This is a genomic window from Brevibacterium sp. p3-SID960, from assembly GCF_025144725.1.
Taxonomy (GTDB): Bacteria; Actinomycetota; Actinomycetes; order Actinomycetales; family Brevibacteriaceae; genus Brevibacterium.
In genome coordinates this window covers 1-43,124 of the sequence record NZ_JALXKS010000026.1, presented here as the reverse complement: position 1 = coordinate 43,124, position 43,124 = coordinate 1, and the positions used below count along the sequence as shown (strand labels likewise).

Genomic DNA, 43,124 nt, shown 5'->3' with positions numbered 1-43,124 from the left:
TGGCTGACGGGTCATCAGCTCAGGTTCGTCCTGCGGCGGGCGAGGGCGAAGGCTCCGGCGCCGAGTGCCACGAGTCCGCCGCCAGCGGCGAGCGCCCAGCCGATGTCGCTGCCGGTGCGCGGCAGCTCACGGCCGTCGGAATCACGGTCACGGTCGTCGCGCTTGCCGTCACCGTCCCGGTCACCGCCGCCCTGACCGTCATCGTCCTTGCCGTTGTCACCCTGGCCGCCGTCGTCGGATCCGTCGTCATCGCCGTCATCAGCGGCGACGACAGTGAACCGGCCGGTCAGATCGACCCCACCTTCGCAGCGGACGGTGACGTCGTAGCTGCCGACGTAGGCCTCCGGGGTCTCGGCATTCTCGCCGTAGACGGCGAACGCGGCCGCGCCGGTCTCATCGGCGGTCGCCGTGTCGGTGAACGCGGTCACGCCTGAGCCGCCCGGTTCGACGGTGACGGTTGCCGTGCTGCCCGGCGCGCAGCCGCGGGCGACGATTTCGACGGCGCCGTCCTTGACGAAGTCGTTGGCGGTGATCATCTCCGGAGTGACGGTCAGTTCGCGCACGCTGTCCGTCGGCTCCTCACTCGGATCGGTGGGATCCTCGCTCGGCTCGGTCGGGTCATCCGAGGGATCCGTCGGGTCGTCCGTCGGGTCACCGGTGGGATCGTCCGTCGGCTTCTCCGTCGGGTCACCGGTGGGATCGTCCGTCGGCTTCTCCGTCGGGTCCTCGGTCGGCTCGTCACCGGCGGTCACGGTGATCGTGCGGGTGGCCTTGGCCTCGTTGCCCGAGGAGTCGGTGACCGTGTAGGTCAGCTCGTAGTCTCCCGGGGTGGAGGTGTCGACGTCACCGGTGACGGTGATGTCGCTGACGCTCACGTCGCTGCAGGCGTCCGAGACCTCGACGCCTGCCATCGGGTCGAAGTCGGCTCCGACGCGCACGGTCGTGTCACCCGGGTGGGTGATCGTCGGGGCTGACTTGTCCTTGACGAGCTCGACCTTATCGACCTGGTCGCCGGTTTGCGTCATCGTCGTCGCGGTGATCGAGCATTCCTTGACGCCGACGTTGGTGAACTGCGGGGTGTAGTTCTGGCTGTTCGTGTGCTTCCACGGCACCAGTCCGTCCGGCACGAGCTCGTAGTACTTCGAGCCCGAGGAGGAGTTCGCGGTGATGTAGATGGCCTGCCCGTCCTTGGGGTGGACGATGTCGTGGCCGTCGTCCGGGTTGGTGTCCGGGGTTGCAACATAGTCCGCTGCCTCAGCGCCTGCCCCGTCGCCTTCGGGCAGCACTGGGGTGGTGCCGTCCATGAGGTGGGTGCGGGTGTAGCTGTGGTCGTGGCCGGCGAGCACGAGGTCGATGGGCAGGTCCTTGACGATCGGGGCGATGCCCTCGCGCAGGCCCTTGGTCGTCAGCGACTGCGAGTGTGTGGCACCGGACGAGAAGATCGAGCGGTGGAAGGTCAGCACCGTCCAGTGGGTGTCGTGGGACTGCTCGGCGATGATCTGCTCGAGGTAGGCGCGGTAGTCGTCGTAGCGGCCGCGGTCCTCGGTGCTGATGTTGAGGTGCAGGACGCCGTTGTACTTGAACCAGTAGGTGCCCTTGCTCGGGTCGCCGTCCCACATGTTCGGCTGGTGGAAGTGCTGGCCGTACAGTTCCTGGATCTTCGTGCGGTTGTAGTCGTGGTTGCCCAGGGTCTGTGCTGAGGCCTGGGTGCGCATCTGCTTCGGGTCGAGGTAGGCGCGGTATTCGCCGGCGTCACCGGCGTAGGTCTGCACCTGGTCGCCTGCCGAGTACATGAACTGGGCGTTCGGGTACATCTCGTTGGCCGCGTCGAGGGTGGCCTGCCAGCCGGCGCGATCCTTCTCGACGTCGCCCGAGGCGCCGATCTGGGCGTCGCCCATGAACGTGAACTCGTGTTCGAGGGTGTCCTCGTAGACGCGGAACTGCTCGATGTCAGTCCAGCCGCCGGCCGCGGAGCCGACCCGGTAGGAGTAGGTGCCCGGCTTGAGACCGGTCAGGGTGGCGTGGACGTACTCTTCGCCGGCGACTGCGCTGGGGCCGCGGGTGACCGGGGTGGCGGTCTGCGCGTCGGCGGGCATCTCGGTGTGCTCACCGGCTGCGAACTGCACGGACTCATCGACACCGGAGGTGGTGAACCAGGAGACGGAGCGTTCGCTGGGGTCGGAGCCGATGCCCAGCAGCAGCGAGTGGTGCACCGGCTTCTCCTCCGGTGTGCTCAGGCTCAGGTCGGCGACGTCGAGGTAGATGTCGGAGCTGGTGGCCCGACCCTGGTGAAGCTGGACGGCGACGGTGTTCTCACCGGCGGTGAGCACATCGGCGTCGATGTCGATGCGGCCGGTCTTCGGCGCCGAGGAGTTCGAGCCGCCGTAGACGAGATTGCGTCCCTCGCCATCGGCGGGATACTCGATGTCTCCGTCGTCGAAGCCTGCGACCTTCTCGCCGTTGACGAAGACCGCAGCGGCGTCGTCGTAGAGCACCCAACCGGTCAGCTGCTTGTCGCCTTCGAGATCAGCGGCGTCGACATCGATGGTGGTGCGGAAGAAGAACGCCTCGTGGTTTTCGACCGTGCCGTCTTTGTACTGGGTGAGCAGGTTGTCCGGGGTGTGGCCACCGGAGAGCGCCTTCTTCTCCCCGCGCAGCGCACCGAAGCTGCCGGCAGCGGTCTGCCAGGCGGCGTCGTCGAAGTCTGCGGCGGTCCAGTCGGTGCGGCCGGGCAGCCCATCGGCGGGGTCGGTGCCGTCATCGAGGAAGCGCCATTCGGTGGTGCCGCTGGTGATGAGCTCGGTGTCGGGGGCGGCCGCAGACGGGACTGCAGTCGCGGCGACACCGGCGCCGGCCAGGGCCAGGGACAGCAGTCCGCCGCAGGCCGCGCGGAGGGATATCAGTCGGATCATGTCTCTCATTTCGACTCAAGAGGCGTGCATTCGCTGCTGGGTGCTCGACAAGCCCCGTCTTGAGCCTGGTCAGCACGAACAAACTCTGGGTGAACGCCGGGTGGAAACCGGCAGAAACCTGAGAGCCCCGGTCGGCAGTCACCTGCGGGAGGTCGACTGGGCCCGGTTTCGGTTGGCCGTCTGGCGCACAGTGTCTGCTGGGAGCATGAGTGTCGGTGCCAAGGTGAAGGCCACGATGGTGGCGCCGACAGCGCCGGCGGCCATGATGCCGGCGAGCACGACGATCTGGAAGCGGCCGGCTTCCAGGGGGCTGACGCCGCCGAAGATCGCGCCGACGAATGCGCCGGGCAAGGTGACGAGACCGGTGGTCTTCGCCTGGTCGGTTGAGGGGATGAGAGCTTCGCGGACGGCTTCGCGGGCGATATCCAGGGTTGCCTGCCGGGGTGTGGCGCCCAGTGCCAGCCAGCCTTCGACTTCTGCGAACCGGTCGGCGGTGCTCTGGGCGGTGCGGCGGCCGGCGAGAGTGACGGCGGTCATCGCGTTGCCGATGACGATGCCGCCGATCGCCAGCGCATACCGGGCTGATGGTTCGAGCGCCCCGGTGAGGAAGACGACGGCCAAGGTGATGGCCACACCTGCGGCCATCGCACCTGCCACGGTCCCGAAGCGGGTGAGCGTCCAGCCGATGCGCCTGGTGGCGGTGACGGCTGCAACGCTGAACATGACGGCTAGCGCCACCGCGACCCAGCGGCCGTCGGTGATGACGCCGGCGAGGATGAAGCTGATCGCCGCCAGCTGCAGTGCGCCGCGGAACACCGCTGCACCGGCCGCCCAGCGGTGGCGGACACCGGCAAGCGTCAGCGCCGTCACGGCGACGGCGAGCAGCGCGAGGACTGCGGTGATCGTCGGCCACAGCTGCTCGATCATTGGTGTCAGTTCCTGCGGGCGGGGTTCAGCGCCTGTTACTGCGGCAGCGCGGTGACGGTGAGCTTCTGGATCTCACCGGCAGGATTGAGCATCATCTCCATCCTCCGGCCGCGGCTGGTTCCCGCATCGCTGTCTGCCCAGACTTCCCAGCGGGCTGACAGTGCGGTCAGCCACTCGACCTCGACGGTGGTGCCATCAGCGGCCGAAGCGCCGACGTGGTCGCGGATGCGCTTCCATCCTGCGAGCCGTTCAGCACGCGGCATGTCGAGGTCCATGTTGGAGGAGAAGATCGACTCAGCCTCGGCATCGTCGCCGGTGGCGATCATCGTCTCGGCTTGCAGCTGGCGGGTGCGGGCCAGTTCCGAGGCCGCGAAGCCGGTGATCGGTGTGACCGGGACGCTGACCGGCCAAGTGGCTGGTGCAGCTGGATCGCTGGCCTTCTGCGCTGGGGTCAGCGGCACCGGCTGGGCGGCCGGCCACAGGTGTGAGTCCGGGTCGTCCTCGCGCTGGATGGCCAGCGCAGTGTTGAGCGCACGGGTGGCGACGGCCTCGGCCGGGAAGTAGGTGAGATTGGCCAGCACAATGACGCCGGCACCGGTGGCGGCATGCCAGCGCATGTGCAGCCCGAAGCCCGGGTAACCGCCCGAGTGCCCGGCCATGTGCCCGTAGCGGGTGTCGAAGGAGCAGCGCAAGCCGTAGCCGTAGCCGATCGAGACGGCGTGATCGTCACCGTGCTGGATGCTGATGGGCCGCTGGGACTGCTGAAGATCGGCGAGCACCCGCCGCCAGGCACGGGCTTCCGCCTCGGTGCGCCCGAGGACGCGGCAGGCATCCCCAGGCTCGGTCGAGGTCACCGCGTCGATGAGCGCTGCCACCCACACGGCGACGTCGTCGACGGTCGAGGCGAGCCCGCCGATGGCGGAGAACGCTCCGGGCAGGCTGATCGGCTGCGCCTCGAGCTCCCCGTCGCTGGTGCGCCGGTAACCGGTGACGAGCCGGTCGACATCGAGCTGGCGGACGTCGAACCCGGTCGAGGTCAGTCCGAGGGGGGCGAGCAGGTGGAGGTGGACGATCTCGGTGAAAGCATGCCCGGTGGCGGCTTCGACGACGGCGCCGAGCATCGCGTAGCCGTAGTTGGCGTACTCGTACCCGGCCCCGGCCGGGAAGTTCGCCAGTGCCTCCCCCTGCATGAGCCGCTGCATCTGGGAAATCGGCATCGATTCGAGCCGGTCGGCCCACGGGTCGTCTGTGGGCAGACCGGTCGACATCGTCAGCGCATCGCGGATCGTCATCTCCGCAGCCCACTCACCCGTGCTCAGGGCCGGCAGCCAGTCGGCGAGCAGGTCATCGAGACTGGGCCTGCGGCCGATGACCGGGATGAGCCCGCGGCAGATGCCCAGCACAGCCGCGGCGGTGAAGGACTTCGTCATCGACGCGATCCGGTAGATCCGATCGGTTCCCTGCCCGGCTGCCAGCTGGCCGTCGGAGACGATGCCGTAAGACACCTCGGGAACGGATGCGGCGGCGGCCTCGGCCACCACCGCCTCGCGGGCGGCGGTGAGTGCGTCGTCGGTCAGTCTCATGTGCCCTCTCCCCGGCGTTGCTGGGCGGCGATCTCGTGGCGGTGCAGGTGGTCGTAGGAGTCGCCGAGGATGGCGTGCAGGCCCTCGGTGCGGTCGATCTGCTTGGCGCGGGCGACGACGTACAGCACCGCGCCGATGGCGAACCAGACGCCGAGGATGATGTACTCCGCCGGCCATACGAGAGACGAGCCGGTGCCGGGCACGATCGCCCAGATGATGACGAGCAGTGCGCCGACCCCACCGATTGCGGGCAGGAAGCCGAGCCGGGTGCGGTAGGGGCGTTCGAGTTCGGGGTAGCGGCGCGGGGTGAGGTACTTGGCGAGCACGACCATGAACCACACGATGCCGAGGTAGACGCCGCCGGTGTCGAGGAACCACACGACCGCGCCGGGGCCGAGCCAGCCGAGACCGAGCGTGATGGCGGCGGTGGCGATGAGCGCCTTATGCGGGGTGCCGCGGCGGTCGTGGATGTCGGCCAGCTGCGGGGGCAGCAGGTGGGCGCGGCCCATGGCGACCATGATGCGGGAGCTGGCGACGAAGAGGCCGAGGAAGCTGGTGAGCAGTCCGAGGAAGGCGATGAGGTAGGCGCCGGCGCCGAGCAGCGGGAACCCGGCTTCGCGGAACGCCGCGACGGTGCCGAGGTCCATCTGGGCGACGTCCTCCCATGGCAGCACCCAGGCGGTGGCGGCGAGCACGAGGCAGTAGAAGGTGCCGGCGGCCAGCACGGTGAGCACGACGGTGCGGCCGACCTTGCGGGCGGAGATCTTGGCGTCCTCGGCGAGCACGGCGACGAGTCCGAAGCCGGCGAGGAAGGTCATGCCGGGGATGATGAAGCGCAGCGTGTCGGAGACCGGGGTTGAGCCGGGATAGTAGGCGGGGAAGAAGTTCTGCGGTGAGCCGGTGGAGAATCCGACGACGACAAGCGCTGCGCCGATGATGACGATGGCGGCGAACATCGCCAGCTGCACCTGGGCGCCGATCTCGATGCCGAACCAGTTGAGCAGGAAGAACAGCGCGGTCAAGGCGATGCCGACGAGCAGCACCGGCAGGTACACGGTCTCGTCGTTGATGGTGTAGAGCGGGATGGTGTTGAAGACGGGGAAGAAGTTGCCGAGCAGGAACCCGAAGGCGGTGACGTAGAAGGCGAGCGAGAAGACGTAGGCGCCCAGCAGCATCCAGCCGGTGAAGAACGCCGCCCCGCGGCCCATCGAGGTGTAGGAGTAGACCACCTCGCCGCCGGCCCGCGGGAACGTCGTCGTCAGCTCCGAGTACGCCAGCGCCACGCATGCGGCGAGCAGCACGCCGGCCGCCAGGCCGAAGACGACTCCGCCGGCGCCGTATTCGCCGAACAGCGTCGAGTTCGTGTAGATCCAGCTCGTGCCGACCACACCTGCCACGCCGAAGGCGAGCAGCTGCAGCATGCCCAGTGACTTCTTCAGTTCAGCCATCGCATCCTCACTGCCTCATGTCCTGCACCGATCGCCCCTGATCAGGGGTCTGCGCCTATCGTGCCACACACCACAGTCATCCCCGCGCACAGCCCTGTCACCAGCGACGCCGCGCTCCCGCGGCCGGGCGCGGCGCATACGTCAGGCGACAGTTTTCCCACCCTCTTTTTGGCGCTTGCCGACAGCCGCCGAAAAACCCTCTCAGAGGGGTCGTCACCCGCGGCTTTCCGGCTCTACGATGTCCCCATGACACCACTGCGCCACACGCTCAACCACCATGTCATGGCGGTGGGCGAATCCCCGATCCGGCGGCTGTTCGAGATCGCCGCCGACCCATCCATCATCAGCTTCGCCGGCGGGCATCCGGCACCTGAGCTCTTCGACGTCGACGGGCTCGCTGCAGCCTACGCCCATGTCTTCGCGACCGACGGTCCGCGCGCCATGCAGTACGGTTCGACCGACGGTGAGCCGGAGATGCGCGAGGCTGCGGCCGGTCGCCTGCAGGGGGCGAATGTGCCGGCTTCCGCCGCCGAGGTGATGGTCACCTCGGGCTCACAGCAGGGGCTCGGGCTCGTGGCCCAGGCTCTGTTCAACCCCGGCGACGTCGTGCTCGTGGAGAACCCGACCTATATGTCCGCACTGCAGGCCTTCGCCGTCCAGGGCGTCGAGCTCAAAGCACTCGACGGTGATGAGGCCGGGATCGTGCCCGAAGCGCTGGCCGCGGCGATCGAGATGTGGAACCCGAAGGCCGTCTACCTCATCCCGACCTTCCAGAACCCGACCGGGATCTCGATGCCGGCCTCACGCCGGCAGCAGATCGCCGATGTGCTCGCCGACTCCGATGTCTGGCTCATCGAAGACGACCCGTATGCGGAGCTGCGCTTCACCGACGACGTGCTCACCCCGATCAGCGCTGACCCACGGCTGGATGACCGTTCGCTGCTGCTCGGCAGCCTCTCGAAGGTTCTCTCCCCCGGTGTGCGCGTCGGCTGGATCCGCTGCCCGGATGAGGAGGCGCGTGAGCGGATCGGCGTGACGAAGCAGGCGACCGCACTGCAGACTTCGACGGTCGACCAGCTCGCCGCCGCCCACTACCTTGCGACCCACAATATGGACGAAGTGCTCGCGCCCGTGCGCGCGGAGTACCAGGCACGCATGCTCACCCTCGTCGAGGAGCTGTCGCAGGTGCTGCCGGAAGGTTCGGTGATGAATCAGCCGGCCGGCGGGATGTTCGTCTGGGCCCGCCTGCCGGAGGGCTTCGACACGCAGGCCCTCGTCTTCGAAGCCGCCCAGGCCGGAGTCCTCTACGTGCCCGGCTCGCCGTTCTACGTCGCTGACCCGGACCCGCGCACCCTGCGCTTCTCGTTCGTCTCCAACGGCGTCGAGGCCACCCGCGAGGGCGTCCGCCGGATCGCCGCGGTGCTCGGCACCGACCGTACGCTGGCTCAGTCGGCTTAGCCGCCCGCTTCCGCGTTTGCCCTGGTCAGGTGCCGCCGTCGAGGCGGTGGTCGCCGTTGCCGAGGCGGCGGTAGGCTCCCGGTGTCTGCCCGGTGACGGTCTTGAAGTCACGCTGGAAATGCGCCTGGTCGGCGTAGCCGAGGGCTGCTGCCAGATCAGCTGATGGTTCCCCGGCGCGGATGCGCGCGGCGGCATCCTGCAGGCGCCTGCGCCGGATGAGCCACATCGGCGAATAGCCGAGCGTGTGGGCGACAAGGCGCTGCAGACGGCGCTGCCCGATCCCGGCTGCGGCGGCGAGCTGGCTACTGGTGAGAATCGCTGGATCGGTCTCGACCCGGCCGACGATCGTGTTGAGCAGACGACCGTCCGCGTCGGGGGCCGGCAGATGACGCTCGGCCCAGTCGACGAGCAGCCCCGCTGCGGATCCTGCGACGCTGTCGTCAGCGTCGGCGGACATGCAGGCGCGGATCTGCTCACTCACGACCGCCATCTCGTCCGCAAGATCCGGGGCCCGGCGCAGCGCGGCCCCGCATGCCGGCTGGAGCAGCAGCCCGACGGCCCAGCCATCACCTGTCAGCTCCCGTCTCGACATCGCCGGTTCGGGCGGGTGGAAGCGGGTCACGTGCGGTTCGACGACCAGGTTGCCGCCGGGGAACTCGATGACCTGCTGGGTCAGCGGCTGCCCATCCGGAAGGGACCACCTGGGCACCCACGCCCACCGCACCCGGTCAGCCACCGCCTCGGAAACGGGGCACCGCAGAAGCCTCAGTGTCTGCGGGGTCAGGTGCCCGCGCTCATCGATGCCCGCGTTCATACACTCATTCAACACCTGCCTGCAGCCTGTGGCGAGGTCTGTCGCGAATCTTCAAGACCGCACCCACCGGTCGACGCGACGATGAGGGCATGACTGCAGAAGCTTCGCCGGCCACCGGCGCACACACGACCAACGGCACCCCGCACGGGTACACCTCGCTGACCCCGTTCATCGTCGTCACCGACGCAGCATCGGCCATCGACTTCTACACCCGCGTCTTCTCAGCCCGGCTCATCAGCCGCACGAGTGCCCCCGACGGCAGCGTCCTGCATGCTGAGCTCGACTTCGGTCAAGGCCGGCTGCAGCTGGCGGATGCGAACCCGGGCTACGGTCTCGTGCTGCCCGAGGCTGGTGACACGGTCAGCTCTTCACTGTGCCTGTACTGCGCTGATGCCGATGCGGTCGTTGCCGCCGCCGAGGCGGCCGGTGCCGCGGTGCGCAAGCCGATCGCCGATTTCGTCTCCGGGGACCGGTACGGTTCGATCATGGATCCGTTCGGCCGTCGCTGGACGATCCTCACCCGCGTGGTGGATCTCTCGGATGAGGAATCGGCCGCCCGTGTCGCCGAGTGGGCGCGGTCGATGAACGAGGGCTGAGCCTGCCACCTGAATCCACGACCTGATCAGACCCGCTCCCCTGCTCGGCAGTGGATCCCCGTCCGCGTCGGCGACGCCGCCTTGGCTTTCACGGCCATACGGCAACCGCCGGGAACCCTCATCGCGGAGATCCCGGCGGGCCTGCAGTTCTCGACCCGAGGCTCGGCTCTCAGCTGAGCTTCAGAGCTGATCTGGGCCTCGGCGCTCAACCGCGCGTCAGCGCCAGCTGCGCATCAGCATTCGACGACGTTGACGGCCAGTCCGCCGAGTGCCGTCTCCTTGTACTTGTGGCTCATGTCCTCACCGGTGGCCTTCATCGTGGCGATGACCTCGTCGAGGCTCACCCGGTGCTCGCCGTCGCCGAACATCGCCATCTTCGCCGCATTGATCGCCTTGCCGGCTGCGATCGCATTGCGTTCGATGCACGGCACCTGGACGAGTCCGGCGATCGGGTCGCAGGTGAGGCCGAGGTTGTGCTCCATGGCGATCTCGGCGGCGTTCTCGACCTGTTCGGTGGTCCCGCCCATAATCTGGGCGAGCGCCCCGGCAGCCATGGACGAGGCTGAGCCGACCTCACCCTGGCAGCCGACCTCGGCACCGGAGATCGAGGCGTTCTCCTTGTACAGCACGCCGATCGCCCCGGCGGTGAGCAGGAACGTCACGATCGCATGCTCACGGGCGTTCGACGAGGCAGGCGCATCTGCCACCTCGGGAACGTAGTTGAGCGCGTAGTACAGGACTGCGGGCACGATCCCGGCGGCCCCGTTGGTCGGGGCGGTGACGATCCGTCCGCCGGAGGCGTTCTCCTCATTGACCGCCAGGGCGATGAGGTTGACCCACTCCTGGTAGAAGCGCGGGTCGCCGCTCGGGTCCTCTTCCTTGAGCTTGAGGTACCAGTCATGCGCGCGCCGGCGCACCTTGAGCCCGCCGGGCAGGTTGCCGGAGCGGTCGAGGGAGTTCATGACGCACTGGTCCATTACCCCGTAGATGTGCAGCAGGCCGCGGCGGATGTCGGGCACCGACCGGTGGACCTTCTCGTTTTCGAGCATGATCTCCCAGATCGCCAGCCCGGCCTCCTTGCTGATGCGCAGCAGGCCGGCACCGGTGCTGAACGGGTACGGGATCTGCGGGCCCTCGTCGTGGGCGGCGGCCACCGCGGCGAGTTCGTCATCAGAGACGGTGTCGTCGCCGGGATGTTCCCTGCGGGCTTCGGCCAGCAGCGCTTCCTCCTCGGACTGGCTGACGACGAAGCCGCCGCCGATCGAGAAGTACGTCTCCTCGGCGATGACCTCGCCTGCCGCGTCGCGGGCGGCGAGCTTGAGGCCGTTCGTGTGGCGTTCGAGCACGGTCAGCGGGCGCTGGCGCATATCGTCGACGCCGAAGGCGATCTCCTTGCGGTCGCCGAGCAGCAGTCTGCCGGTCTCGTGCATCCGGGCGGTGCGTTCGTCGACCTCATTGGGTTCGACGGCTTCGGGCTGGCAGCCCTCCAGGCCGAGCAGGATCGCATCGAAGGTTCCGTGGCCGGCGCCGGTGGCGGCCAGGGAGCCGTAGACGTCGACATCGAGGGAGGCGACGTCGTCGATGCGCTCACCGATGAGCTCGACGAAGGTCGCCGCGGCTCGCATCGGCCCGACGGTGTGGGAGCTGGAGGGGCCGATTCCGACGGTGAACAGGTCGAATACGCTGATCGCCATGGTGACACCAACTTTCGCTCAGGGGGGGGCAGCGCTGCCCAGGAGTGGGTTCCCGGCCGGTTGCCGGGCCGGCCGGTTGCCGGGCCGGCCGGACGCAGAGTGCGCGCTGGGCCGGGATGGGTGCCGCCGCCGAGGCGGGACGGCGGCACCCGGCCGGTCAGAGGTGACCGATCAGATGTGGTTGGCCTCGGCGTAGCCGGCGGCGTCCATGACCTCGCCGAGCTCAGTGGCCTCGACCTCGAACAGCCAGCCCTCGCCGTACGGATCGGAGTTGAGCAGTCCGGGGTTGTCATCGACGTTGTCGTTGACGGCGGTGACGGTGCCGGTGACCGGGCAGTAGAGATCCGAGACCGACTTGGTCGACTCGACCTCACCGCAGGTCTCACCGGCGGTGACGGTGTCGCCGACGGCGGGCAGGTCGACGAACACGACCTCGCCGAGGGCGTCGGCGGCGACGGCGGTGATGCCGATGCGCACGGTGTTGCCGACGATCGCATCAGCCTTGGCGTTGACCCATTCGTGTTCCTTCGAATAGGTGAAGTCCTGTGGCAGCGGGGGCAGTTCAGCCATGATGGGTTCCTTTCAGGTGGGTGAGGTTGTCACTTCTTCCGGCGGTAGAACGGCAGTTCGGCGACGGTGAAGTCATTGGACTTCCCGCGGATGTCGACGCTGACGGCAGTGCCGGGTTCGGTGTGCTCGCGGTCGAGGTAGGCCAGCGCGATCGGGTGGCCGAGTGTCGGGGACGGCTGGCCGGAGGTGATCTCGCCGATCTCCTGTCCGTCGATGAGCACGGTCGCACCCTGGCGGGCGGCGCGCCGGCCCTCGGAGGTCAGGCCTGCGAGCACGCGTGCCGGCTGCTGGGCCAGCAGTCCTTCGAGCGCCTCGCGGGCGAACAGGTGCTCCTTGTTCTTGACGTTGAGTTCGACCATTCGCGACAACCCGGCATCCAGCGGGCTGTGCTCGAGGCTGAGCTCATTGCCGTAAAGGGGCATGCCGGCTTCCAGGCGCAGTGAGTCGCGGGCGGCCAGACCGCACGGCAGCACCTCCCCGTCGACCTTCTCAGCAGCGGAGAAGAGCAGCTGCCAGATCGCCTCGGCCGAGGCGTTGGGCAGGTAGAGCTCGAAACCGTCCTCACCGGTGTAGCCGGTGCGGGCGAGCATGATCTCGACGCCGTTCAGGGTCAGCGGCTGCCAGGCGTAGTAGCCGAGGTCGTCGAGCAGTTCGCCGCCCTCGGTCGCGCCGGCGGCTTCGAGGATCGCCTGGGACTGCGGTCCCTGCACGGCGATGAGGGCGGTGTCGGCTGACTCGTCTGCCACCTCGGCGGCGGCGTGAGGGACGATCTCGGTGCGGAACTCCTCGGCCCGGGCCTGCAGCGCCTCGACGACGGCAGGGGTGTTCGAGGCGTTGGGCACAACGAGGAACTCATCATCGGCGATGCGGTAGGTGATGAGGTCGTCGACGAGCCCGCCGGCGGCGTCGACGAGGACACCGTACTTCGCCTTGCCGACGGCCATAGACGAGTACTTCGCCACGAGCGCGTAGTCGAGCAGAGCGCCGGCATCGGCACCGGTGATGCGCACCTCGCCCATATGGGAGAGATCGAAGATGCCGGCGGCCTCGCGCACCGCACGGTGCTCGGCGAGTTCGGAGCCGTACTTCAGCGGCATGTCCCAGCCGCCGAAGTCCGTGAACGAGGCGCCGAGGCGGGCGTGGACGTCATACAGAGGGGTGTGCTTGGTCATGCGCTGTCACCTTTCGCATCGGCGGCATCGGCAAGCTCCGCCTCGGTGTCGGAATCGGTTTCGAATGCCTCCGGCGGCGGGCAGGAGCAGACGAGGTTGCGGTCGCCGTAGGCGCCGTCGATGCGGCGCACCGGCGGGAAGTACTTCGTCAGCTTCAGACCCGGCACCGGGAACACGGCGGTCTCGCGCGTGTAGGCGGCGTCCCAGTCGTCCATGACGCAGGTGGCGGTGTGCGGGGCGGCGGCCAGCGGCGAGGCCTCGTAGGAGTACTCGTCGCCGATCGCGTCGATCTCAGCGCGGATCGACTTCATCGCAGTGATGAAGCGCTCGAGCTCGCCGAGGTCCTCGCTCTCGGTCGGCTCGACCATCAGCGTGCCGGCGACCGGGAAGGCCAGGGTCGGGGCATGGAAGCCGTAGTCGATGAGCCGCTTGGCGACGTCCTCAGCGGTGACACCGGTCTTGGCGGTGATCTCGCGCAGGTCGAGGATGCACTCATGGGCCACGAGCCCGCTCTCACCAGTGTACAGCGTCGGGAACTCCTCTGCCAGGGCGTGGGAGACGTAGTTGGCGCTCAGCAGCGCGGTCTTCGTCGCCTCGACGAGCCCGTCGGGCCCCATGAGCTTGAGGTAGGCCCAGGAGATCGGCAGCACGCCGGCCGAACCGTACAGCGAGGCGCTGACCGGCAGGTCGAGGCTGTCACGCTCACCGGCGACGAGCTCGGCTGCGCGCGGGTCGCCGGGCAGGAACGGGGCGAGGTGCTCGCGCACCGCCACCGGGCCGACCCCGGGCCCGCCGCCGCCGTGCGGGATGCAGAAGGTCTTGTGCAGATTGAGGTGGGAGACATCCCCGCCGAACTCGCCGGGCTGGGCGAGGCCGCACAGCGCGTTGAGGTTGGCGCCGTCGACGTAGACCTGGCCGCCGGCGTCGTGGATCTTCTGGCACACCAGCCGCACATCGGATTCGTACACGCCGTGGGTCGACGGGTAGGTGATCATGATGCCGGCGAGGGTGTCGCGGTGCTCGTCGATCTTCGCATCGAGGTCATCGAGGTCGATCGAGCCGTCGGCAGCCGTGCCGACGACGACCACGCTCAGCCCGGCGAGCACGGCCGAGGCGGCGTTTGTGCCGTGGGCCGACTGCGGGATGATGCACACGCGGCGCTCCGGCTGGCCGTTGGACAGGTGGTAGCCGCGGATCGCGAGCAGGCCTGCCAGTTCGCCCTGAGAGCCGGCGTTGGGCTGGATGGAGACTTCGTCGTAGCCGGTGATGTCGACGAGCATGTCGTTGAGCTCGCCGATGAGCTCGCGCCAGCCGGCGGTCTGCGACTCGGGTGCGAACGGATGGATGCTGGCGAACTCCGGCCAGGTGATGGCCTCCATCTCGACGGCGGCATTGAGCTTCATCGTGCATGAGCCCAGCGGGATCATCGTCCGGTCGAGGGCGAGGTCGCGGTCGGCGAGCGTGCGCAGGTAGCGCATCATGAGCGTCTCGGAGCCGTAGGTGTTGAACACCGGGTGGGTGAGGTAGTCGCTCTCACGGTGCAGGCTGGCGGCGAACTGCGGGGCCGGCACGTGGGCGGGCCCGAAGCCGCCGTGGCCGGCTCCGCCTGCCCCGGTGGTTCCCGCGCCCGAGGTGCCGAGCACGTCGTCATCGAGCCGCGCCTCGATGCCGAGGGCAGAAAGCACGGCGTTGGCGTCGGCAGGCGTGTGGGGTTCGCCGAAGGAGACGGTGACGTGCGTGTCGTCGAAGCGACCGAGGTTGACTCCGGCGGCATCGGCTGCGGCGATCGCGGCATCGGCATCGGGCACGCGCAGGGTCACGGTGTCGAAGAAGTCTGCGGTGATGACGCTGACGGCGCCCGAGGCGCCGGCGGCCTGGCCGTTGTCGGCACCTGAGGTGCGCACCGCCGCGGCGAAGGCGGTGGCCAGGCGGTGGATGCGCGAGGCGATCTTCGCCAAGCCGACGGGTCCGTGGTAGACGGCGTACATGCCGGCGCACACCGCCAGCAGCGCCTGGGCGGTGCAGATGTTGGAGGTGGCCTTCTGGCGGCGGATGTGCTGTTCGCGGGTCTGCAGGGCCAGCCGGTACGCGGGCTTGCCGTCGGCGTCGACGGACACGCCGACGAGCCGACCGGGCAGCATGCGCTTGAGCTTCTCGGTCACGGCCATGAAGCCGGCGTGCGGGCCGCCGAAGAACAGCGGCACACCGAAGCGCTGGGCCGAGCCGACGGCGATGTCGGCACCCTGGGCGGCCGGCTCCTTGAGCATCGTGAGGGCGAGCAGGTCGGAGACGAAGGTGACGAGGGCGCCGCGCTCCTTGGCGGTGGCGACAGCGGAGTCGAAGCTGCGGATCGCCCCGGAGGTGCCCGGCTGTGAGCACACGATGCCGAAGACGTCTTCGCCGACGAGGCCTTCAGAGAGGTCAGCGACCCGGACTTCGAAGTCCATCGCCCGGGCCCGGGCCCGCACGACGGCGATCGTCTGCGGGTGGGTCTCGGAATCGAGCGCGACGACCGAGCCCTTCCTGTTCGCCCGGCGCATGAGCAGCACCGCCTCGGCGACGGCGGTGGCCTCGTCGAGCAGGGAGGCGTTGGCGATGTCGAGGCCGGTGAGGTCCTGGACGACGTTCTGGAAGTTCAGCAGCGCTTCGAGGCGGCCCTGCGAGATCTCCGGCTGGTACGGGGTGTAGGCGGTGTACCAGGCGGGGTTCTCGACGACATTGCGGCGGATGACGGCGGGCATGATCGTGTCGTAGTAGCCCTGGCCGATCATCTGGGTGCGCATGACGTTCTTGCCGGCGAGCTCCTTGAGCCGGTCGAGCACCTGGGTCTCGGTCAGTGCCGGGTCGAGGCTGAGCGCCTGGTCCTGGGCGATGTTCTGCGGCAGCGCGGCGGCGGCGAGCGCATCGAGGGAGTCGTAGCCGAGGGCCGCGAGCATCTGCTCGACCTGCGCGGCGCGCGGGCCGATGTGCCGGTCGGAGAACGGCCGGGGCGCGTCTCCGGCGGCGGGAGTCGTATGGGCAAGGGAACCAGTCGTCATGCTTATCCTCACGCTGCTTGGTCCGTCGCGGTGACGAACACACGAGTGCCGGGTGTTCCTCCCCGCTCTGTCAGACCAACGCGGGGTGCGTCCCTGCGCCGAGGCGGCGGTTGCGCGCCAGCTGGTACTCCTCCAGAGGTGCCTGCATGCTCCGGTACGGGGCCTGAGAGTTTCCCGGGGAGGGAATTGCACCTACGGCGCCGCCGGCGGCGGCTCTCCCGAAACATGTCATCGCGGCTGTGATGAGTCTACACAAATCCGCGGGCCGGCGACAGGGCCGCGCGGGCCGGCAGGTGTGGCCGTGCCATGGCAGCCGGTGGGCAAGGACAGCCCAGCCGCCGTAAATATCTGATCATTGCTCTTCCGGCGCCGATACACTGAGGGCAACCGGCCATGCGGGCACAGCCCTGCGCCCCTCCGCAGCACGTCCCGGATACCCCGCGGGGTATCATTGCTGTGGCACAGGAAAGCGAAACCGTGATCAACCTCCGGCCCGTGCAGCGGGACGGACGAGGAGGACACATGCTCATCGAACGGATCTACGACGAGGACCTGGCGCAGGCCGCCTACTTCATCGGCTGCCAGGCCACCGGCGAGGCGATCGTCGTCGACGGCCGCCGCGACGTCGAGTTCTTTCAGGACTACGCCGAGAAGAACACCATGACGATCAAGGCCGTGACCGAAACCCACATCCACGCCGACTACCTCTCCGGCACCCGCGAACTGGCCGAGGCCACCGGCGCGAAGATGTACGTCTCCGGTGAAGGCGGCCAGGACTGGCAGTACGGCTTCGAGGCCGAGCGCCTATACGACGGCGACACCATCACCGTCGGCAACCTCACCCTGCAGGCCGTCCACACCCCCGGTCACACCCCGGAGCACCTGAGCTTCCTGCTCACCGACGGCGGCTTCACCGATGAGCCCGGCTTCCTGCTCTCCGGCGACTTCGTCTTCGTCGGCGACCTCGGCCGGCCCGACCTGCTCGACGAGGCAGCCGGCGGCGTCGACACCCGCTTCCAGGGCGCGAAGGATCTCTTCCGCAGTCTGAAGGAGAAGTTCATTCCGCTGCCGGACTACGTCCAAGTGCTGCCGGCGCATGGCTCCGGCTCGGCCTGCGGCAAGGCGCTCGGCGCCGTGCCGACATCGACGGCCGGCTACGAGAAGGCCTTCGCCTGGTGGGCCAAGCATCTGAAGAACGATGACGAGCAGGGCTTCGTTGATGAGCTGCTCGACGGCCAGCCGGACGCCCACGCCTACTTCGAGCGGATGAAGCGGGAGAACCGCGACGGCCCGAAGGTGATGGGCGGACGCCAGCCGCTGACCGAGCTCGACCTCGCCCAGGTCGGCACGGACTTCGAGGCCGGCAGGATCGTCATCGCCGACACCCGCTCACCCGATGAGGTCCGCGAGGGCACTGTCAAGGGCGCTCTCAACATCCCGGCCGACAAGCCGGCGACCTACGGCGCCTGGTCATACGACCCCGAGGCGGAGTCGACCCCGATCGTGCTGCTGGCACCTGACGCCGCTGAGGCTCAGCGCATCTGGGATCACCTCGTGCGCGTCGGCATCGACGACGTCTCCGGCTACATCACCTCGCTCGACACCCTCGCCGACTACAAGCCAGAGGTCATCTCCCCCGCCGAGCTCGACCACACCGACTACGGCCTGCTGCTCGATGTGCGCAACAAGACCGAACACGCCGAGGGCCACATCCCCGGCTCCGCGCAGCTCAACGTCGGTCGCCTGCTGTGGAACCTCGACGAGCTGCCCGCAGACGGCACGATCGTGACTTACTGCCAGACCGGGATGCGCAACTCAGTCGCCGCCCAGGCACTGCGCCGCGCCGGCTACGAGGTCATCGAGATCGACGGCAGCTTCGAAGGCTGGTCGAACTGGAAGCGCTCGGCCACTGCCTGATCGGCCCGCCGCCACCTGAACAGCTCAGGTGAGGCCACGACAACGACAGCCTCCCCGCACGCAGGGCGCGGGGAGGCTGTCGCCGTCCCCGCCTCGGACGCGGTGGCGCACCTGTCAACGGGCCGGCGAGCACCTGTTGCCGGGCCCGGCGAGCACCTGTTGCCGGGCCCGAGGAGTCGATAGACTGGCGGGACCAGAATCCAGCACCAGGAGCTGACACCCATGGGTGACTACCGGCGCACCTACCTCGGCCGACGCCAGCAGTGGTTCGGTCTCAAGCCTGCGGCCAAGAGCGCGCTCGCCAGCCCCCTCATCCACCCGCTGCTGCGCCTCGCCACCCGGCTGCCGGGCATCACCACCGGCCGCCTGCCGGCTCCGGCTCACCTCGCCGAGGTGACCGGACGCGTCCAGGCGCTCGGCTCGCCTGACCCAGACGCGGTTGCGGAGTTCGTGCTGCTGCGCCCGGACCGCTGCGAGATCGCCAAGGAGATGTACTGGGGCAAGGGCCGCCGACCCTCGGCTTCCGATGCCTTCACCCTCGACCTCATGGCCACCCGCGCTGCTGGCGCCGACGTGTTCCTCGACATCGGCGCCTACACCGGCGTCTTCTCCCTCGCCCTGGCCGCGGCACACCCTGACCTGCGGATCCACGCCTTCGAGATGGTGCCTGCGGTGGCCGATGCGTGTGCGGCGAACATCGAGCGCAACGATGCCAGCGAGCAGATCACGCTGCACCGGATCGGAGTCGGCGACCCGGATGTCGTGCTCAGCGTGCCGTGCGGGGACGGCGGTTCGGCACTGCCGTCGTTCTATTCGGTCGACATGGAGTTCTCCGCTGGGACCGAGGTGTCCTGCCGCAGCCTCGACGAGTTCAGCGAGCAGTTCGAACCAGACGATCGGGTGCTGCTCAAGGTCGATGTCGAGGGTGCGGAGAACACCGTGTTCGGCTTCGGCCAGCAGCTGCTGGCCGCCCACCGGCCGGAGATCCTGTGCGAGGTGCTGCCCGCCCGCGCGCAGCCGCGCGAGCTCGAAGCGCTCCTGGCCCCGCACGGCTACGCGTACTACCTGGTGGGCGACGGCGTGCTCGAACACCGCCGGCGCATCGTGCCCGATGAGGCCTTCCGCGACTGGTTCTTCACCACTGCCGCACCCGCGCAGCTCGCCGCCGCCGGCGTGCCGGTGCGGGACTGAGCCGGCTCAGCGGGCGAAAGCGACTTCGCCGTTGACGATGCTGAGGTCGACCTGCAGATCGCGCACCGCGCAAGCGTGTTCGAACAGCGCCTCCTCGGACTCGCACCTTCCGGTCACACCGTCGGAGCCGGCGTGTCCGGTGATCGGGTCGGTGTCGACGACGATGAGGTCGGCGTCCATGCCCGGCATGATCCGCCCGGACTGCTTCTCCCGCCCGGCCGCGTACGCGGCACCGGCGGTATGGGCTTCGATGGCCGCATAGGCGCTGATCCGCCGGTGCGGCTGGAAGGCCGTGGACGGATCACCGCTGATGTCTGCCCGGGTCATCGCCGCATAGATCGCCGCCCAGGGGTCGGAGGGTTCGACCGGCCCATCGGAGCCGAAGGCCACCGGCACACCGGCAGCAGCCATTTCGCCCCAGGCGTAGGCGGCCAGCTGCGGATCCGGCCTGAGCGCCTCCAGCAGGTGCAGATCGGAGATGCAGTGCCGCGGCTGCATCGAGGCGACGATGCCGAGCTCGGCAAAGCGGGCGATGTCATCGGGCTGGACGAACTGCACGTGTTCGATGCGGTGGCGCAGGCGCCGTGAGTAGATCCGCTCAGCCTCCCGGGAGACCGAACGGGTGCGGGCGAAGGCGGAGAGGACGTGGTGGTTGGCCTGGTCGCCGATCGCGTGGATGGCCAACGACAGCCCGGACATGAGCGCATCGGTGATCTGTTCGCACAGCACGTCTTCGCTGGCGATCTCCATCCCGTAGTGATCGCAGGTGCCCGGATACGGGCTCGACATGTACGAGGTCTGGGATCCCAGCGCCCCGTCGGAGAACAGCTTCAGCCCGCCGCGGGTGAACCACGCATCTCCGTCGCCGGTGCGCCAGGCGATCCCCTTGGCCCAGTCGAGCTCGTCGAGGCGCAGATACTTCACCACCCGCATGAGCTGGCCGCCGCCGGCACCGATCCCCTGTTCGCGCAGCGCCGCCCAGGTGCCCGACGAGACCTGCCCATCGATGTCGTGGATGCCGGTGAGCCCCTCGGAAAGCCACTGCCGCTGGGCTGTGCGCATCCGCTGCATGCGCATCTCGATCGGCGGAGCGGGCACGAGCCGTTCGACGATGGTCGCGGCGTCCTCGCGCAGAATGCCGGTCGCCTGCCCATCAGCGTCGCGGACGATCTCGCCGCCGCGCGGACTGGGCGTCTGCTCGTCTATCCCGGCTGCGCGCAGGGCAGCGCCGTTGCACCACAGCGTGTGGTAGTCGATCGACCACAATGCCACCGGCCGGTCCGGCAGCGCGGCATCGAGCAGCTCCCGGTCGGGCTGGCCGGGGATCTCCCACGTATTGCAGTCCCAGCGCCCGCCGGTGACCCACACACCCGGCGGCAGGGATGCGGCGTGGGTGCGCACCGCCTCGACCGCATCCGGCAGGCTGCGCACCTGGCGCAGGTCGACCTCGGCCAGCGAATCGGCGTACATCGTGGCGTGGATGTGGGCGTCGACGAGGCCGGGCAGCACGGTCTGGCCGCGGCAGTCGATGATGTCCGCACCCGAGGTGGTGGCGCGCAGCTGCGCATCGTCACCGACTGCGGCGATGCGGCCTGCATCGATGAGGATGCCGGTGGCGTGAGGATGGGCCGGGTCGAGCGTATGCACATTGGCACCGGTGAGGAGCGTGGGCACAGGTCTCCAGAGTCCGTCGGTCAGGGCTGGGCGGGCAGGCGGGCCTGCCGACCGTCACTGCTCACGGTACTCCAGGCCCGCCGTCGGGCGGCGAGGGCGCACCGGCTATCAGTGCTGAACGCTGCGCTGCTCGCGGTGGATGGCCGCGATGCGCTCGAAGTCGGCCAGGCAGCCGGCGGCGATGCACAGATCGCTGCCGTCACCGGTGCCGTGGTGGTGGGTGGGCCTCAGCACGTGCAGCCCGGCCTCCTCGGCGATGAGGGCACCGGCGGCATAGTCGTACAGGCCCAGCCGGCGCTCATAGTAGGCATCGACCCGGCCTGCGGCGGCCTGGCACAGGTCGATCGCAGCAGAGCCGGCCCTGCGCACGTCATCGAAGTGCTCCATGACCTCAGGCAGCACCGCGAACTGCTGATCGCGCTGGGCGCGTCCGTAGCCGAATCCGGTGGCCACAAGCCGGCCGCGCTGGCCGGGGCTGCGACCACTAAGACGGGTGAGCGACACCTCGGGGCCGGGCTGCCCACCGGAGTCATCGCTGGCTGCCTGCAGGTCGCTGACCTGGCCTGCGAACACCCAGGCGCCCCGGCCCCGGCGGGTGAGGAACACCTTCCCGAGCTCCGGGGCGGCGACGAGCCCGGCGAGCCACGTGTCCGGATCAGCCGCATCGGGGTCACCAGGGTCTGGGATCCGGACGCCGATGGAGAAGGCATAGTCTTCGATGCCGCGCACGAAGTTCACGGTCCCGTCGATCGGGTCGACATGCCACTCCAGAGGCTGCGACCCGGCAGCGGCACCGTCAGCCGATGGGACGCAGAGGCCGGCGGCGATCCGTTCACCGCCTGCCACCTCGGTCACGGGCAGGGCTGCGGCATCCTCCTCCCCGATCATCGCATCACCGGGACGCCGGGTGGCCAGGTACCAGCGCACGAGCGACTCGATCTCAGCGTCGGCGGCGGTGACGAGGTTGTTCCGGTCGCCCTTGGCCCCGACGTCGGAGGCGCTGAGCTGCCGGCGCCAGTGCCGCATCCGCGCGGTGGCGATGTGGGCGGCGTCGCGGCAGAGGGCGAGCAGGGGGTCTGCGAGGATATCGGCGGAGTCCACGCCTCCACCGTACTGCCTCACAGCAGGGTGGGACCGTTGAGGTTGTCCTTGTCGTCTTCCACTTTGGGGCTGGTGACGGCTGCGATGTCACCGGCGGAGGAGAGACTGGAAGGGTATTCAGCCTGGCGGGGCGAGTGCCGGCGGATGATCTCCTGGACTGCCTGGGAGGAAGTGCCTGCCGCCGCAGCGATCGCGGCGTAGGTGACACCCTCGTCCCGGGCTCTGAGGATCGCCGATACGTAGTTGGAATTCACACGTTGGCGCTGTTTTGCAATCCGACCTACTGCCTGAACGACAGCCTTCTGTTCGGCTGTCAGTGCCCGGGGTCGGCGTGCCATGCTTCTATTCTACCCACTTCAGTGCTGCATCCGTGGCCGCCAGCTGCCCGTGAGGGCGCAGAGACCGGCCTGCGGGAGGGGACCCGCGCGTGTTGCTGTGTGTCCGCCCGACCCGGCTGCGGTCCGAGGGGGCGTCGAAATACTCTGAAACCCACATTATAGCCAGAGTGGGAGGTCATTGTCACTCAGCCAGACTGGGAGGTCGTTGCCACTCAGCCAGACTGGGAGGTCGGTGCCGTCAGGAATCCACAGCTGACACATCCATGATGCAGATTACAAGCTGGGCTCGCTGCCGCCTGGCACAATGAAGCCATGGACGCCGACGCACCTGCCGCTGCACTTCCCCGCGAGACCGCAGATTCCGAGCCGTCTTTCGCGCGCGTGAGCGAGGTCGGCGACGCCCTGCGCGAGGCGGGCATCGCCGATGTGCGCACTGCGGCCGTCGAACGGGCTGCATACTCCTCTGACGGTTCGCTCTTCCGTGTGGTTCCGGCTGCTGTCGTCTTCCCGCGCACCGCCGCCGAGGTGGGTGACGTGCTGAGTGTCGCACGCCGACTCGGGGTGCCGGTCACCTCGCGTGGGGCCGGGACGACGCTGGCGGGCAATGCGATCGGGCCGGGCATCGTGCTGGACTTCTCTGTGCACATGAACCGGATCCTCGGCATCGACGCCGAGCAGCGTGCGGCCTGGGTGGAGCCAGGCGCGGTGCATGCCCAGCTGCAGGCGGCGGTCAAGCCCTACGGGCTGCGGTTCGGCCCGGATCCCTCGACGCATTCGAGGTGCACGATCGGTGGGATGATCGGCAACAACGCCTGCGGGCCGCGGGCGATGGGCTATGGGCGCACCGTCGACAACATCCTTGCGCTGCGTGTCATGCTCATCGATGGTTCGGTCGTCACGCTCACCGGTGATGACGGGGATGTCTTCCCGCGGCTGCAGGAGCTGGTGAACAACCACCTCGGGCTCATCCGCACTCAGCTGGGGACCTTCTCCCGGCAGGTCTCCGGGTATGGGCTTGAGCATCTGCTGCCGGAGAACGGCTGTGATGCCCGGCGGGCTTTCGCCGGTTCCGAGGGCACCTGGGGTGTGGTGCTGGCTGCGAAGATGCAGCTGGTGGCCGATCCGGAGCATGTCACGGCTGTGGTGCTCGGCTATGCGGATATGCCCACCGCTGCTGATGATGTGCCGGTGCTCTCGCAGTTCCCGGTCACCGCCTGTGAGGGGATGGACCGGCGGATGGTCGACCGGCTCATTGAGGAGAAGGGCCCGGATGCCGTCCCGCCGATGCCTGCCGGCGGCGGTTGGATGCTCGTCGAACTCGCCGGTGACGATCCCGCAGCACTGGAGCGGCAGGCCGCTGAGCTCATCAATGCCTCCCATGCCGATGATGCGATGGTGCTGCCCGGGGAGGAGTCCGGGCCGATCTGGAAGATCCGCGCTGATGGCGCAGGCCTGGTCTCGCGCACCCCGGATGGGCGGGACTGTCATGCCGGGTGGGAGGACTCCGCGGTCCCACCGGAGAAGCTGGGTGATTATCTGCGCGATCTCATGAGCCTGCTTGAGGAGCACGGCCTGTGGGCGCTGCCCTATGGGCACTTCGGTGATGGCTGCCTGCACATGCGTGTGGACTTCCCGCTTGCTGGCGATGGCGGACGGCAGGTGATGCGCGACTTCATGTTCGCCGCCGCCGAGCTCGTGGCCGCCTATGGCGGTTCGGTCTCCGGTGAGCATGGTGACGGCCGTGCCCGCGGAGAGCTTCTGGCGAGCATGTACTCCCCTGAGGCGATACGTCTGTTCGCCGCCGTCAAGCACCTCTTCGACCCGCGCGGGCTGCTGAATCCCGGGATCATCGTCGACCCCGATCCACTCGATGAGCGCATCCGCCTGGCATCGATCAGGCCCGGGGACATGCCACCGGCCCGCCGGCAGCTCGGCTTCTCCTTCGCCTCCGACTCCGGCGACTTCGCCACTGCCGTCCACCGCTGCACCGGAGTGGGCAAGTGCCGGGCCGATGCCGCCGCGTCGGGAGCGGTGATGTGCCCGTCGTATCAGGCGACGAAGGACGAGAAGCACTCGACTCGCGGACGAGCCCGCGTGCTGCAGGAGATGGTCGACGGACGGCTCGTCGACGGCGGCTGGCAGTCCCCGGAGGTGCATGAGGCACTCGACCTGTGCCTGTCGTGCAAGGCCTGCGGCTCGGAGTGCCCGACCGGCACCGACATGGCGACCTACAAGGCCGAAGTCCTCTACCAGAGCTATCGCGGCAGGCTGCGGCCGATGGATCACTATGTGCTCGGCTGGCTTCCGAAGCTCGCCCGCCTGGCCACGCCGGTCGCGGGTCTGGCGAATCTGCCGCAGCGGCTGCCACTGCTCGGCCGGTGGGCGAAGAGAGCGGCGAACATCGATGTGCGCCGACAGATCCCGACGTTCACCTCACTGCCGTTCACGCGCTGGTTCGCCCAGCGCGCCGGTGACGACCGAACGCTGCCGGGCCATCGCCGGCAGCCTGCGCCCACGCCTGCGAGCGGGCAGCAGGTGGTGCTGTTCGCCGATACGTGGTCGAACTTCTTCGCCCCCAGGGTGCTGGCTGCCGCCGTCGAGGTGCTGCGCAGCACAGGCGTCGACGTGCGCGTCATCCCAAGCACCGAATGCTGCGGGCTGACGTGGATCTCCACCGGCCAGCTCGACACCGCTCGGGCCAGCCTGACATCAGCGATCACGGCGCTCGATGCCACGGCGGCCACCGCCTCGGGCACGGACGCAGACCCAGCAGGCGGGCCGATCATCGTCGTCGAGCCCTCCTGCGCGGCTACCCTGCGCGAGGACGCCGCCAGGCTGCTCGGCACCGAGGCCGCCACACGAGTGGCCGGCCGGGTGCGCACGCTGGCGGAGTTCCTGCTCGATTCCGGTGCCGAGCTGCCCGACCTGACCGGGATCTCAGCGGTCGTGCAGCCGCACTGCCACCACAGTGCGGTCATGGGCTTCACCGCCGACCGGGAGCTCATGCGCCGGACCGGCATGGAGGTCCAGGTGCTCGGCGGCTGCTGCGGGCTGGCCGGCAACTTCGGAGTCACCGAAGGCCACTACGAAGTCTCCCAAGCCGTCGGCGAAGTCGCCCTGCTGCCAGCCGTGCGAGCGGCCGAGCCGGACACGGTGGTGCTGGCCGACGGCTACTCCTGCCGCACCCAGATCAGCGATCTGACCGACCGCAGAGGCGTGCACCTCGCTGAGCTGCTGGCCTCACGACTGTCGCAGGACTGGCACACGCGGTATGCCGAAGACCGGGACTGAGCAGGGCACAACGGGTTCATGGGCGTCCATCCGCAGGGCGGCTGGAAGACCCGCAGGGCGGCTGGGGACTGCGCCGCAGCCCGCGGTCGGAGATCAGTCGCTGAAGATCAGGCCTTGACGGTCAGCACCGGGACATCGGCTTCGAGCAGGATCCGCTGAGCCTGCGAACCGAGGATGAATTTCCCGATCGCACTGCGCTTGCGCAGACCGATGATGATGAGGTCGGCGTCTTCCTGTTCAGCCCATTCGTTCAGGGTCTGGACGAGATCGTCTTCGTGGGCAGGCTGTTCGACGCGGGCGGTGACACCGTGCTCGGCGGCCTGGGCGAGGATGCGCTCGGCATCCTCCTGCTGGATCTGGGTGATGCTGTCGGTGGTTCCGCGGCGCGGCGAGTTGAGGACGACGACGTCAGTGTTGCGCAGCTTCGCTTCTGCGAAGGCGGTTTCGAGGGCGGCTTCGCCTTCCGGCGCGGGCAGGTAACCGATGAGGATCGTCATAGCGTCAGTATATGGGTCGGGGCGCCTGCCCACAGGAGCAGGCCGTCGGGTTCCCCATGCCGACCCGTGACCCGCGAGGACTTCGTCACCCGGAGACGTTCCTGTGCCGCCGGCCGGCCAGCGGGCCCTACTGGATTCACCGTATTCTTCAGCCTAGCCTGACAGTCATGCATGCTCTGCTGAGCCCTGCACCACATCCGCACCCAGGTCCACCGAACACATCTGCGCCCAGATCCACCAAGGAGGAGCCGCAATGAAGGTTGCTATCGCCCAGATCAACACCACGCCGGACAAGGACGCCAATCTCGCGCTCATCGCCGAGAAGCTGCAGGATGCGGCAGCTCAGGACGTGCGGCTCGTCGTCTTCCCGGAGGCGACGATGGTGCCCTTCGGCGCGGACCTCGAGGCCAACGCCGAGGAGCTCGACGGGCCGTTCGCACAGCGGTTGCGCGAGCTCACCGCCGAGGCCGGACTGGTGGCCGCGGTCGGCATGTTCCGGCCCGGCACCGGCGAGCGCGTCATCAACACCCTCTTCCTCACCGGCGTCGACTCCACCGGGGCGCGAGTCGAGGCGCACTACGACAAGATCCACCTCTTCGACGCCTTCGGACACCGCGAATCCGATGATGTCACCCCGGGCGAGACGCTCACCGCGGTGGAGATCGACGGCGTCACCGTCGGGCTGACGATCTGCTACGACATCCGCTTCCCAGCCCTCTTCACCGCCCTGGCGGGCTCCGGGGCCGAGGTGATCGTCGCCTCGGCGTCGTGGGGCGCCGGTGAGGGCAAAGTCGAGCAGTGGCAGCTGCTCGGGCGGGCGCGGGCGCTTGACTCGACCAGTTTCGTCCTCGCCTGCGATCAGGCGGATCCGCAGGTGACCAGCGTCGAGGTGCACCCGAAGGCTCCGACCGGCGTCGGCCACTCCTTCATCAGCGCACCGGATGGCGGCGTGCTCGCCGCCGCCGGGGAAGACACCGAGCTGCTCGTCGCCGAACTCGACATCGACTCCGTCGCTGAGATCCGAGCGCGGATCCCGGTGCTGGAGAACTCGCGTCTCGAAGCCTCCCACGAGGTCGCCCGCGCCTGAGCGTCGTCGGGGCACAGTCGTCCACAGGGCGGGACAGCGCCTGAACAGCGGTTGACAGGCCTCGTTAGTAAGGCCTAACTTACTAACGTGAAACTATCTTCGACGCATTCCGGTCTGCACGGCACACAGCTGCGGATCGGCTACTCCCGCGGCGACGTCGTCACCGATGTCAGCTTCGAACTGCAGCCGGGCCGGGTCACCGCCCTCGTCGGACCCAACGGCTCGGGGAAGTCCACGCTCATGCGCGGACTGGCCCGACTGCAGCCGCTGTCGGCTGGCAGCGTGACGTTCTCCGACGGCACCGATGCTGCCGCTCTTCCCTCTCGCCAGCTCGCCCGCCGACTCACGATGCTCGCGCAGTCCCGGCCGGTCCCCCAGGGACTTCCGGTGCGCGCGGCCGTCGCCCTCGGCCGGCACCCGTACCAGGGCCGGATCCGCACCGGTGATCCAGAGGGCGCCGCCGTCGTCGAGCGCGCCATGGCGCTCACCGGCGTCACCGCCGTCGCCGACTCCCCCGTCGACGAGCTCTCCGGCGGCCAGCTCCAGCGCGTGTGGCTCGCCTCCTGCCTGGCGCAGAACACCGAGGTGCTGCTTCTGGACGAACCGACCAACCACCTCGACCTGAAGTATCAGGTCGAACTCCTCGAACTCCTCCACAGCCTCGCCCACGACCACGGCGTGTGCATCGGCGTGGTGCTTCACGACCTCAACCACGCCGCCGCCGTGGCCGACCGCATCGTCCTGCTGTCCGGCGGGCACATCGCCGCCGCAGGCACTCCGGCCGAGGTGCTCGACGGCCAGGTGCTCAGCACCGTCTACGGCATCGACATCACCACCGGCTACAGCCGCGCATCCGAGCGCATCGAGGTGCGTCCCCGCCCGCCCCGGCGCAGCGGCGCCGCCCAGCTCGGCGACACGGGTCTCGATCCTGGGCGGCCCCGCACCGCTGAGCCCTGCACCGCTGAGGGCGGTGCCGCTGCACACAGAGCCGCTGATCCGGTCGCCGGCCCGTCCATCGCCGCCTCGGCCTGAAACCGAAACACCACCTGCGCCTGCACCCTGGGCGGGGCATCGGCACACACACGGCCGCGCCAGGAAGCACCGCCTCGGCGCCGGCCCGCATGCCACCGGCGCCACGACCTCGGCTCCGGAACCGGCACCCTCACTCCACGACCACGCCCACCTGCCGGCAGCTCAGCTGGCGGGAACCCGCATCAGAAGGAACAGCATGAAACTGCGCACACTCGGGCTTGCAGCCCTCATCAGCGCCCTCGCCCTCACCGGCTGCGGCACGACCGACGCGCCGGCCGGCGATCCGACTGCCCCCACCGGCGATCCGGTCTCGATCACCGACGCCCGCGGCACCACCGTCTCCCTCGACGCACCCGCGCAGAAGGTCGTCACCCTCGAATGGTCCGTCACCGAATATGCCGTGTCCCTCGGCGTCGACCCGGTCGGTGTGGCCGACCCGAAGGGCTACGGGGTGTGGTCCGCGCGCGTGCCGCTGTCCGGGGACCCGGTCGACGTCGGGATGCGCACCGAACCGAGCATCGACGCGATCGCCGACCTCGCACCCGATCTCATCCTCGCCGACACCTCTTCGATCCCCGAGGAGGCGATGAAGCAGATGGAGCGCATCGCCCCCGTCGCCGTGTTCAACTCCGCGACTGCTGATGGCCTGTTCGACCTCGTCAAGGAGAACCAGCACGATGTCGCCACGCTGCTGGGCAAGGAAGCAAAGGCAGACGAGCTCGATGCGGATTTCGACGCCGCCCTGCAGAAGGCGAAGGAGAGTGTCGAGGAGGCCGGTAAGACCGGCGACCCGATGGTCTTCGCCTACCCGTACAACGAGGCGAACTCGATGACCTTCCGACTCCACGGTCCCGGATCGGCGTCCTCGGAGGTGGGCCGGGCGATCGGCCTGACCGACGCCTCGACAGAGCAGGGCGATGAGGCCTACGGACTGACGACGACCGACGTCGAGGGGCTGCGCACGCTGCCGGACGACACGCACTTCCTGTACTGGGTCGACGCAGACGAAGGCGACCCGATGGAGACCCTGAAGAAGAACGCGGTGTGGACCGGGCTGCCGTTCGTCACTGCAGACCGCGTCGCCCAAGCTGGGAGCGGTATCTGGCTCTACGGCGGCACCACCTCGCTCGGCGCCTTTGCCGACGAGGTCGCCGGCATCGTCGCCGAGCAGTGACGCGGCGGGGAACAGAGGGCTGAGACGCAGAGCCGACACACGACAGACATCACACGATCATGACGATTCACACAACGACAGCGGGCCGGTCAGCCGCGCCGACGGGGGTCTCGGCTACGGCTCCGGCGGGAGCTGCGGCTGGGACTCCGGCAGGGGCTGCGGCTGGAGCGGGGGCCGGAATGGAGGCCGGGGTGGAGGCCGGAATGGAGCCCGGGGCTGCGGCTGGAGCGCCGCGGGCAGTCCGGCCGCGGAGCGCGCTGCGCCTCGGGCTGCTGACCGCGCCGGTCGCGGTGCTGCTGGCGCTGCTGAGCCTGCTCCATCTCCTGCAGGGCACATCGGAGCTGAGTCCGGCCGAGGTGTGGCAGGCGCTCACCGGCACCCTCACCGGCTCCTCGGCTGAGGCGAGCGCGGTCATCATCGATGCGCGTCTGCCGCGACTGTTCGCCGGGCTGGCCGTCGGTGCCGCCCTCGGGCTCTCCGGCGGGATCCTGCAGTCGATCACCCGCAACTCCCTGGCCTCACCCGACACCCTCGGTGTCAATGCCGGGGCCTACTTCGCCCTCACCGCCGTCGCTGCCTTCGGCGTCAGCCTGCCATTCATCTCCAGCGCCGGAGTGGCGTTCGCCGGAGGGCTGCTCGCCGCAGGTCTCGTCATCGGACTCTCCACCGGACCGCACAGCTCGCCGATCCGGATGGTGTTGGCCGGCTCGGTCATCGCCCTGGGCCTTGCAGCCGTGACCTCGATGCTACTGCTGTTCTTCCCCTGGCAGACGCAGGGTCTCTTCGCCTGGGGTGCCGGCAGCCTCAGCCAGGCCGGCATCCAGGGGGTCACCACCTTGCTGCCGGTCCTGGCCTGCGCGACTGCGGCGCTGCTGCTGTTCGGCCGGCGCCTCGATGCGCTCCAGCTCGGCGACGACGCTGCGACCAGCCTGGGCGTGCGGGTGCGGGCCTGGCAGGCGGTGTTCCTCGTCATCGCCGTCGTGTGCACGGCTGTGGCGGTGACGATCGCCGGTCCGGTGGGCTTCGTCGGCCTGTGTGCTCCGGCTCTGACCCGCCTGCTCGTGGGATTCTTCCCCGGCCTGACCCGCCAGCGCAGCCTCATCGTCGTCTCCGCGCTGCTCGGCGCCTTCCTCGTCATCGGTGCCGATGTCCTCATGCGCGCACTGCTCGGCTCCCAGCAGGGTGTATCGGTCCCCACCGGTGTCGTCACCTCGATCATCGGCGCGGTCTTCCTCGCCGCACTCGCCTGCACCGCCCGCTCCGGCTTCGACTCCGATTCCCTTGTCACGATGCGTGCCGGCACCGGATTCGGCCTGCGCCACCCCGTCCTGCTCATCACCATCTGCGCCGGCCTGCTGATGGCGGCGATCGCCGGCTCGGTGCTCGTCGGCGATGCGATGCTGCTCGGCGGCGATGTCGTCAACTGGCTGACTCACCAGGCCAGCGTGCGCATCGAGATCATCCTGGAGACCCGGGTGCCGCGTGTCTTCGCTGCCGTTCTCGGCGGGCTCAGCCTCGCACTGGCCGGTGCGATCCTGCAGGGCGTCACCCGCAATCCCCTCGCCGACCCCGGCGTGCTCGGCATCTCCGCCGCCGCAGCCACCGGGGCGGTCGCTGTCATCGTCATCACCGGGACCACCAGCTTCTGGGCGATCCTGTGCGCGGCGCTCACCGGCGCCTCGGCGGTGGGTCTGGTGCTCTTCGGCATCTCAGCGCGCACCGGCCTCGACCATGCCCGCATGGTGCTCGCCGGGATCAGCATCTCCGCTGCCGCAACCGCGCTCACCACCCTCATGCTCGTGCACACCGATCCGTGGAATCAGACGAAGGCGATGACGTGGCTGGCCGGCTCGACCTACGGCGCCACCGCCGTCGAGTGCCTGCCGATGATCATCGCCATCGTCGTCACCAGCGCCGTGCTCGCCGCCGTCTCCCGCGACCTCGACCTCGTCCAGATGGACGACACCACCCCGCAGGTGCTCGGCGTGCACGTCGGACGCACCCGCAGCGTCCTCGTCGCCTGCGCCCTCGTCCTCGTCGCCGCGGCCACGATCAGCGTCGGCACGATCGCCTTCCTCGGCCTCGTCGCACCGCACGCCGCGCGCCTGCTCATCGGGCGCACCCACCGTCACCTGCTGCCGCTGGCCGGACTGCTCGGCGCGCTGCTGCTCACCATCGCCGATGCCATCGGCCGGACCGTCATCGCCCCGTCGCAGATCCCGGCCGGCCTCATCACCGCCGTCATCGGCTGTCCCTACTTCATCTGGCTCCTCTGGAGGATGCGCCGCTCATGACCACTACCGACCGCCCTCAGAACCCCTACACGGCATTCCCTGCCGCACTCGTCGAACGCACCCGGCTCAGCCCGCACTTCATCCGGCTGACCTTCGCCGGCGATGCGCTCCGGGCCTTCGGCGGCACTCGCCTCGACCAGCGGCTGAAGCTCGTTCTCGCCGATGACCGCCAGCGTGCCGCAGCACTGGCCGCACCCGACTGGCTGACCTGGTGGCGTGAACAGCCGGCGGAGGACCGGCCGCAGATGCGCACCTATACGGTGCGGGCAGTCGACCAGGCCGCCGGCCGGGTCGTCGTCGACTTCGTCACCCACGGCACCTCCAGTCCCGCCAGCCGCTTCGCCCTCACCGCCGCGTTGGGGCAGGAGGTCATCCTCGTCGGCCCCGACGCGCGAGTGCCGGGCCATGACATGAGCGGCGTTGCCTATCGGCCCGGTGCTGCCGAGCAGATCGTGCTCATCGGCGATGAGACTGCCGTCCCGGCGATCGCCAACGCCTGCGAGCAGCGCGACGGCAGCCCGGCTCGCCTGCGGGCCTTCATCGAGGTGCCCACCTCAGCCGACATCCTCGACCTCGACTGCCGAGCTGACGATGTCATCACCTGGTTGCCACGCCTCACGGAATCCGGCGCGCCGACCGCCGCGCGCGGGGAGCAGCTGTGCGCAGCCGTCGCCGCCTGGGCCGCAGCACACGCCGCAGCCGGCGCCGAGGCGGGGGCTGGGTCGGATGCGGCGGCTGGGGATGCACGGATGGCGACTCCCGCCTCGAAAACGGGCGAGACCGAACCTGACAGCGGCGAGGCGCTGCTGTGGGAGGAGGCCGAAGCTGCCGGCGCGCTGTATACGTGGGTGGCCGCCGACGCACCGACGGTCAAGCAGGTGCGCCGGATCCTGCTGAACGAACACGGCTTCGACAAGCGGCAGTGCTCGTTCATGGGATATTGGAAGCCGGGAGTCTCCGGCAACTGAGCGGCCTACCGCGCGCTGCTGCGCTGGAGGCGCGGACTTTCCGCGCGCTGCGGGCGGGGACCTGCTGCGCTGCGGGCGGGGACCTGCTGCACTGCCGGCACGCACTCATCAGCTCCTGGACGCAGAACAGCTGCCGCACCGGCTCGCACGGTGCGGCAGCTGTTGTCTGCAGGGCCGGAGGGTCAGATCCTCCGGCGGTTCATCTCAGCTATGCGGCCAGCGCCCCGTACTCCCGGGTGAGGCGGTGGACGAGGAACTGCTTGTAGGCCGGTGTGGTGAGGAAGTCGGGCAGGTCGTCGTCGAGTGCGGTCTCGCGGAGGATCTGCACGGCATCGCAGTAGTGGTCGGCCGGGTGGCGTCGGATCGTTGCGAGCTCCTCGGCCATGATCCGCTCGACGAGCCGGCGGGTGACCGGGCGGCCGTCTTCGAGGATGACGCCGTGGTGGATCCACTGCCAGATCTGCGAGCGGGAGATCTCAGCGGTCGCAGCATCCTCCATGAGGTTGTTCAACGCTGCCGCCCCGGTGCCTGAGAGCCAGGCGTTGAGGTAGCCGAGCCCGACCCGGATGTTGGCGCGCACGCCGGCTTCGGTCGGTTGGGCGTCGAGGCCCTCCATCGACAGCAGGTCTGCTGCGGTGCTCTCGACGTCGTCGCGCTGCCGGTCGAGCTGGTTGGGCTTCTCGCCGAGCACCGCGTCGAAGGACTCCCGGGCGATCGGGATGAGGTCGGGATGGGCGACCCACGAGCCGTCGAATCCGTCAGCGGCCTCGCGGTCCTTGTCGGCTTTCACCTGGGCGAAGGCATTCTCCGTGACCTCCGGCTGGCGGCGGTTGGGGATGAACGCGCTCATTCCGCCGATCGCATGCGCCCCGCGCTTGTGGCAGACCTTGACGAGGTGCTCCGTGTAGGCCCGCATGAACGGCACCGTCATCGACACCTGCGACCGGTCCGGCAGCACGAACTCGCGGTGGCTGCGGAAGTTCTTGATCATCGAGAAGATGTAGTCCCAACGGCCGGCGTTGAGCCCGGCGCAGTGGTCGCGCAGCTCGTAGAGGATCTCCTCCATCTGGAAGGCAGCCGTGATCGTTTCGATGAGCACGGTCGCTCGGATCGTGCCGTGGCTGAGCCCGAGGTAGTCCTCAGCGAAGCTGAACACGTCGTCCCACAGCTTCGCCTCGCGGGCGGCCTCGAGCTTGGCGAGGTAGAAGTAAGGTCCGCGTCCGGCGTCGATGAGCGCCTGGGCGTTGTGGAAGAAGAACAGACCGAAGTCGACCAGTGACGCCGATGCCGAGGTGTCGGTGCCGTGGTCGTCGACGTAGCGCAGGTGCTTCTCCGGCAGGTGCCAGCCGCGGGGGCGCACGACCATCGTCGGCGGGGCCGGGTTGGTCACTTCGTAGTGCTTGCCCTTGTCCTCATCAGTGAATGCGAGGGTGCCGCGGACTGCCTGGCTGAGGTTGCCGATGCCGGTGACGATGTTGTCCCAGGTCGGGCTGGTGGCATCTTCGAGATCGGCCAGCCACACTTTGGCATCGGAGTTGAGTGCGTTGATCGCCATCGGTGCCGAGACCGGCCCGGTGATCTCGACACGGCGGTCTTCGAGGCCGGGGGCGCCGCGGTGGCCGGCGACCTGCCAGCTGGGATCCTCGCGAATCTCGCGGGTCTCGTCCTTGAAGTCCGGCAGCCGGCCGTGGTCGATTGCGGCCCGGCGCACATCGCGGGCGGCGAGGATCTCACGGCGGCGGGCGAAGAAGTTCGCGTGCAGCGCGGCGACGAAGTCGAGAGCCTCACGGGTCAGCACAGTTTCGTAGCCGCGCTGCATGGGGCCGGTGATCATCATGTGTGACATGGGAAATCTCTCCTAGGTCCGATCGACCCCGGCCCTGACGGAACCCCTAATAACGTCAGGGCCGAGGTCGAACGAGTGTGGGGTGCGCCGGCCGGGGTGGCCCGGCCGGCGGCGCGGCAGTTCTGGCGGGGTCAGAACCGTCTGATGTGCATCAGAACTGCGCGGCTTCGGTGGAGTCCTTCAGGGCGGTGGTCGAGGACTCCGGGTTGACGGCGGTGGAGACGAGGTCGAAGTAGCCGGTGCCCACCTCGCGCTGGTGTTTGGTGGCGGTGTAGCCGCGGTCCTCGCTGCCGAACTCTCGCTCCTGCAGCTCGACGTAGGCCTTCATCTGCTCGCGGGCGTAACCGTGGGCCAGATCGAACATCGAGTAGTTCAGGGCGTGGAATCCGGCCAGGGTGATGAACTGGAACTTGTAGCCCATCGCGCCGAGCTCGCGCTGGAACTTCGCGATCGTGTCCTCGTCGAGGTGTGCTTTCCAGTTGAAGGACGGCGAGCAGTTGTAGGCCAACATCTGGTCCGGGTACTCGCTCTTGATCGCCTCGGCGAAGCGCTTGGCGACCTCGAGGTCCGGGGTGGAGGTCTCCATCCACAACAGGTCGGAGTACGGGGCGAAGGCCAGGCCGCGGTCGATGCAGGGTTCGATGCCGTTGGTGACCTTGTAGTAGCCCTCGGCCGAGCGCTCACCGGTGAGGTACTTCTGGTCGCGCTCGTCGATGTCGGTCGTCATGAGGGTGGCGGCCTCGGCATCGGTGCGGGCGATGATGAGGCTCGGGACGTTCTCGACGTCGGCGGCTAGGCGGGCGGCGTTGAGGGTGCGGATGTGCTGGGCGGTCGGCACGAGGACCTTGCCGCCGAGGTGGCCGCACTTCTTCTCGGAGCCGAGCTGGTCCTCGAAGTGCACGCCCGAGGCGCCGGCTGCGATCATGCCGCGCATGAGCTCATAGACGTTGAGTGCACCGCCGAAGCCTGCCTCGGCATCGGCGACGATCGGGGCGAGCCAGTCCTCGACGCTGGAGACGCCTTCGGAGCGCTCGATCTGGTCGGCGCGCATGAGCGCGTTGTTGATGCGGCGCACGACGGCCGGCACCGAGTTGGCCGGGTAGATCGACTGGTCCGGGTAGGTCTGCGAGGCGAGGTTGGCGTCAGCGGCGACCTGCCAGCCCGAGAGGTAGATGGCCTTGAGGCCGGCCTTGACCTGCTGGACGGCCTGGTTGCCGGTCAGCGCACCGAGGGCGTTGACGAAGTCCTCGGTGTGGAGCAGGTCCCACAGGCGCTCAGCACCGCGCCGGGCGAGCGTGTGCTCTTCGATGACTGAGCCGCGCAGCGTGACGACGTCCTCGGGGCTGTAGTCGCGGGCGATGCCCTGCCAGCGCGGGCTCGATGCCCATTCGCGGCGCAGCGCGTCGACGTCGTGCAGATTCTGCTGGTTGTCCTGTGCCATGGTGTCCTCCTGTTGCGAGCTGCGCCGGATCTCCGGCGCTGAGGTTCTCTGTCATCGTGGCCGCCGCCGAGGCGGTGGCCGGTTCTTCTGTTGTGTTCCCCAGTCTTGTGCCCCGCGCCACATGATTTCCATCGAAAATGAGTAGAAAATTCCCAGTTCTTCTGATGGATAGAAATTTCTGATTTCTGCGCGCTTTTTCGTCCCCTATGACACAATGAAGGGCATGAGCAGCATCATCCAGACTGCGGCGACCACCGCCTCGCGCACCCCAGCCACCGCCTCGCGCACCCCAGTCACCGCCTCGCGCACCCCAGTCACCGCCTCGGGCGCGGAAGCTGGGAATGAGCAGCCGGCCGGAGCCGATGCGCTGAGCATCGGGCAGAAGGTCCGCCACTACCGGCGGCGCAAGAAGCTCACCCTCGACGAGCTCGGCCGGCGGGTCGACCGGGCCGCCTCCCAGATCTCGACGATCGAGAACGGCAAGCGCGAGCCCTCGCTGTCGATGCTCGCCGCACTGGCCAAGGCGCTTGATACGACGACCGATGCGCTGCTCGACCCGGAGCCGGTCGATGAACGCAGCGCTCTGGAGCTGGAGCTGGAGCGCGCCCAGTCCTCACCGCTCTACACGTCCCTGCAGCTGCCGCAGGTGCGGGCGAAATCGCTGCCGCAGGATGCCCTGGAGGCGATCGTCGGGCTGCAGCGGCAGCTGAGCCAGCTGGTGCGCCGGCGCGCGGCCACACCGGAGGAGGCGAGGCGGGCGAACAAGCGGCTGCGCGAGGACATGCGCGCCCGGCACAACTACTTCGCAAGCCTGGAGCTCACGGCTGCCGAGCTGCTCGACGTCATCGACTACGACGACGGACCGCTGCGGCAGGCGCAGGCCGCCCGGCTGGCCGAGCACCTCGGCTTCAGCCTGCACTACGTCTCCGACCTGCCGAAGTCGACGCGGTCGGTGACGGATACGAAGAACAAGCGGCTGTACCTGTCGAACCAGGACCTCGCTGAGCACGACCCGCGCTCCTATCTGCTCACCGCACTCGCCTCGCATATCCTCGGCCACCAGCCCCCGCATGACTACGGCGAGTTCCTCTCCCAGCGGGTCGAGGCGAACTACCTGTCGGCAGCGCTGCTGCTGCCGGAGTCGGCCGCCGTGCCGTTCCTCACCGAGGCGAAGAAGAACCGCCGGATTTCTCTGGAGGAGCTGCGCGACTTCTTCGGCGTCAGCTATGAGACCGCCGCCCACCGGTTCACCAACCTCGCGACCGAGCACCTGAGCCTGCCCGTGCACTTCATGAAGGTCCACTCCTCGGGCACGATCCACAAGGCGTACTCGAACGACGGGCTGCCGTTCCCCACCGACCCGCTCGGGGCGATCGAGGGCCAGTACGGGTGCAAGCGGTTCACCTCCAGGCAGGTGTTCACGGTCTCCGACCGGTTCAGCCCGTACTTCCAGTACACCGACACCCCGAAGGGCACGTACTGGTGCACCGCCCGGGTACTGCCGGGCGCCGGTGACTTCTCCGTCAGCCTCGGGGTGCCGTTCCAGCATGTGCGCTGGTTCGACGGCCGCGAGACCACGAAGCGCTCGCAGTCACGCTGCCCTGACCCCAGCTGCTGCCGGGAGGCACCCGATGAGCTCGAGGAGAAGTGGGCCGATGCCTCGTGGCCGTCTGCCCGGATGCACGCCTCGCTGCTGGCCGCGCTGCCGCCGGGCGTGTTCCCCGGCGTCGACACGACCGAGGTCTACGAATTCCTCGAGCGCCGGGCCGGCGAGTGACCTGCCCGGCTGGGCTGCCCTGCTGGACTGCCCGGCTGGGATGCCGGTCGAGCTGCTGATCGCGCCGCTCGCCTGGGCTGGCGGACCGGCCCACCTGAGCTGGCGGCTCGGGCCACCGCCGCAGGGTCCCGCCGGCAAATGACATCAGAGGCACACTATACCCCCTTGGGTATCATGCTTTAAAATCTGCGGCATGGAACCAGGTATGCGCACGCTGTGGAATGACCGCTGGGCTGAGGAGGGCGCTGCCGTTGAGGGCAGTGAACCCAACCCCGAGGTGGAGAAGGCGATCGCCGACCTCCTGCCCGGCGCCTCGCAGAAGAGGTCTTCGCCGAGGCCTCGGCGCTGGACTGCCTCACCGATGTGCGCGTCGAGACCGTCCTGCGCGACGAGTGCTTCAGCGACACGATCCTGACCGCCGTCCGGCAGGGATGACGCTGGCTCAGCCGGCCTGTGACCGGTGACGTCACAGGCCTGACACACGCGCCTCCGAACGGTCACCTCATGAGCGCAGATGATGCAGAACTCGCTCCTAGCGTGGATACCGACACCGAACGCAACCGCTGCGGGGAGCCGCACACCGCTCTCCGCCGCCAGGAGGAGACGATCATGGGCACCACACGCAGCATCATCACGAAAACCGCGACCGTGCTGGCCGGCGGCATCACCGTTCTGAGCATGTCAGCCTGCGGACTGCAGATCAGCTTCGGGGAGACCGGAGGCAGCAACGACAGCTCGACCGACACCGATCGCCGCGAAGATGAGAACACGCGACAAGACACCGACGCACCCGAGACCCACAACCAGAACCGCGGCTCCGACACCAGCGCGGGATCGGGTTCGAGCAGCGGCACCGGTGCGGATGGTTCCGACTCAGGCACCGATGCGGGCGGCTCCGACTCAGGCACTGGTGCGGGTGGCCCCGGCAGCGGCACCAGAGCAGGCGGCTCCGGCAACGGCACCGGTGCGGGTGGTTCCGGCAGCGGTTCCTACTCCGGTGGCTCGCATCGCGTACCCGGCCACGTGCTCGCAGCTGACATCAAGCAGGTAGCCGAAGCGGACTTGGGCATCAGCGGCATCACCGTCGACTGCAACGACCTCCATGCCCGCTCGGTCGGGTCCACGACGACGTGCACGATGGATGTGCCCGGTGACAAGAAGTACTTCCCACTCGCCAAAGTCACCAAGATCGACGGCACACACGTGACCTACGACCTGGAGTTCCCCGGGGTCGACTTCTGAGCCAGGACTCCGACGGCCGCAGCACCACGACAGTCATGGCGCTGCGGCCGCTGTCGCGCGTCGATGGCGTTCAGCGGCGTCGCAGCCGGTAGGCATCGGCCGCGGGCCGGCGCGCATGCGCATCCGCGCGTTGACGCAGCTCTGCGTTCTCGGCTCGCAGCGCCTCCGCTTCCGCCTGCAGCGCCTCCAGCTCGGCGCGCAGCTCAGCAAGCTCCTCCCGCATCACCGCAGGGCCGGCTCCGCCGGCCGCAGTCGGGGTGCTGGCGGCTCTGCGTTCGGCACCGGCTACCCAGCCGCGCAGAGTGCGAGGATTGACGCCGAGGTCGCGAGCGATCTCAGCGACCGGTCGCTTGGAGGTCTGCACCTGCCGAACCGCTTCGGCTTTGAACTCGGCGGGGTAATGCTGTCGGGTTCCTGCCATCGCTTCGCTCCTGGGGCTGACGGTGCTGTTTCGACCACGGTGGGGGGGCCGATCACTGTGGCTGCTGACGGTCACTGTGGGTGTTGTCGATCACTCTAGCGGGGGTCGCTGGGCGCAGGGCCACCGGCACCTGACTGCTGAACCAACGGCGGTTCAGCGCAGGGCCGCGATTGCCTGGTCGACGATGTGCTCGGCAATCGCCAGCGAACTCGTCGCTCCCGGCGACGGTGCGTTGCGCACCTGGGTGAGCCGGCCGCGGGTGGTGATGACGAAGTCGTCGACGAGCTTACCCTGGGCGTCCATCGCCTGGGCGCGCACGCCGCGCGGGCCCTTGCGCACCGTCATCGGGTCGATCTCGGGCACGAATTTGCGGGCCTCCTCGATGAAGGCCTTGGGGCTGAGCGCGGTGCGCACCTCGCGGGCGGCGGCACCGATGTTCTGCGAGGCGAACTTCCAGAACCCCTTGAAGCCCAGCGTCGAGCCGATGTCAGACAGGTCGAAACCGCCCCTGGAGTATGACTCCCGGCCCATCGAGAGGAAGGCGTTGGGCCCGAGCATGAGCGCCCCATCGACGCGGCGGGTCAGGTGCACGCCGAGGAACGGGTACTTCGGATCCGGAACCGGGTAGATCAGCCCGCGCACCGCCTCGGCGGCGGGACGATCGATGATGAAGTAATCGCCGTAGAAGGGCACGATCTTCGGCACCGGGTCGAGGCCGGAGTTCACCGCCAGGCGGTCGGACTGCAGGCCCGCGCATGTGACGACGAGGTCGAAGGATCCGGCGTCCTCAGTCACCATCGACTCGCTCACCCCGGGCATCGCCAGGCGGATGCGGACCTCGCTGCCGAGTGTGTCGAGCTGGGCGACCTCGGAGTTGAAACGCAGCTGCCCGCCGGCGGCCTCGACATCGGCGCCGAGCGCCTCGGTCAGCGCAGCGAAGTCGACGATCGCAGTGTGCGGCGAGTGCAGCGCAAGCACGCCGCGCACATTCGGTTCGACCTCGCGCATCTCGTGCCGATCGAGCAGCTTGACGTGCGGCACCCCGTTGGCAGTGGCGCGCTCATGGATCTTCTCCAGCCGCTCGACCTCCATCGTGTCGTGGGCGACGACGAGCTTGCCGCACTCCTGGTAGGGCACACCCCGCTCGTGAACGTAACGCACGAGCTTCTCGACTCCAGCCCGGCACAGTCGGGCCTTGAGGCTGCCGGGTTCGTAGTAGAGGCCGGCGTGGACGACCCCGGAGTTGTGGCCAGTTTGGTGGGCGGCCAGGTGCGGCTCCTTCTCGAACAGGGTGACGGTGGCGTCGTCGAAGCGGTGGGCGAGCTCGCGGGCGACAGCGGTGCCGATGATGCCGCCGCCGACCACGGCGATACGTGAGATCTTCATGACGCCATCATGTCACCCGCCCTCCTCCCCTGCCAGGGTCATCCCACCTGTCCAGAACCGTCTCCCCCCGCCGTGGATCCGACCGCGCCCGAGGTGGTGGTCGGCATCGCGCGGGAGGTGAGGGGTGTGGATGCGGCGATTAGCGGGTGTGGATGCAGCGGTTCGTGGGTGTGGATGGAAGGCCCGATGTGCGGACCGGACACGGGCTGCGCCAGCGTGCAGGCCGCGCCCCGATGCCTCTGGGCGCCCCGGTGGCCCTTCCGCAGCAGCTCGCTCACCTGCGGCAATGACATCGTTTCGCATCAGTCGGCGGAACCCTGCGGCGTTCCGGTCACTCATAGATTCCTTATCCACAACACCTAGTGCACTCAAATTGCAGCATGTGAGTTTTATGAGAGTCAGAGAGATTCAGCGATAGATATAGACATGGTGATGGCATCTCTGTACTATTGTTATTATCGAACGCACGAGCCGAACGATGGAGTTGATGGACGTGCCGACACTCACCCGCAGAACCCACCGCGATGACCCCGCCTTTGACGAGCTTTCGGACTTCAGCGCCGCACTGACGACGGTTGAGCTCACGCATAGGAGCATTGACAGCCACCTCCTCGCGCAGCTGAAGAACCTCTTCGAGCTCTTCCTCAGCCGCATCAGCGCTGACAGACCTGACAGTCATGCCGAACAGCTGGCCGCTGTGCGCGAACTCATGACACCCTCCCTCAGCGCGGCACCGACCGAACGCGAGGCCATCGACGCCCGGCGCCGCGCCGCCTACGAATGGATTGAGTCCCTCATTCCTGCCACCAGCCTCATCCATGCAGCTCAGCTGCTTGACGTGACGCCGATCGAGATCGCCAACCGGGTTCGGTCGGCAGCGCTCGGGATGATCTGTCTGCCCCAGACGACCGGGCTGGCTGCCAACCACCTGCTCTCCTTCGAGCGTTACGTCCATGCCACCCGGCGAGCGCGCAGTCTCGATACGTCAGTGCTGCCGGAGTATGACGACGGGCTCGTGCGCATCCGCGCTTCTGACATGGCGGCGTTCAAGCGTGCTGTGAACCAGCTCGTCGCACGACTCTCAACGCGCGAATCCCAAACCAAGCACATCCGGCAGCGCCGCGGCGTCAGCTTCCATTACGACCCACACGGTGAAGCCACCATGGTGGCCCGCGGGCCATCACCTGCCATCGCCCTCCTCGAAGCGCGCCTCACCGGTGTCGCCCGGGCGATCATCACCGGCAACACGTCAAGTCTCGGCATCATCGACACGGGCGAACTCGCTGACGATCGTTCCCTGCGCGAGCTCATCTTCGACTTCCTCGCCAACTCCCTGCCGGCCGGAACCGTCACTGTTGCCACCGACGACGGTGCATCCGTCAGCCCGAGTGGCTCCGCTCGTGCGGGTGCCACGGGTGATCCACCGACGGCAGACAGGCTGACGGTGCCGGCAGCGAATCCGGCCGGCATCGACATCGATGCCACGGCTGAGAACTACAGCAGGCACTACCGCGAAGTCGGCATCAGCTGCCCGACGGAATCCGACTGGCTCAAACGCCAGGCGCGCGTCACGATCACTGTACCGGCGCTCACACTCCTCGGTGGCAACCCCAGCACCGAAAGCGGCACAGGAGACCGATCCGCAGTCGGGGTGCCGGGAACCGTCAACGGCGCCCCTGTGCCACCGGACGTCGCCCGGCAATTGGTGGGGAGCGGCCACTCAACCGTGTACCGGCTCCTCACCGACCCGGCGACTGGAGTCGTGCTGGACCACGCAGCGGAGAAGTACACGATTCCCGACCCGCTCAGAACCGCGCTCGTCGAGAAGTGGCAGTTCTGCACTCTTCCGGGGTGCGACCGTTCCGCCGTCAAGGCCGAAATCGACCACATCATCCCGTTCAACCACAGCAACCCGAGGGACGGCGGGCTGACGACGATACAGAATCTCCACCCGCTCTGCCGCCAGCACCACCAGATGAAGACCAGGCGGATGATCTCTGTCACCCGTGACTCTCTGACTGGATTGCTGAGCTGGCAGCTGCCCGGAGGTGTCACCACCACTTCGGAACCGCCCAGCAACCCCATCAATCAGGCGCATGCTGAGGAGCTCAGCCGGGCGTAACCGTCACCTCCATCACCCCTTCCTCACCCCACGCTTCTGCCTGCCCGCACCCGGCAGTGACAGATGGTTCTTCCGCAACTCCATAGAGATGAGGCAACGGTCGGGGGGGGGCC

At 68.5% G+C, this 43,124-nt stretch carries 30 protein-coding genes and 1 riboswitch; of the genes, 13 read left to right on the top strand and 17 right to left on the bottom strand.

Annotated features, from left to right (window positions below):
* Positions 1–14: 14 nt before the first annotated feature.
* From M3B11_RS08910 to M3B11_RS08895, 4 genes are all read right to left on the bottom strand, one after another.
* Positions 15–2,912 carry an immunoglobulin-like domain-containing protein gene (locus tag M3B11_RS08910; RefSeq protein WP_259877149.1) on the bottom strand — a complete coding sequence of 966 codons (2,898 nt, stop codon included), beginning with the start codon at positions 2,910–2,912 and terminating at the stop codon, positions 15–17.
* Between the two features lie 138 nt (positions 2,913–3,050).
* Complete coding sequence (locus M3B11_RS08905) at positions 3,051–3,839, bottom strand: ABC transporter permease (RefSeq protein WP_259877148.1); 789 nt, start codon at positions 3,837–3,839, stop codon at positions 3,051–3,053.
* A gap of 35 nt (positions 3,840–3,874) precedes the next feature.
* The gene (locus M3B11_RS08900; RefSeq protein ID WP_259877147.1) at positions 3,875–5,422 is read right to left on the bottom strand and encodes a serine hydrolase; all 1,548 of its coding nucleotides are present in this window, start codon (positions 5,420–5,422) and stop codon (positions 3,875–3,877) included.
* On the bottom strand, positions 5,419–6,870 hold the full coding sequence (locus M3B11_RS08895; RefSeq protein WP_259877146.1) for an APC family permease: 1,452 nt from the start codon (positions 6,868–6,870) through the stop codon (positions 5,419–5,421). The genes M3B11_RS08900 and M3B11_RS08895 overlap by 4 nt, the downstream gene beginning before the upstream one ends.
* A 246-nt stretch (positions 6,871–7,116) precedes the next feature.
* Here M3B11_RS08895 and M3B11_RS08890 point away from each other — a divergent pair, with 246 nt between their 5' ends.
* Positions 7,117–8,328 (top strand): PLP-dependent aminotransferase family protein, encoded by a 1,212-nt coding sequence (locus tag M3B11_RS08890; protein ID WP_259877145.1) that lies wholly within the window; start codon positions 7,117–7,119, stop codon positions 8,326–8,328.
* Positions 8,329–8,353: 25 nt separating this feature from the next.
* Here M3B11_RS08890 and M3B11_RS08885 read toward each other — a convergent pair whose 3' ends face one another.
* Positions 8,354–9,142 carry a helix-turn-helix domain-containing protein gene (locus M3B11_RS08885; protein ID WP_259877144.1) on the bottom strand — a complete coding sequence of 263 codons (789 nt, stop codon included), beginning with the start codon at positions 9,140–9,142 and terminating at the stop codon, positions 8,354–8,356.
* 89 nt (positions 9,143–9,231) lie between these two features.
* On the opposite strand from M3B11_RS08885, the gene M3B11_RS08880 reads away from it, so the two are divergent.
* Positions 9,232–9,738: a VOC family protein gene (locus M3B11_RS08880; RefSeq protein ID WP_259877143.1), complete on the top strand. Its 507-nt coding sequence runs from the start codon at positions 9,232–9,234 to the stop codon at positions 9,736–9,738.
* Positions 9,739–9,971: 233 nt separating this feature from the next.
* Here the strand turns inward: M3B11_RS08880 and M3B11_RS08875 are convergent, their stop codons facing one another.
* The 4 genes from M3B11_RS08875 to gcvP all read right to left on the bottom strand — a co-directional run bounded on the left by M3B11_RS08875 (position 9,972) and on the right by gcvP (position 16,212).
* Positions 9,972–11,432, bottom strand: a complete 1,461-nt coding sequence (locus M3B11_RS08875) for an L-serine ammonia-lyase (RefSeq protein WP_259877142.1) — start codon at positions 11,430–11,432, stop codon at positions 9,972–9,974.
* 171 nt (positions 11,433–11,603) lie between these two features.
* Positions 11,604–12,002, bottom strand: a complete 399-nt coding sequence (gene gcvH / locus M3B11_RS08870; protein WP_259877141.1) for a glycine cleavage system protein GcvH — start codon at positions 12,000–12,002, stop codon at positions 11,604–11,606.
* A gap of 29 nt (positions 12,003–12,031) precedes the next feature.
* Complete coding sequence (gene gcvT, locus M3B11_RS08865) at positions 12,032–13,174, bottom strand: glycine cleavage system aminomethyltransferase GcvT (RefSeq protein WP_259877140.1); 1,143 nt, start codon at positions 13,172–13,174, stop codon at positions 12,032–12,034.
* Positions 13,171–16,212 carry an aminomethyl-transferring glycine dehydrogenase gene (gene gcvP, locus M3B11_RS08860; RefSeq protein ID WP_259877139.1) on the bottom strand — a complete coding sequence of 1,014 codons (3,042 nt, stop codon included), beginning with the start codon at positions 16,210–16,212 and terminating at the stop codon, positions 13,171–13,173. Before gcvP ends, gcvT begins: the two co-directional genes overlap by 4 nt.
* 142 nt (positions 16,213–16,354) lie before the next feature.
* Positions 16,355–16,443: riboswitch (glycine riboswitch) on the bottom strand.
* 291 nt (positions 16,444–16,734) lie between these two features.
* Here gcvP and M3B11_RS08855 point away from each other — a divergent pair.
* Complete coding sequence (locus M3B11_RS08855) at positions 16,735–18,129, top strand: rhodanese-like domain-containing protein (RefSeq protein WP_259877138.1); 1,395 nt, start codon at positions 16,735–16,737, stop codon at positions 18,127–18,129.
* Positions 18,130–18,351: 222 nt separating this feature from the next.
* Positions 18,352–19,320 carry an FkbM family methyltransferase gene (locus tag M3B11_RS08850; protein ID WP_259877137.1) on the top strand — a complete coding sequence of 323 codons (969 nt, stop codon included), beginning with the start codon at positions 18,352–18,354 and terminating at the stop codon, positions 19,318–19,320.
* A 6-nt stretch (positions 19,321–19,326) separates the two neighbouring features.
* On the opposite strand, the gene M3B11_RS08845 is transcribed toward M3B11_RS08850, so the two are convergent.
* The 3 genes from M3B11_RS08845 to M3B11_RS08835 all read right to left on the bottom strand — a co-directional run bounded on the left by M3B11_RS08845 (position 19,327) and on the right by M3B11_RS08835 (position 22,433).
* Positions 19,327–20,994 (bottom strand): amidohydrolase, encoded by a 1,668-nt coding sequence (locus M3B11_RS08845; protein ID WP_259877136.1) that lies wholly within the window; start codon positions 20,992–20,994, stop codon positions 19,327–19,329.
* Between the two features lie 108 nt (positions 20,995–21,102).
* Positions 21,103–22,095, bottom strand: coding sequence for an inositol monophosphatase family protein (locus M3B11_RS08840; RefSeq protein ID WP_259877135.1), 993 nt, complete (start codon positions 22,093–22,095; stop codon positions 21,103–21,105).
* A gap of 17 nt (positions 22,096–22,112) precedes the next feature.
* Positions 22,113–22,433 (bottom strand): hypothetical protein, encoded by a 321-nt coding sequence (locus M3B11_RS08835; protein ID WP_259877134.1) that lies wholly within the window; start codon positions 22,431–22,433, stop codon positions 22,113–22,115.
* A 312-nt stretch (positions 22,434–22,745) separates the two neighbouring features.
* On the opposite strand from M3B11_RS08835, the gene M3B11_RS08830 reads away from it, so the two are divergent.
* Positions 22,746–25,724 carry an FAD-binding and (Fe-S)-binding domain-containing protein gene (locus M3B11_RS08830; RefSeq protein WP_259877133.1) on the top strand — a complete coding sequence of 993 codons (2,979 nt, stop codon included), beginning with the start codon at positions 22,746–22,748 and terminating at the stop codon, positions 25,722–25,724.
* 107 nt (positions 25,725–25,831) lie between these two features.
* On the opposite strand, the gene M3B11_RS08825 is transcribed toward M3B11_RS08830, so the two are convergent.
* On the bottom strand, positions 25,832–26,221 hold the full coding sequence (locus M3B11_RS08825) for a universal stress protein (RefSeq protein WP_259877132.1): 390 nt from the start codon (positions 26,219–26,221) through the stop codon (positions 25,832–25,834).
* Between the two features lie 253 nt (positions 26,222–26,474).
* Here M3B11_RS08825 and M3B11_RS08820 point away from each other — a divergent pair, with 253 nt between their 5' ends.
* The 5 genes from M3B11_RS08820 to M3B11_RS08800 all read left to right on the top strand — a co-directional run bounded on the left by M3B11_RS08820 (position 26,475) and on the right by M3B11_RS08800 (position 32,776).
* Complete coding sequence (locus tag M3B11_RS08820; RefSeq protein WP_259877131.1) at positions 26,475–27,308, top strand: carbon-nitrogen hydrolase family protein; 834 nt, start codon at positions 26,475–26,477, stop codon at positions 27,306–27,308.
* A gap of 87 nt (positions 27,309–27,395) precedes the next feature.
* Complete coding sequence (locus M3B11_RS08815; RefSeq protein ID WP_311197778.1) at positions 27,396–28,340, top strand: ABC transporter ATP-binding protein; 945 nt, start codon at positions 27,396–27,398, stop codon at positions 28,338–28,340.
* Between the two features lie 196 nt (positions 28,341–28,536).
* Positions 28,537–29,514 (top strand): iron-siderophore ABC transporter substrate-binding protein, encoded by a 978-nt coding sequence (locus tag M3B11_RS08810; RefSeq protein WP_259877130.1) that lies wholly within the window; start codon positions 28,537–28,539, stop codon positions 29,512–29,514.
* A gap of 203 nt (positions 29,515–29,717) precedes the next feature.
* Positions 29,718–31,808: an iron ABC transporter permease gene (locus tag M3B11_RS08805; RefSeq protein WP_259877129.1), complete on the top strand. Its 2,091-nt coding sequence runs from the start codon at positions 29,718–29,720 to the stop codon at positions 31,806–31,808.
* On the top strand, positions 31,805–32,776 hold the full coding sequence (locus tag M3B11_RS08800; RefSeq protein WP_259877128.1) for a siderophore-interacting protein: 972 nt from the start codon (positions 31,805–31,807) through the stop codon (positions 32,774–32,776). The genes M3B11_RS08805 and M3B11_RS08800 overlap by 4 nt, the downstream gene beginning before the upstream one ends.
* A gap of 208 nt (positions 32,777–32,984) precedes the next feature.
* Here the strand turns inward: M3B11_RS08800 and aceB are convergent, their stop codons facing one another.
* Positions 32,985–34,622 carry a malate synthase A gene (aceB, locus tag M3B11_RS08795; protein ID WP_259877127.1) on the bottom strand — a complete coding sequence of 546 codons (1,638 nt, stop codon included), beginning with the start codon at positions 34,620–34,622 and terminating at the stop codon, positions 32,985–32,987.
* Positions 34,623–34,773: 151 nt separating this feature from the next.
* Positions 34,774–36,063 carry an isocitrate lyase gene (aceA, locus tag M3B11_RS08790; RefSeq protein ID WP_259877126.1) on the bottom strand — a complete coding sequence of 430 codons (1,290 nt, stop codon included), beginning with the start codon at positions 36,061–36,063 and terminating at the stop codon, positions 34,774–34,776.
* 223 nt (positions 36,064–36,286) lie between these two features.
* On the opposite strand from aceA, the gene M3B11_RS08785 reads away from it, so the two are divergent.
* Both M3B11_RS08785 and M3B11_RS08780 read left to right on the top strand, forming a co-directional pair.
* Positions 36,287–37,840: a helix-turn-helix transcriptional regulator gene (locus M3B11_RS08785; protein ID WP_259877125.1), complete on the top strand. Its 1,554-nt coding sequence runs from the start codon at positions 36,287–36,289 to the stop codon at positions 37,838–37,840.
* 504 nt (positions 37,841–38,344) lie between these two features.
* The gene (locus tag M3B11_RS08780) at positions 38,345–39,082 is read left to right on the top strand and encodes a hypothetical protein (protein ID WP_259877124.1); all 738 of its coding nucleotides are present in this window, start codon (positions 38,345–38,347) and stop codon (positions 39,080–39,082) included.
* Positions 39,083–39,152: 70 nt separating this feature from the next.
* On the opposite strand, the gene M3B11_RS08775 is transcribed toward M3B11_RS08780, so the two are convergent.
* Entirely contained in the window at positions 39,153–39,503 is a 351-nt protein-coding gene (locus M3B11_RS08775) for a transposase (protein WP_259877123.1), read from the bottom strand.
* A gap of 153 nt (positions 39,504–39,656) precedes the next feature.
* Positions 39,657–40,889, bottom strand: coding sequence for an L-2-hydroxyglutarate oxidase (gene lhgO, locus M3B11_RS08770; protein WP_259877122.1), 1,233 nt, complete (start codon positions 40,887–40,889; stop codon positions 39,657–39,659).
* A gap of 487 nt (positions 40,890–41,376) precedes the next feature.
* Here lhgO and M3B11_RS08765 point away from each other — a divergent pair, with 487 nt between their 5' ends.
* Positions 41,377–43,011: an HNH endonuclease signature motif containing protein gene (locus tag M3B11_RS08765; RefSeq protein WP_259877121.1), complete on the top strand. Its 1,635-nt coding sequence runs from the start codon at positions 41,377–41,379 to the stop codon at positions 43,009–43,011.
* Positions 43,012–43,124: the final 113 nt, after the last annotated feature.

Coding starts and splice junctions, on each gene's coding strand:
- M3B11_RS08910 (WP_259877149.1), bottom strand. CDS start 2,912: ATGATCCGACTGATATCCCTCCGCGCGGCCTGCGGCGGACTGCTGTCC.
- M3B11_RS08905 (WP_259877148.1), bottom strand. CDS start 3,839: ATGATCGAGCAGCTGTGGCCGACGATCACCGCAGTCCTCGCGCTGCTC.
- M3B11_RS08900 (WP_259877147.1), bottom strand. CDS start 5,422: ATGAGACTGACCGACGACGCACTCACCGCCGCCCGCGAGGCGGTGGTG.
- M3B11_RS08895 (WP_259877146.1), bottom strand. CDS start 6,870: ATGGCTGAACTGAAGAAGTCACTGGGCATGCTGCAGCTGCTCGCCTTC.
- M3B11_RS08890 (WP_259877145.1), top strand. CDS start 7,117: ATGACACCACTGCGCCACACGCTCAACCACCATGTCATGGCGGTGGGC.
- M3B11_RS08885 (WP_259877144.1), bottom strand. CDS start 9,142: ATGAACGCGGGCATCGATGAGCGCGGGCACCTGACCCCGCAGACACTG.
- M3B11_RS08880 (WP_259877143.1), top strand. CDS start 9,232: ATGACTGCAGAAGCTTCGCCGGCCACCGGCGCACACACGACCAACGGC.
- M3B11_RS08875 (WP_259877142.1), bottom strand. CDS start 11,432: ATGGCGATCAGCGTATTCGACCTGTTCACCGTCGGAATCGGCCCCTCC.
- gcvH (WP_259877141.1), bottom strand. CDS start 12,002: ATGGCTGAACTGCCCCCGCTGCCACAGGACTTCACCTATTCGAAGGAA.
- gcvT (WP_259877140.1), bottom strand. CDS start 13,174: ATGACCAAGCACACCCCTCTGTATGACGTCCACGCCCGCCTCGGCGCC.
- gcvP (WP_259877139.1), bottom strand. CDS start 16,212: ATGACGACTGGTTCCCTTGCCCATACGACTCCCGCCGCCGGAGACGCG.
- M3B11_RS08855 (WP_259877138.1), top strand. CDS start 16,735: ATGCTCATCGAACGGATCTACGACGAGGACCTGGCGCAGGCCGCCTAC.
- M3B11_RS08850 (WP_259877137.1), top strand. CDS start 18,352: ATGGGTGACTACCGGCGCACCTACCTCGGCCGACGCCAGCAGTGGTTC.
- M3B11_RS08835 (WP_259877134.1), bottom strand. CDS start 22,433: ATGGCACGCCGACCCCGGGCACTGACAGCCGAACAGAAGGCTGTCGTT.
- M3B11_RS08830 (WP_259877133.1), top strand. CDS start 22,746: ATGGACGCCGACGCACCTGCCGCTGCACTTCCCCGCGAGACCGCAGAT.
- M3B11_RS08825 (WP_259877132.1), bottom strand. CDS start 26,221: ATGACGATCCTCATCGGTTACCTGCCCGCGCCGGAAGGCGAAGCCGCC.
- M3B11_RS08820 (WP_259877131.1), top strand. CDS start 26,475: ATGAAGGTTGCTATCGCCCAGATCAACACCACGCCGGACAAGGACGCC.
- M3B11_RS08810 (WP_259877130.1), top strand. CDS start 28,537: ATGAAACTGCGCACACTCGGGCTTGCAGCCCTCATCAGCGCCCTCGCC.
- M3B11_RS08805 (WP_259877129.1), top strand. CDS start 29,718: ATGGAGCCCGGGGCTGCGGCTGGAGCGCCGCGGGCAGTCCGGCCGCGG.
- M3B11_RS08800 (WP_259877128.1), top strand. CDS start 31,805: ATGACCACTACCGACCGCCCTCAGAACCCCTACACGGCATTCCCTGCC.
- aceB (WP_259877127.1), bottom strand. CDS start 34,622: ATGTCACACATGATGATCACCGGCCCCATGCAGCGCGGCTACGAAACT.
- aceA (WP_259877126.1), bottom strand. CDS start 36,063: ATGGCACAGGACAACCAGCAGAATCTGCACGACGTCGACGCGCTGCGC.
- M3B11_RS08785 (WP_259877125.1), top strand. CDS start 36,287: ATGAGCAGCATCATCCAGACTGCGGCGACCACCGCCTCGCGCACCCCA.
- M3B11_RS08780 (WP_259877124.1), top strand. CDS start 38,345: ATGAGCGCAGATGATGCAGAACTCGCTCCTAGCGTGGATACCGACACC.
- M3B11_RS08775 (WP_259877123.1), bottom strand. CDS start 39,503: ATGGCAGGAACCCGACAGCATTACCCCGCCGAGTTCAAAGCCGAAGCG.
- lhgO (WP_259877122.1), bottom strand. CDS start 40,889: ATGAAGATCTCACGTATCGCCGTGGTCGGCGGCGGCATCATCGGCACC.
- M3B11_RS08765 (WP_259877121.1), top strand. CDS start 41,377: ATGGACGTGCCGACACTCACCCGCAGAACCCACCGCGATGACCCCGCC.